The organism is Agromyces solani (genome assembly GCF_058349925.1).
This window is the reverse complement of the sequence record NZ_JBYRER010000001.1, coordinates 1,476,973-1,524,004: the sequence shown is the minus strand read 5'-3', so window position 1 is coordinate 1,524,004 and position 47,032 is coordinate 1,476,973. Positions and strand designations below refer to the sequence as shown.

The 47,032-nt window shown below is 70.8% G+C and carries 41 protein-coding genes and 6 tRNA genes (1 of these 47 cut by a window edge); 16 read left to right on the top strand and 31 right to left on the bottom strand.

The window, feature by feature from the left end:
- From AC3RJ7_RS07010 to pdxS, 6 genes are all read right to left on the bottom strand, one after another.
- A partial coding sequence (locus tag AC3RJ7_RS07010) for a crossover junction endodeoxyribonuclease RuvC (protein ID WP_491455070.1) occupies positions 1-407 on the bottom strand: 407 nt, incomplete at its 3' end.
- Between the two features lie 10 nt (positions 408-417).
- The gene (locus AC3RJ7_RS07005; RefSeq protein ID WP_491455069.1) at positions 418-1,173 is read right to left on the bottom strand and encodes a YebC/PmpR family DNA-binding transcriptional regulator; all 756 of its coding nucleotides are present in this window, start codon (positions 1,171-1,173) and stop codon (positions 418-420) included.
- A 111-nt stretch (positions 1,174-1,284) separates the two neighbouring features.
- On the bottom strand, positions 1,285-1,812 hold the full coding sequence (locus AC3RJ7_RS07000) for a DUF1697 domain-containing protein (RefSeq protein WP_491455068.1): 528 nt from the start codon (positions 1,810-1,812) through the stop codon (positions 1,285-1,287).
- Between the two features lie 61 nt (positions 1,813-1,873).
- Positions 1,874-2,587, bottom strand: coding sequence for a hemerythrin domain-containing protein (locus AC3RJ7_RS06995; protein ID WP_491455067.1), 714 nt, complete (start codon positions 2,585-2,587; stop codon positions 1,874-1,876).
- 73 nt (positions 2,588-2,660) lie between these two features.
- Positions 2,661-3,299 (bottom strand): pyridoxal 5'-phosphate synthase glutaminase subunit PdxT, encoded by a 639-nt coding sequence (gene pdxT / locus AC3RJ7_RS06990; protein WP_491455066.1) that lies wholly within the window; start codon positions 3,297-3,299, stop codon positions 2,661-2,663.
- Positions 3,296-4,186 carry a pyridoxal 5'-phosphate synthase lyase subunit PdxS gene (gene pdxS, locus AC3RJ7_RS06985; RefSeq protein WP_491455065.1) on the bottom strand — a complete coding sequence of 297 codons (891 nt, stop codon included), beginning with the start codon at positions 4,184-4,186 and terminating at the stop codon, positions 3,296-3,298. The genes pdxT and pdxS overlap by 4 nt, the downstream gene beginning before the upstream one ends.
- A gap of 82 nt (positions 4,187-4,268) precedes the next feature.
- Here pdxS and AC3RJ7_RS06980 point away from each other — a divergent pair, with 82 nt between their 5' ends.
- Together AC3RJ7_RS06980 and pdxY are read left to right on the top strand one after the other, a co-directional pair.
- The gene (locus AC3RJ7_RS06980) at positions 4,269-5,633 is read left to right on the top strand and encodes an aminotransferase class I/II-fold pyridoxal phosphate-dependent enzyme (protein WP_491455064.1); all 1,365 of its coding nucleotides are present in this window, start codon (positions 4,269-4,271) and stop codon (positions 5,631-5,633) included.
- A gap of 36 nt (positions 5,634-5,669) precedes the next feature.
- On the top strand, positions 5,670-6,521 hold the full coding sequence (pdxY, locus tag AC3RJ7_RS06975) for a pyridoxal kinase PdxY (RefSeq protein ID WP_491455063.1): 852 nt from the start codon (positions 5,670-5,672) through the stop codon (positions 6,519-6,521).
- Positions 6,522-6,654: 133 nt separating this feature from the next.
- Here pdxY and AC3RJ7_RS06970 read toward each other — a convergent pair whose 3' ends face one another.
- The 5 genes from AC3RJ7_RS06970 to AC3RJ7_RS06950 all read right to left on the bottom strand — a co-directional run bounded on the left by AC3RJ7_RS06970 (position 6,655) and on the right by AC3RJ7_RS06950 (position 9,800).
- Positions 6,655-7,227 (bottom strand): HIT family protein, encoded by a 573-nt coding sequence (locus AC3RJ7_RS06970; protein WP_491455062.1) that lies wholly within the window; start codon positions 7,225-7,227, stop codon positions 6,655-6,657.
- The gene (gene thrS, locus AC3RJ7_RS06965; RefSeq protein ID WP_491455245.1) at positions 7,224-9,158 is read right to left on the bottom strand and encodes a threonine--tRNA ligase; all 1,935 of its coding nucleotides are present in this window, start codon (positions 9,156-9,158) and stop codon (positions 7,224-7,226) included. The genes AC3RJ7_RS06970 and thrS overlap by 4 nt, the downstream gene beginning before the upstream one ends.
- A gap of 339 nt (positions 9,159-9,497) precedes the next feature.
- Positions 9,498-9,572, bottom strand: a tRNA-Val gene (locus AC3RJ7_RS06960).
- Positions 9,573-9,597: 25 nt separating this feature from the next.
- A tRNA-Cys gene (locus AC3RJ7_RS06955) sits at positions 9,598-9,671 on the bottom strand.
- Between the two features lie 56 nt (positions 9,672-9,727).
- A tRNA-Gly gene (locus AC3RJ7_RS06950) sits at positions 9,728-9,800 on the bottom strand.
- Positions 9,801-10,037: 237 nt separating this feature from the next.
- Here AC3RJ7_RS06950 and AC3RJ7_RS06945 point away from each other — a divergent pair.
- A tRNA-Val gene (locus AC3RJ7_RS06945) sits at positions 10,038-10,113 on the top strand.
- Between the two features lie 277 nt (positions 10,114-10,390).
- On the opposite strand, the gene AC3RJ7_RS06940 is transcribed toward AC3RJ7_RS06945, so the two are convergent.
- The 4 genes from AC3RJ7_RS06940 to zapE all read right to left on the bottom strand — a co-directional run bounded on the left by AC3RJ7_RS06940 (position 10,391) and on the right by zapE (position 15,632).
- Positions 10,391-11,998 carry an ABC-F family ATP-binding cassette domain-containing protein gene (locus tag AC3RJ7_RS06940; protein ID WP_491455061.1) on the bottom strand — a complete coding sequence of 536 codons (1,608 nt, stop codon included), beginning with the start codon at positions 11,996-11,998 and terminating at the stop codon, positions 10,391-10,393.
- Positions 11,999-12,522: 524 nt separating this feature from the next.
- Positions 12,523-13,083: a type II toxin-antitoxin system PemK/MazF family toxin gene (locus AC3RJ7_RS06935; RefSeq protein WP_491455060.1), complete on the bottom strand. Its 561-nt coding sequence runs from the start codon at positions 13,081-13,083 to the stop codon at positions 12,523-12,525.
- 52 nt (positions 13,084-13,135) lie between these two features.
- Positions 13,136-14,398 (bottom strand): ammonium transporter, encoded by a 1,263-nt coding sequence (locus AC3RJ7_RS06930; protein ID WP_491455059.1) that lies wholly within the window; start codon positions 14,396-14,398, stop codon positions 13,136-13,138.
- 178 nt (positions 14,399-14,576) lie between these two features.
- Entirely contained in the window at positions 14,577-15,632 is a 1,056-nt protein-coding gene (zapE, locus tag AC3RJ7_RS06925) for a cell division protein ZapE (RefSeq protein WP_491455058.1), read from the bottom strand.
- A 142-nt stretch (positions 15,633-15,774) separates the two neighbouring features.
- Between zapE and AC3RJ7_RS06920 the strand changes: the two genes are divergently transcribed.
- Both AC3RJ7_RS06920 and AC3RJ7_RS06915 read left to right on the top strand, forming a co-directional pair.
- Positions 15,775-16,674 carry a sulfurtransferase gene (locus tag AC3RJ7_RS06920; RefSeq protein WP_491455057.1) on the top strand — a complete coding sequence of 300 codons (900 nt, stop codon included), beginning with the start codon at positions 15,775-15,777 and terminating at the stop codon, positions 16,672-16,674.
- Between the two features lie 35 nt (positions 16,675-16,709).
- Positions 16,710-17,147 carry a SufE family protein gene (locus AC3RJ7_RS06915; protein ID WP_491455056.1) on the top strand — a complete coding sequence of 146 codons (438 nt, stop codon included), beginning with the start codon at positions 16,710-16,712 and terminating at the stop codon, positions 17,145-17,147.
- Here the strand turns inward: AC3RJ7_RS06915 and AC3RJ7_RS06910 are convergent, their stop codons facing one another.
- Positions 17,148-18,374, bottom strand: coding sequence for an alpha/beta hydrolase family protein (locus AC3RJ7_RS06910; protein WP_491455055.1), 1,227 nt, complete (start codon positions 18,372-18,374; stop codon positions 17,148-17,150).
- A gap of 89 nt (positions 18,375-18,463) precedes the next feature.
- Between AC3RJ7_RS06910 and AC3RJ7_RS06905 the strand changes: the two genes are divergently transcribed.
- From AC3RJ7_RS06905 to AC3RJ7_RS06890, 4 genes are all read left to right on the top strand, one after another.
- The gene (locus AC3RJ7_RS06905; RefSeq protein ID WP_491455054.1) at positions 18,464-19,054 is read left to right on the top strand and encodes a DUF3000 domain-containing protein; all 591 of its coding nucleotides are present in this window, start codon (positions 18,464-18,466) and stop codon (positions 19,052-19,054) included.
- Between the two features lie 7 nt (positions 19,055-19,061).
- Positions 19,062-20,243 carry an HRDC domain-containing protein gene (locus tag AC3RJ7_RS06900; RefSeq protein ID WP_491455053.1) on the top strand — a complete coding sequence of 394 codons (1,182 nt, stop codon included), beginning with the start codon at positions 19,062-19,064 and terminating at the stop codon, positions 20,241-20,243.
- A gap of 78 nt (positions 20,244-20,321) precedes the next feature.
- A complete protein-coding gene (locus tag AC3RJ7_RS06895; protein WP_491455052.1) occupies positions 20,322-21,527 on the top strand; it encodes a thiolase family protein in 1,206 nt (401 codons plus the stop codon).
- Between the two features lie 5 nt (positions 21,528-21,532).
- Positions 21,533-23,677: a 3-hydroxyacyl-CoA dehydrogenase NAD-binding domain-containing protein gene (locus AC3RJ7_RS06890; protein WP_491455051.1), complete on the top strand. Its 2,145-nt coding sequence runs from the start codon at positions 21,533-21,535 to the stop codon at positions 23,675-23,677.
- Positions 23,678-23,758: 81 nt separating this feature from the next.
- On the opposite strand, the gene dxs is transcribed toward AC3RJ7_RS06890, so the two are convergent.
- The 5 genes from dxs to dut form a co-directional block, all read right to left on the bottom strand.
- Positions 23,759-25,705 (bottom strand): 1-deoxy-D-xylulose-5-phosphate synthase, encoded by a 1,947-nt coding sequence (gene dxs, locus AC3RJ7_RS06885; protein WP_491455050.1) that lies wholly within the window; start codon positions 25,703-25,705, stop codon positions 23,759-23,761.
- Between the two features lie 134 nt (positions 25,706-25,839).
- A complete protein-coding gene (gene acnA / locus AC3RJ7_RS06880; protein WP_491455049.1) occupies positions 25,840-28,650 on the bottom strand; it encodes an aconitate hydratase AcnA in 2,811 nt (936 codons plus the stop codon).
- A 156-nt stretch (positions 28,651-28,806) separates the two neighbouring features.
- Positions 28,807-29,595, bottom strand: coding sequence for a DUF3159 domain-containing protein (locus AC3RJ7_RS06875; RefSeq protein WP_491455048.1), 789 nt, complete (start codon positions 29,593-29,595; stop codon positions 28,807-28,809).
- A gap of 2 nt (positions 29,596-29,597) precedes the next feature.
- Positions 29,598-30,218, bottom strand: a complete 621-nt coding sequence (locus tag AC3RJ7_RS06870) for a DUF3710 domain-containing protein (RefSeq protein ID WP_491455047.1) — start codon at positions 30,216-30,218, stop codon at positions 29,598-29,600.
- Positions 30,215-30,673 carry a dUTP diphosphatase gene (gene dut / locus AC3RJ7_RS06865; RefSeq protein ID WP_491455046.1) on the bottom strand — a complete coding sequence of 153 codons (459 nt, stop codon included), beginning with the start codon at positions 30,671-30,673 and terminating at the stop codon, positions 30,215-30,217. Before dut ends, AC3RJ7_RS06870 begins: the two co-directional genes overlap by 4 nt.
- 103 nt (positions 30,674-30,776) lie before the next feature.
- Here dut and AC3RJ7_RS06860 point away from each other — a divergent pair, with 103 nt between their 5' ends.
- On the top strand, positions 30,777-31,241 hold the full coding sequence (locus tag AC3RJ7_RS06860; protein ID WP_491455045.1) for a DUF3093 domain-containing protein: 465 nt from the start codon (positions 30,777-30,779) through the stop codon (positions 31,239-31,241).
- On the opposite strand, the gene AC3RJ7_RS06855 is transcribed toward AC3RJ7_RS06860, so the two are convergent.
- Complete coding sequence (locus tag AC3RJ7_RS06855) at positions 31,238-31,531, bottom strand: DUF4193 domain-containing protein (RefSeq protein WP_026378289.1); 294 nt, start codon at positions 31,529-31,531, stop codon at positions 31,238-31,240. The two genes, AC3RJ7_RS06860 and AC3RJ7_RS06855, sit on opposite strands and share 4 nt — an antisense overlap.
- 195 nt (positions 31,532-31,726) lie before the next feature.
- On the opposite strand from AC3RJ7_RS06855, the gene sepH reads away from it, so the two are divergent.
- Positions 31,727-32,809, top strand: coding sequence for a septation protein SepH (gene sepH / locus AC3RJ7_RS06850; RefSeq protein ID WP_491455044.1), 1,083 nt, complete (start codon positions 31,727-31,729; stop codon positions 32,807-32,809).
- A gap of 74 nt (positions 32,810-32,883) precedes the next feature.
- Here the strand turns inward: sepH and clpX are convergent, their stop codons facing one another.
- The 6 genes from clpX to AC3RJ7_RS06820 all read right to left on the bottom strand — a co-directional run bounded on the left by clpX (position 32,884) and on the right by AC3RJ7_RS06820 (position 37,850).
- The gene (gene clpX, locus AC3RJ7_RS06845; RefSeq protein ID WP_491427338.1) at positions 32,884-34,161 is read right to left on the bottom strand and encodes an ATP-dependent Clp protease ATP-binding subunit ClpX; all 1,278 of its coding nucleotides are present in this window, start codon (positions 34,159-34,161) and stop codon (positions 32,884-32,886) included.
- Positions 34,162-34,338: 177 nt separating this feature from the next.
- On the bottom strand, positions 34,339-35,022 hold the full coding sequence (locus AC3RJ7_RS06840) for an ATP-dependent Clp protease proteolytic subunit (RefSeq protein WP_491455043.1): 684 nt from the start codon (positions 35,020-35,022) through the stop codon (positions 34,339-34,341).
- A gap of 26 nt (positions 35,023-35,048) precedes the next feature.
- Positions 35,049-35,636, bottom strand: a complete 588-nt coding sequence (locus AC3RJ7_RS06835; protein ID WP_491427336.1) for an ATP-dependent Clp protease proteolytic subunit — start codon at positions 35,634-35,636, stop codon at positions 35,049-35,051.
- A gap of 74 nt (positions 35,637-35,710) precedes the next feature.
- Positions 35,711-36,196 (bottom strand): tetratricopeptide repeat protein, encoded by a 486-nt coding sequence (locus tag AC3RJ7_RS06830; RefSeq protein WP_491455042.1) that lies wholly within the window; start codon positions 36,194-36,196, stop codon positions 35,711-35,713.
- Between the two features lie 70 nt (positions 36,197-36,266).
- On the bottom strand, positions 36,267-37,727 hold the full coding sequence (gene tig, locus AC3RJ7_RS06825; protein ID WP_491455041.1) for a trigger factor: 1,461 nt from the start codon (positions 37,725-37,727) through the stop codon (positions 36,267-36,269).
- A 49-nt stretch (positions 37,728-37,776) separates the two neighbouring features.
- Positions 37,777-37,850, bottom strand: a tRNA-Pro gene (locus AC3RJ7_RS06820).
- 172 nt (positions 37,851-38,022) lie between these two features.
- Between AC3RJ7_RS06820 and AC3RJ7_RS06815 the strand changes: the two genes are divergently transcribed.
- Complete coding sequence (locus tag AC3RJ7_RS06815; RefSeq protein ID WP_491455040.1) at positions 38,023-41,796, top strand: SCO7613 C-terminal domain-containing membrane protein; 3,774 nt, start codon at positions 38,023-38,025, stop codon at positions 41,794-41,796.
- Between the two features lie 67 nt (positions 41,797-41,863).
- Positions 41,864-41,934 (top strand) — tRNA-Gly (locus AC3RJ7_RS06810).
- Positions 41,935-41,990: 56 nt separating this feature from the next.
- On the opposite strand, the gene AC3RJ7_RS06805 is transcribed toward AC3RJ7_RS06810, so the two are convergent.
- Positions 41,991-42,386, bottom strand: a complete 396-nt coding sequence (locus AC3RJ7_RS06805) for an SHOCT domain-containing protein (RefSeq protein ID WP_491455039.1) — start codon at positions 42,384-42,386, stop codon at positions 41,991-41,993.
- Positions 42,387-42,581: 195 nt separating this feature from the next.
- Here AC3RJ7_RS06805 and AC3RJ7_RS06800 point away from each other — a divergent pair, with 195 nt between their 5' ends.
- The 3 genes from AC3RJ7_RS06800 to AC3RJ7_RS06790 all read left to right on the top strand — a co-directional run bounded on the left by AC3RJ7_RS06800 (position 42,582) and on the right by AC3RJ7_RS06790 (position 44,900).
- On the top strand, positions 42,582-43,070 hold the full coding sequence (locus AC3RJ7_RS06800) for a Dps family protein (protein WP_491455038.1): 489 nt from the start codon (positions 42,582-42,584) through the stop codon (positions 43,068-43,070).
- Positions 43,071-43,256: 186 nt separating this feature from the next.
- Positions 43,257-44,165 (top strand): alpha/beta fold hydrolase, encoded by a 909-nt coding sequence (locus tag AC3RJ7_RS06795; RefSeq protein ID WP_491455037.1) that lies wholly within the window; start codon positions 43,257-43,259, stop codon positions 44,163-44,165.
- Between the two features lie 39 nt (positions 44,166-44,204).
- A complete protein-coding gene (locus AC3RJ7_RS06790; protein WP_491455036.1) occupies positions 44,205-44,900 on the top strand; it encodes a hypothetical protein in 696 nt (231 codons plus the stop codon).
- Positions 44,901-44,904: 4 nt separating this feature from the next.
- Here AC3RJ7_RS06790 and AC3RJ7_RS06785 read toward each other — a convergent pair whose 3' ends face one another.
- Together AC3RJ7_RS06785 and AC3RJ7_RS06780 are read right to left on the bottom strand one after the other, a co-directional pair.
- Positions 44,905-45,564 carry a response regulator transcription factor gene (locus tag AC3RJ7_RS06785; RefSeq protein ID WP_491455035.1) on the bottom strand — a complete coding sequence of 220 codons (660 nt, stop codon included), beginning with the start codon at positions 45,562-45,564 and terminating at the stop codon, positions 44,905-44,907.
- A 94-nt stretch (positions 45,565-45,658) separates the two neighbouring features.
- On the bottom strand, positions 45,659-47,032 hold the 3' portion of the coding sequence (locus AC3RJ7_RS06780) for a sensor histidine kinase (RefSeq protein WP_491455034.1). 75 nt of this gene lie beyond the right edge of the window; the window shows 1,374 of its 1,449 coding nt (coding positions 76-1,449); its start codon lies off the right edge, out of view; it ends in the stop codon at positions 45,659-45,661.

Genomic DNA, 47,032 nt, shown 5'->3' with positions numbered 1-47,032 from the left:
ACCGCCTCGAGCCCGAGGATGCGAGCGACCATCGCGCCGACCTGCTTCTTGTCGGCGCGGCCGTAGCCGGTGATCGCCGCCTTCACCTCGGAGGGGGTGTGCAGCGCCACGGGCAGTTCCCGGCGCGCGGCGATGAGCATCGCGACACCCGAGATCTGCGCCGTGCCCATGATCGTGGACACGTCGGAACGCGCGAACACCCGCTCGAGCGCGACCGCCTGGGGCCGATGCTCGTCGAAGATCGCCTCGAGGCCGTCGGCGATGCGCGCGAGACGCCGCTCGATCGGCGCGTCGGTCGGCGACCGCAGCACGACGACGTCGACGAGCCGCGCGGTCCGATCGCCCTGCACGTCGACGACGCCGACGCCGCAGCGGGTGAGCCCGGGGTCGATGCCGAGCACCCGCACGGCGATCGGCCTACTCCGCCTCGAGCTCGGCCTGGACCTCGGGGGTCAGGTCGAAGTTGCTGTAGACGTTCTGCACGTCGTCCGAGTCCTCGAGGGCGTCGATGAGCCGGAACACCTTGCGCGCGGTGTCGGCGTCGATCTCGACCTTGAGGTTCGGCACGAACTCGATGTCGGCCGACTCGTAGTCGAGCCCCGCCTCCTGGAGCGCCTTGCGCACCTCTACCATGTCGGACGGGTCGGTGATGACCTCGAAGCCCTGCGCGTGCGGCTCGATCTCTTCTGCGCCGGCCTCGAGGGCCGCCATCATGACGTCGTCCTCGGTCGTGCCCTCGCCCGAGACGACGATGACGCCCTTGCGGGTGAAGTTGTACGCGACCGAGCCCGGGTCGGCGAGCGTGCCGCCGTTGCGGCTGAGCCCCGTGCGCACCTCGGCGGCCGCGCGGTTCTTGTTGTCGGTCAGCACCTCGACCATGAGGGCGACGCCCGACGGGCCGTACGCCTCGTACGTGATGCTCAGGTACTCGACGGCCTCGCCGCCGATGCCGGCGCCGCGCTTGATCGCGCGGTCGATGTTGTCGTTCGGCACCGAGGTCTTCTTGGCCTTCTGCACCGCGTCGTACAGGGTCGGGTTGCCGTTCAGGTCGGCGCCGCCGAGCTTGGCCGCGACCTCGATGTTCTTGATGAGCTTCGCGAACGACTTCGCGCGACGCGCGTCGATGACGGCCTTCTTGTGCTTGGTCGTCGCCCACTTGGAATGCCCGGACATGCTGCTCCTGTATCGACTTCTCGGCGGGGGCGCCCGCCGACGGTTCATTCTAGTCGAGCGCGCGGGCCGCGCTCCGGCGCACCGCCCGGATGTCCCTTCCGGAGCGGCCCGTCAGCCGACGAGCTTGCGCAGCGTGCGCACGTTGCGCGTCGTGAGGCTCGGCTTGAACCGCGCCTTCGCGGTGAGCTTCGAGAACGCGCTGCCGACGCCTCGCTCGCGGCGATTGTGCCAGTAGACCACGCCGTCGCCGCTCGTGACCACGTCGTCGGCCGGATCGAGCTCGTCGGCGGCGGCGACGAGCTCGTCGAGCGCCGCCGGGGACGAGGAGAAGACGACGTACGGATGCCAGCCCTCGCGCTCGGCGTCGAACGGGAATGCCGCGACGACCCGCTCGAGCTCCTCGCGATCGACGAGCACGATCCATGCCTCGTAGCCGAACCGGTCGGAGAGCCCCTGCTCGATGCGCGACTTCAGCGCCGAGGCATCCGCCTCGTCGGTGGTGAACGCGACGTTGCCGCTCGCGAGCACCGTGCGCACGCCGTCGAAGCCGAGTTCCCGGAAGAGCGCGGCGAGCTCCGCCGACCGCACGGTGATGCCGCCCACGTTGACCCCGCGCAGCAGGGCGATCCACTCGGTCACGAGGGCGAGCGTAGCGCGGCCGTCGACGCGCGGCGAGCGGCGCCGCGCGCCGACGGAGAGCTCAGGCGAGCGCGGGCATGCCCGCCGGGAAGACGTCGCGCTGCCACGCGGCGTACTTGCGGCGCATGAGCAGCACCCAGAGCAGCCGGATCGGCGCCGGCAGGTTCGCCTTCAGCCAGTCGTCGCGCTCGGCGGGCGGCAGGGCGTCGATCATGAGGCCGAGCTGGATCGGCATCGCCTCCTTCGGCAGCGCCGCGCGCCCGTGCTCGCCCACCTCGTCCCACTCCGCCTGGCTGAGCACGCGGGCGGCGATGGGCACGACGTCGGCCTCCTCCCGGCCGAGGTGCACACCGAGGGTCGTGCCGACGTCGTCCAGTGCCGCGGCGAGCCGCTCCCCCGTCTCGGGATCGGCGGTCGTGCGCCACTCGGCGACGAGCGGGTCGACGCGGTCGAGCAGTTCGGCGACCTGGGCGTGCTGCGCCTTCATGACGTCGACGTGCATCGAGCAGCCGGGCTCGCGTCGCTCGAGGCGGTCCCAGATCAGTTCGTCCTCGCCGTGGTGGTGCACGTGCAGGCCGCGGTCGATGAGGTCGACCGCGTTCGCGACCGAAGCCGCCCGCGCGAGGTCGCCGGGGGCGACGCCCCGCACGAGTCGGGGCAGTTCGCGGTAGCCCCAGCGGAAGATGCGGTGGACGATGAAGATGTCGCTCGTGTCGCAACCGGTCTCGTCGACGATGCGGTCGTCGGCGCCGGTGCTCGGCAGTCGTCTGGTCATGCGGGCGACGCTATCGATGCGCGGCAGCGCCGGAATCGGTGCCGGCACTGAGACCGCCGCCCCCGTTCGGGGTTCAGACCCGCGCGCCGACCTTCGAGAGGAAGTACTCGTGGAAGCGGTGCTCGCCGTTGATCTCGGGGTGGAAGCTCGTGCCCAGGAGGCTGCCCTGCTCGACCGCGACCACCCGGCCGTCGTCGAGCGTCGCGAGCGCCGTGGCGGCGGGACCCACCGATTCGACGACGGGTCCGCGGATGAACACCGCGTGGACGGGCGGTTCGCCGAGTTCGGGGATCACGAGATCGGTCTCGAACGACTGGTTCTGCGAGCCGAAGGCGTTGCGCCGCACGACGACGTCGAGGCCGCCGAGCGACTGCTGCCCCGCGATCGCGTCGAGCACGGTGTCGGCGAGCATGATGAGGCCGGCGCAGGTGCCGTAGACGGGCATCCCGTCCGAGATCGCGGCCTTGAGCGGCTCGGCGAGGCCGAAGGTGCGCGACAGCTTGTCCATCACGCTCGACTCGCCGCCGGGGATGACGAGACCGTCGACCTCGGCGAGCTCCTCGGGACGGCGCACGAGCGTCACCCGGGCACCGAGCGCAGCGAGCACGTGCGCGTGCTCCCGGAAGTCGCCCTGCAGGGCGAGCACCCCGACGCGGGGGCCGGCCGAGACCGGCCCCGCGTCGAGGGAGCCGGCTCGCAGCGTCGTCGTCACCAGCCGCGCTCGGCGAGGCGGTGCGGCGCGGGCAGGTCGCCGACGTTGATGCCGACCATCGCCTCGCCGAGGCCGCGCGAGACCTCGGCGATGACCGACGGGTCGTCGTAGAAGGTCGTCGCCTTGACGACGGCCGCGGCGCGCGCCTCGGGGTTGCCCGACTTGAAGATGCCGGAGCCCACGAAGACGCCGTCGGCGCCGAGCTGCATCATCATCGCCGCGTCGGCCGGCGTCGCGACGCCGCCCGCGGTGAAGAGCACGACCGGGAGCTTGCCGGTCTCGGCGACCTCGGCGACGAGCTCGTACGGCGCCTGCAGCTCCTTCGCCGCGACGTAGAGCTCGTCCTTCGTCATCGACTTCAGCGCGTTGATCTCCGAGGTGATCTTGCGGATGTGCTTGGTCGCCTCGGACACGTCGCCCGTGCCGGCCTCGCCCTTCGAGCGGATCATCGCCGCGCCCTCGTTGATGCGGCGGAGCGCCTCACCCAGGTTGGTCGCACCGCAGACGAACGGCACGGTGAAGTTCCACTTGTCGATGTGGTTGACGTAGTCGGCGGGCGAGAGCACCTCCGATTCGTCGATGTAGTCGACGTCGAGCGCCTGCAGCACCTGCGCCTCGACGAAGTGGCCGATGCGCGCCTTCGCCATGACCGGGATGGAGACCTCGGCGATGATCGCCTCGATGAGGTCGGGATCGCTCATGCGGGCGACGCCGCCCTGTGCGCGGATGTCGGCGGGCACGCGCTCGAGCGCCATGACGGCGACCGCGCCGGCGTCCTCGGCGATGCGGGCCTGCTCGGGGGTGACGACGTCCATGATGACGCCGCCCTTCAGCATCTCGGCGAGGCCGCGCTTCACGCGGTTCGAGCCCGTCTCGGGTGCGGTCACGGGGGAATCCTTTCGACGAGCGCGTGGCAGTGCGCGCTTCAGTACAGACCAACGGGATGATTGACCTAGGCCAAAAGATAGCATGGCCGGAGAACTGCGGAAGGATGGTGACGTGAGCATCGACATCGAGGGACGTTCGGCGGCCGAGATCGCGGAGAGCCTGCGCACGCTGATCGAGCGCGGCGAGTTGCGACCCGGCGACGCCCTGCCCCCCGTCCGCAGCCTCGCCGAACAGCTCGGCGTCAACCGCAACACCGCCGTCGCCGCCTACCGGCAGCTCACGAGCGCGGGCGTCGTCGTCACGCTGGGCCGCGGTGGCACCCGCGTCGCGGGCACCGCGCCGGTCGCGCAAGAGGGCTTCGCCGCCGATACCGCCCTGCGCGACATCGGCACCGGCAACCCGGATGCCTCGCGCATCCCCGACCCGTCGAGCGTCCTCGCGAGCATCGCCCGGCGCCCGGTGCTCTACGGCGAACCGGTCATCGATCCGGGCCTCGAGGCGTGGGCGGGCGCCTGGATGGCCGGCGACCTGCCGCCCGGCACGCCCATGCGCCTGACCGTGACGAGCGGCGCGGCCGACGCGGTCGAGCGGCTGCTCGCCCAGGCGTTGACCCGCGACGACGCCGTCGCCCTCGAGGACCCGTGCTTCCTCACGAGCATCCACACCGTGCGCGTCGCCGGCTACCGGCCCGTGCCCGTGCCCGTCGACGACGAGGGCATGACGGCCGACGGACTCCGGGCCGCGCTCGAGCAGGGCGTTCGTGCGGTCATCTGCACACCCCGAGCCCAGAACCCGACGGGGGCGAGCCTCACGGCGACCCGGGCGGCCGAGCTGCGCGAGGTCCTCCGCGAGCACCCGTACGTCCTGGTCATCGAGGACGACCATTACTCGCTGCTCTCCCGGCGCCCGTTCCATTCCCTCATCGGGCCCGAGCATCGGCGGTGGGCGCTCGTCCGCTCGGTGTCCAAGTTCCTCGGCCCCGACATGTGCCTCGCGGTGACGGCGTCGGACCCCGAGACGGCCGAACGGCTCGCGATGCGGCTGACCCCCGGGACGACGTGGGTGAGCCACCTGCTCCAGCGGCTCGTCCACGCCCTCGCGACCGACCCCGACGTCGCCTCGGGCATCCGTGCCGCCGGCGACCACTACGCCGCCCGGAATGCGGCGTTCGCCGCGCTGCTGACCGAAGCGGGCGTGCCCACGACGCCCGGCGACGGGCTCAACGTCTGGGTGCCGGTCGCCGCGCCGGCTCGCGAGGTCTCCGAACAGCTGATGCGGCGCGGATGGCTCGCACGCCCGGGCGACGAGTTCTCCCTCGGCGACCGACCGCCGGCCGGCCGGCTGCGGCTCACCGTCCACGCACTCGACGACGACGAGCTCGTGCAGCTCGCCGCCGATGTGGGCGCAGCGGTGCGCGCCGCCTCGAGCCGCGCGGCGGTCCACTGAATCGGACGCGCCCATCCGAGATGCGATGATCGAACGGTGAAGATCCTCTCGATCCAGTCGGCGGTCGCCTTCGGCCACGTCGGCAACTCCGCGGCCGTGTTCCCCCTCCAGCGCATCGGCGTCGAAGTCCTGCCCGTCTACACCGTGAACTTCTCCAACCACACGGGGTACGGCGCCTGGCGCGGGCCGCTCATCGCCCCCGACGACGTCCGCGAGGTCATCACGGGCATCGAGGAGCGCGGCGTGCTCGGCGACATCGACGTCGTGCTGAGCGGCTACCAGGGCAGCGACGGCATCGCGGACGTCATCCTCGACGCCGTGTCGCGGGTCAAGGCGGCGAACCCGGCCGCCGTCTACGCGTGCGACCCGGTCATGGGCAACGCCAAGTCGGGATGCTTCGTGGCGCCCGCCATCCCGGTGCTGCTGCGCGAACGCGTCGTGCCCGCCGCCGACCTCATCACGCCGAACCAGTTCGAGCTCGGCTACCTCACCGGCACCGAGCCCGACACCCTCGAGTCCACGCTCGCGTCGGTCGACCTCGCCCGCGCGTCGGGCCCGTCGACGATCCTCGTCACGAGCGTCGAGCGCCCCGACCGCGAGCCCGGCACCATCGAGATGCTCGCGGTCGACGAGCACGGCGCCTGGCTCGCGCGGACCCCGCACCTGCCGCTCAAGGCGAACGGTTCAGGGGATGTCACCGCCGCACTGTTCACGGCCCACTACCGCCGCACGGGCGATGCGGCCGACGCCCTCGCCCGCACGATCTCGAGCGTCTACGACCTGCTCGCGACGACGCACGAGTCGGGCGAGCGCGAACTGCAGCTCATCGAGTCGCAGGAGTACTACGCCAACCCGCGCATGCAGTTCGAGGTGCAGCAGGTCCGCTGACCGGGGTCGGTCGAGTCGGCGCGAAGCGCCGTATCGAGGCCACCTCCGACGGTGGTCTCGATACGCTGGTTTCGAGACGGCGCTGCGCGCCTCCTCGACCCGGCGCTCCGTCGCTGCTCGACCGACCGCAGGCTTACCCGGCCGAAGTCGGCCAGCCGTCGGCGATCTCCTCCCGCACCTCGCCGAGCAGACGCGGCAGCGCCTTCGTCCCGGCGATGATCGGGAAGAAGTTCGAGTCGAGCGCCCAGCGCGGCACGATGTGCTGGTGCAGGTGCTCGGCGATGCCGGCGCCCGCGATGCGGCCCTGGTTCATGCCGATGTTGAAGCCGTCGCACCTCGAGACCTGCTTGACCACGCGCATCGCCGTCTGCGTGAGCTCGCCGATCTCGGCGACCTCGTCGGCGTTCGCCTCGTCGTAGGTCGCGATGTGGCGGTACGGGCACACGAGCAGGTGGCCCGAGTTGTACGGGAACAGGTTGAGCAGCACGTAGGCGTGCTCGCCCCGCGCGACGATGAGCGACTGCTCGTCGCTCATCTCGGGTGCGCGGCAGAACGGGCAGGCGTGCTCGTCGGGCTGCTGGCCCTGCTGGATGTACACGAGCCGATGCGGGGTCCAGAGGCGCTGGAACGCATCGGGCACGCCGGCCAGGTCGGCCGAGGCATCCGTGGGCACCCCGTCGAACTCGTCGCGCTCGTAACTGGTCATGCGAACAGGTCGTCGCGCGTCGTCACCTGCCGGTGGTCGGCGATCGACTCGCGCACGAGTTCGATCGCCCGGGCGATCGGCACGCCGTTCTCCTGCGTGCCGTCGCGGAACCGGAAGCTCACCGTCCCGCCCGAGCGGTCGTTCTCGCCCGCGATGAGCTGGAACGGCACCTTCTGGGTGGTGTGGTTGCGGATCTTCTTCTGCATGCGGTCGTCGCTCGCATCGAGCTCGGCGCGCACGCCGAAGCCCTTCAACTGCTCGACGATCGCGCCGAGGTACGGCGCGTACTCGTCGGCGACCGGGATGCCGACGACCTGCACCGGCGCGAGCCACACCGGGAAGACCCCCGCGTAGTGCTCGAGGAGGATCGCGAAGAACCGCTCGATCGACCCGAACAGGGCGCGGTGGATCATGATCGGGCGGTGCTTCTCGCCGTCGGGCCCCATGTACTCGAGTTCGAAGCGCTCGGGCAGGTTCGGGTCGACCTGCACAGTCGACAGCTGCCACGTGCGGCCGATCGCGTCGCGGGTCTTGAGGTCGATCTTCGGACCGTAGAACGCGGCCTCGCCTGGCACCTCGGTGAGCTTCAGCCCGCTCGCGACCGCGACGTTGCGCAGGGCGTTCGTCGAGTACTCCCAGAACTCGTCGGTGCCGATCCACTTCGACTTCTCGTCGTCGCGCATCGACAGCTCGAGCTCGAAGTCCTCGAGGCCGAAATCGCGCAGCATCGAGATGACGAACTCGAGCACGCGGGTCGTCTCCTCCTCGAGCTGCTCGGGGGTGACGAAGAGGTGCGAGTCGTCCTGGGTGAAGCCGCGCACGCGGGTGAGGCCGTGCAGGGCGCCCGAGAGCTCGTTGCGGTACACGGTGCCGTTCTCGGCGAGCCGCATCGGCAGGTCGCGGTAACTGCGCGCGCGCTCCTTGTAGATCAGGATGTGCATCGGGCAGTTCATGGGCTTCAGGTAGTAGTCCTGGCCCTGCTTGGTGACGTTGCCGTCGGCGTCGCGCTCCTCGTCCATCACGATGGGCGGGAACATGCCCTCGCGGTAGGTGACGAGGTGGTTCGACTGGAGGAAGAGGTCCTCCTTCGAGATGTGCGGGGTGTACACGTAGGTGTACCCGCCCTCGACGTGCCGACGACGGGCGTGCTGCTCCATCTCGCCGCGCACGACGCCGCCCTTGGGGTGCCAGACCGACAGGCCCGAGCCGATCTCGTCGGGGAAGCTGAACAGGTCGAGCTCCTTGCCGAGCTTGCGGTGATCGCGCTTGGCCGCCTCCTCGAGGCGGTGCTGGTAGGCGCGCAGCTCGTCCTTCGTGGGCCACGCGGTGCCGTAGATGCGCTGGAGCTGCGGGTTCTTCTCGCTCCCGCGCCAGTAGGCTCCGGCGACACGCTGCAGCGCCCAGCCGTTGCCGATCATGCGCGTGTTCGGCAGGTGCGGCCCACGGCAGAGGTCCTTCCAGGCGACCTCGCCCGTCTTGGGGTCGACGTTGTCGTAGATGGTGAGCTCACCGGCGCCGACCTCGACGTTCTCGTTGTCACCGCCGCTCGAGGCGCTGCCCTTGAGCCCGATCAGTTCGAGCTTGTAGGGCTCCGACGCGAGCTCGGCCCGCGCCTCGTCGTCGGTCACGACCCGGCGCACGAACCGCTGGCCGGCGCGGATGATGCGCGCCATCTCCTTGTCGAGCGCCTTCAGGTCGTCGGTCGAGAACGCCTCGGCGACGTCGAAGTCGTAGTAGAAGCCGTCGGTGACGGGCGGGCCGATGCCGAGCTTCGCCTCGGGGTTCACGTTCTGCACGGCCTGCGCGAGCACGTGCGCGGTCGAGTGACGGAGGATGTTCAGCCCGTCGGGCGAGTCGATCGTGACGGGCTCGACGACGTCGGTGTCCGTCACCGTCGTGGCCAGGTCCTTGAGCTCGCCGTTGACGCGCATCGCGACAACGGATCGGTCGGTGAAGAGCTCGAAGCCGTCAGCCACCTGGATCCACTCCTTGATTCTCGAAACGAACCCTTCAACTGTAGTCGGCCGCCGACCATGCCTCTGGCGCCCTCGCCCCGAACGGGGGTGTACCCCGATGCGGCCGTTTCGGGGGACAATTCCCGGTGGACCGGCTGCGTGTCGGTCCGCCGGATCCCGGTGAAAGCGAAAGCCGGTCACCGGGGTCCGGCCCTCTGGCCGCCTGCAGCGCAGCGGATGCCTCGCCGCGATGCCGCTCGCAGCATCGGGTCGCCCGGGAACGAGAAAAGCCCCGGCTGAGCCGGGGCTTTCATGTGGTGGGCGATACTGGGATCGAACCAGTGACCTCTTCCGTGTCAGGGAAGCGCGCTACCGCTGCGCCAATCGCCCGAGTCGAGATGGCAGGATCTCGGCTTGGAGGTGGATACGGGATTCGAACCCGTGTATACGGCTTTGCAGGCCGCTGCCTCGCCTCTCGGCCAATCCACCGTTCATGGGTTCACCACCAAAGAACAGGAGCCGGGCTTTCGCCCGACCCTGATCAGAGCGGATGACGAGACTCGAACTCGCGACCCTCACCTTGGCAAGGTGATGCGCTACCAACTGCGCCACATCCGCGTTGCTCCGCATTTCTGCGTGCAGAGAAGACTTTATACACACTTCGAGCGATTCACAAACCGAGCGGGCGCCCGACGCCGTTCTCCCCGGTCAGCGTGCCATTCGTCCCATGAATCCCGGGCGTGTCGAGCCGGCTGGCTCGACCGCGCCGCGCCCGGCCGGCACTCGATGTGCATTCGCCCCGGTCCGTCGGCTAGTATCGAGTCCGGTCACCGCAACGGAGACCGAAACCCACATGGGCGATTGGCGCAGCTGGTAGCGCGCTTCCTTCACACGGAAGAGGTCGTCGGTTCGAGCCCGGCATCGCCCACCATGAGAACGCCCCCGGCAACCGCCGGGGGCGTTCGTCGTTTCGAGACCGACACACAGGCCCATCGCCCAGCACGAGAGAACGCCCCCGGCAACCGCCGGGGGCGTTCGTCGTTTCGAGACCGACACACAGGCCCATCGCCCACCACGAGAGAACGCCCCCGGCAACCGCCCGGGGGCGTTCGTCGTTTCGAGAGACCGACACACAGGCCCATCGCCCACCACGAGAGAACGCCCCCGGCAACCGCCGGGGGCGTTCGTCGTTTCGCGGCCCAGCCCCGTCAGGCGTCCAAACCGCGACGCTCGTGCAGCCGGCCGCGCCCGTCGAGCTCGAGGATCGTGTCGATGCCGACGCGTTCCAGGAACGCTCGGTCATGACTGACGACGAGCAGGGCACCCCGGTAGGCATCGAGGGCCTGGGCGAGTTGCTCGACGCTCGCGAGGTCGAGATTGTTCGTCGGCTCGTCGAGGATCAGCAACTGGTGGGCCGGCTCGGCGAGCAGCAGGCGGGCGAGGGCGACGCGGAACCGCTCACCCCCTGAGAGCGTTCGAACCGGGCGGTCCACGCTGTCGCCGCGGAGCAGGAGCCGAGCGAGCTGGTTGCGGATCGTTCCCGACGCGACGTCCGGGGCGTCGGCCTGCACGTTCTCCATGGCGCTGTCCTCCTCGACGAGACCGTCGAGACGCTGCGGGAGGCACCCGACGCGATCGGTGAGGACACGGCCGCGAGGACGGCCGGGCCACGACTCGGTCCGGCCGACGAGTTGCGCGACGAGGGTCGACTTCCCGGTGCCGTTCGCACCGATCAGCGCCACGCGCTCGGGTCCCTGGATCACGAACGATCGGTCCTCGTCCTCCAGCTCCACGAGCCGGCGCCCGCGCGGAACCCCGGGATCCGGCAGGACGAGATCGATGTGCTCGTCGCTGCGCACCCGGGCGTCCGCGGCATCGACGACGGCCTGCGCGGCTTGGACCTTGTCGTCGAGCGTGGCGCGGAGCGACCCGGCGGACCTCTGGGCCCTGCTGGCCCGGTTGCCCGCAAGGATCTTCGGGATGCCGCCGTCCTTCTGCGTCTTCCTGGCCATCCGGTCGCGACGGGCGAGCTTCGTCTCGGCCTCCATGCGCTGCCGCTTCTCGACCTTGAGCGCCTGCTGGGCCGAGCGGGCCGCCTGCACCGCGGCCGCCTGCTCCTGCGCCTGCCAGGCGCGCCATGAACTGTACGGACCGCCGTGGGTCTCGAGGGCACCGTCGTGCAGTTCGGCGATGGCGTCCATGTGCTCCAGCAGCTCGAGGTCGTGGCTGACCACGATGAGTGCTCCCGGCCACTCGTCGATGAACCCCGCCACCTTCGCGCGGGTGGCGCGGTCGAGGTTGTTGGTGGGCTCGTCGAGCAGCGTGATCGCCGGGCGGCGGATGCGCAGCCCGGTGATCGCGATGAGCATGGCCTCGCCGCCGGAGACCTCGGCGACCCGGCGCTCCAGGTCCGCCGCGGAGAACCCGATCTGGTGGAGCGCCTCATCGGCCCGCGACTCGATGTCCCAGTCGTCGCCGATCGCGTCGAAATGCCGCTGGTCGACGTCGCCGGCCTCGATCGCCCGCATGGCCGCGAGCACGCCGTCGATGCCGAGCAGTTCGGCGATCGTGGTCCGCGACCGCAGGGTGAGGGCCTGGGGAAGGTAGCCGACGGCGCCGACCGTCTCGATGCGTCCGGCGGTCGGCGACAGCTCGCCGGCGACGAGCCGGAGCAACGTGGACTTCCCGGCGCCGTTGCGGCCGATGAGGCCGGTGCGGCCCGCGCCGAACGTGCCGCCGACGCGCTCGAGCGCGACGGTGCCGTCCGGCCATTCGAAGGTGAGGTCGCGAAGGGTGATGGTGGAGGGGGTGGACATGTCGGATTCTCCTTTCGCTCCGTCGACGGCACGGCCGTCGGCGGAGCAGGCGCCCGATCGCGATGCGGCGGCCTTCACCGGTGGCGCAGCGGAATCGGCGCAGTGATGAGTCAGTGGTCGTCACCTCGACCGCGGCCCATCCGCCGGTGGCGCGCGATCGCCCAGGCGCACGTGTCGCAGCCGGGCGGAGCGGTCGCATGGAGCGCGTGCCGGCGGTGGACACCGAGGCGGGAGCATCGCAGCTCGACGGTCGACGAGCGTGGAACGAGGTCGGGGATCGTGCGGACGTCCCAGGGCGCAGGCAGCAGTCGACGCCCCCTTCGGGGAGCGGACTCGCGAAGGTCGCAACACCGACCGTTCGGCGGTGCGGGCGACGCCCGCACGTGCGAAAGCCACCGGGAGTCCGGTGGCTAGGCTCTGTCGACCTCGATCGTTTCCATCTCGTCAGCCTATCAGCCGACCGCTCCGCGCCGCCGGGAGCCGCCGAGCGCGCCCGACCCCGTGCCCCCTTTACGACGTCGCGATCAGCTCCAGCCGTAGCGGCGGGCGAGCGCGTCTGCGACGAGCCCGTAGCGCTCGGCGTCGAGCGAGGCCGCCTCGCGGCGCATGCCGCCCGCGCGCACCCGGAAGACCCGATCGGTCTTCACCCAGCTCGGCCGGCCTTCGGCGTCCCACGCGCCCTCCCCCAGCGACACGTAGTCCCGGTCGCCGTCGTGGGGCTTGCTCGTGAGCTGCACCGCCAGGTAGTCACCGGTGTCCGAAGCGGCGACGATCACGACGGGGCGGTCCTTGCCCCGGCCGTCGCGCTCCTCGTACGGCACCCAGGTCCAGACCACCTCGCCCGGGTCGGGCTCGCCGTCGTGCGAGGGCGTGTAGCCCGTCCGCACCCCGCGAAGTCGTGCGGGATCGATCTCGACTGTCGCATCGGGTCCGGCGCTGCCAGGTGAGACCTCGTCGTCGTCGAAGCGCGTCGGCGAGGCATCCCGCCCGGTCGCCCGGGGAGCCGGTGAGGTGCGCGAACCGCTCGAGGTGAGCGCCCGCACGAAACGGCCGACGGCGGTGAGGAGGCGCCCGGTGTCAGTCACACCGGGCACACTACCCCACCGCCGTCGGCCGGCCGAGGGTGGATGACTCGCGTCAGACGGTCTCGAGCTTGTAGGCGTCCTCGCCGTGCACGACGGTGTCGATGCCGGCGATCTCGTCCTCGTTCTTGACCCGGAAGCCCATCGTCTTCTGGATGAGCGTGCCGATCCCGAACGTCAGCGCGAACGAGTACACGAGCACGGAGACGGCGGCGATCGCCTGCACCGCGAGCTGCGTGAAGTCGCCGCTGTAGATGAGGCCCGTGCCGTTCGCGAAGAAGCCGAGGTACAGGGTGCCGATGAGGCCGCCGACGAGGTGGATGCCGACGACGTCGAGGGAGTCGTCGAACCCGAACTTGAACTTCAGGTCGATCGCGAGGGCGCACACGGCACCGGCGACGAGGCCGAGCACGATCGCCCAGATCGGCGTGAGCGAGGCGCAGGCCGGCGTGATGGCGACGAGGCCCGCGACCGCGCCCGACGCGGCGCCCACCGAGGTCGGCTTGCCGTCCTTGATCTTCTCGACGAGCAGCCAGGCGAGCAGCGCCGCGGCCGGCGCGGCGATCGTGTTCACGAACGCGAGGGCGGCGGTCCCGTCGGCGGCGAGCTCGGAGCCCGCGTTGAATCCGAACCAGCCGAACCACAGCAGGCCCGCGCCGAGCAGGACGAACGGCGGGTTGTGCGGAACGTGCGCGCCCTTCGAGAAGCCGACCCGCTTGCCGAGCACGAGCGCGAGCGCGAGCGCCGCGGCGCCGGCGTTGATGTGCACGGCCGTGCCGCCGGCGAAGTCGATCGCGCCGACCCCGAACGCCTCCTGCAGGCCGTACGTGATCCAGCCGCCGTACGCGAAGCTGCCGTCGTCGGCGAGCCCGAAGTTGAACACCCAGCTCGCGACCGGGAAGTACACGATCGTCGCCCAGATGCCCGCGAACACCATCCAGGCGCCGAACTTCGCCCGGTCGGCGATCGCACCGGAGATGAGGGCGACGGTGAGGATCGCGAAGGTCGCCTGGAAGGCCACGAACGCGAGCGGCGGGTACGCGGCGCCCTCAGGCGTCTCGAGCAGGCTCTCGAGGCCGATCGCCGACCAGTCGATCGACCACGGGGGCACGAGGCCCTCCGACCCCGGGAACGCGATGGCGTATCCGTACAGCACCCAGAGGACGCCGATGAGGCCCATCGCACCGAAGCTCATCATCATCATGCTGATGACGCTCTTCGCCTTGACGAGGCCGCCGTAGAAGAACGCGAGCCCGGGGGTCATCAGCAGCACGAGTGCCGCCGAGATCAACAGGAACGCGGTGTTGCCTTGATCCATCTCTCGAACCTCTCTCGGATGCAGGTCGTGGGGGGAACCTGTGCCGCAAGTGTCACGAGCGGTCGTTTCGAGAGATTCGTCGTTGTGTTTCGGGGCCGTTACGGTCGGGCGTGCGGTGTGAACAGCAGATTTCGGGATGCCTCGATCTCGCGGTGAATCGGCTGCGCGAGCGCCCCGCTCAGTCGTGCGGGGGCAGCTCGCCCGAGGTGAGCGCGATCATGCGGCTCATCGAGCGGAGGTACTTCTTGCGGTACCCGCCCGCCATCATCTCGGCGTCGAACACCTCGTCGAGCGGGGTGCCGCTCGCGACGATCGGCACCTCCGCGTCGTAGACGCGGTCGATGAAGGCCACGAGGCGTAGCGCGGCGTTCTGGTCGTCGAGCTCGTGCGCGCCCGTGAGCGCGATCGCGTCGAGCCCCTCGACGAGGCGCACGTACTTCGACGGGTGCACCGTGGCGAGGTGCGCGATGAGGTCGTCGAACCCGTCGAGCGAGACCCGGTGGCCGCGTTCGGCGAGCGCGTCGGCGGTGCGCTGCACCGCCGCGTCGTCGCCCGCGACCTCCGCATGGCCCTCGGTGTCGCGTCGGCGGTAGTCGAGGCCGTCGATGCGCAGCGTCTCGAAGTTCGACGACAGCGCGTGGATCTCGCGGAGGAAGTCCGCCGCCGCGAAACGCCCCTCGCCGAGCGCGTTCGGCGGGGTGTTGCTCGTGGCGGCGACGCGCGTGCCGCCGGCCATCAGCTCGCCCAGGAAACGCGTCATGAGCATCGTGTCGCCGGGATCGTCGAGTTCGAACTCGTCGATGCAGATGAGCTTCGCCCCGCGCAGCAGCTCGACCGCCTTGGCGTAGCCGAGCGCTCCCACGAGCGCGGTGTACTCGATGAACGTTCCGAAGTACTTCGGCCCGTGCGCGACGTGCCAGAGCGACGCGAGCAGGTGGGTCTTCCCGACGCCGAAGCCGCCGTCGAGGTAGACGCCCGGGAGTTCGATGCGCGCGGGCCGCTTGCGGGAGAAGAACCCGCCCGGGCGCTGCGCGGCGCGCCACGCCCCGGCGAACTGGTTGAGCCGGTCGAGCGCGGCCTGCTGCGACGGGAAGTCGGGGTCGGGCCGGTACGACTCGAACGAGGCGTGCTCGAACTGCGGCGGCGGCACGAGCTCCGCGGCGATCTCGGCGCCGGAGATCGACGGATTGCGGTCGACGAGGCGGATGGGTGCAGCGCTGGAGGCCGTGGTCATGCTGGAGAGCTCCCGTATTGCACCGGATGACGGGTGCTGTGTCGAGGCCCCGTGGGCCGCGTAGATTCGGAGGTGGACAGGTCATCAGCCTAGTCCGCTCCCCCGCTCACCCCGCCCGATCGGGCGACCACAGGAGGCCCCGATGTCCGCCGAGTTCGACTCCGCCGCGAAGTTCGCCGAGTACGCCCACCCCGAGCGCCTCGTCTCCACCGCCTGGCTCGCCGAACACCTCGGCGAACCCGGCCTCGTCGTGGTCGAATCCGACGAGGACGTGCTGCTCTACGAGACCGGCCACATCCCCGGCGCGGTGAAGGTCGACTGGCACCTCGACCTCAACGACCCCGTCGTGCGCGACTACGTCGACGCCGAGCGGTTCGCCGAGCTCCTCGGCTCGCGGGGCATCGCACGGGACACGACCGTCGTGGTCTACGGCGACAAGAACAACTGGTGGGCGGCGTACGCGCTCTGGGTGTTCACGCTGTTCGGCCACGAGGACGTGCGTCTCCTCGACGGCGGCCGCGACCTGTGGATCGCCGAGGGCCGCGAACTCACGACCGACGTTCCCGACCTCGCTCCCGTCGAGTACCCCGTCGTCGAGCGCGACGACCGCGCGGTGCGGGCCTTCAAGGACGACGTGCTCGCCCACCTCGGCAACCCGCTGATCGACGTCCGCTCGCCCGAGGAGTACACCGGTGAGCGCACGACCGCGCCGGCCTACCCCGAGGAGGGCGCCCTCCGCGCCGGCCACATCCCCACCGCGGCATCCGTGCCGTGGGCCCGTGCCGCCGCGGCCGACGGCACCTTCAAGACGCGGACCGAGCTCGACGCCATCTACCGCGACGAGGTCGGCCTCGCCGACGGCGACGACATCGTCGCCTACTGCCGCATCGGCGAGCGGTCGAGCCACACCTGGTTCGTGCTGCAGCACCTGCTCGGCTTCGAGAACGTCCGGAACTACGACGGCTCGTGGACCGAGTGGGGCAGTGCGGTGCGCGTGCCGATCGTGACGGGCCCCGAGCGGGGCGAGGCGCCCGGCCGCTGACCTGCGGCACGGTCGCGCATGGGAGAATGGACCGGATGGAACAGACGACCCTGCCCGCCTCGCTCGCCGAGATCCGCGACGACTTCCTCGCGCTCGGCGTGCGCGACCGGCTGCAGCTGCTGCTCGAGTTCTCCAACGAGTTGCCCGAGCTGCCGGAGCGGTACGCCGATCATCCCGACCTGCTCGAGCGCGTCGTGGAGTGCCAGTCGCCGGTGTACATCTTCGTCGAGGTGGCCGACGGCGTCGTGCACCTGTTCGCGACCGCTCCGGCCGAGTCGCCGACGACGCGGGGGTTCGCCTCGATCCTCGTCCAGGGCCTGGCCGGGCTCTCCGTGCAGGAGGTGCTCGACATCCCCGCCGACTACCCGCAGTCCCTCGGGCTCGGCGAAGCGGTCTCGCCGCTCCGGGTGCGCGGCATGACCGGGATGCTGGCCCGCACGAAGCGGCAGCTCCGCGAGCGCGTCGCCGCCTGATCAGCCGACGATCTCGGCGTCGCCGGCGACGGACGGCTCGTCGCGAGCGGTGCGCGACGCGAGCCAGCCGGTGATCAGCCTCGTCCAGCGTTCCGGGTCGTGATTCCACAGTTTCGTGTGGCGCGCGCCCGCGAACTCCTCGAACTGCACGAGATCCGGTCGGGATGCCGCGAGCCGGCGCGACCCGTCGATGGGGACGAACCCGTCGTCGGCGCTGTGCATGAGCAGCATCGGCGCGGTGAACTCCTCGGCCCGGGCGACGAGGTCGAGTGCCACGAGGTCGATCGGCGCGGCGGCCCCGGTGAGGCCCGCACCGACCGGCGCGCCGAGCACGCCGGCGACGAGATCTCCGAGGCGAGCGGGCAGGCCCATCGCGGTTCCCTGGAAGCGGAGGATGTCGACCCAGTCGATCGCCGGCGAATCGAGGATGACGCCGACGAGGTGTTCGCGGACCTCGCTCGAGCGGAGCACTGCCTGCAGCGCGATCATGCCGCCCATCGACCAGCCCATGAGCACGATCTCCCGCGCGCCTCGCGCTCGGGCGAACCGGACCGCGGCGACGACGTCCTCCCACTCGGTGCCGCCGAGTCCGTACCGGCGGTCGGCGCTCTCGGGCGCCTCGCCGTCGTTGCGGTAGGAGATGAGGAGGCTGTTCCAGCCGGCATCCCGCACCGGGTCGACGGCGCGCAGGGCCTCGTGGCGCTTCGCGCCGCGACCGTGGACCTGCACGACCCATCGATCGGTCGCCTCCGCCGCGGGAATCGACCAGGCCGGCGCCGGCCCGAGGGGTGTCTGCACGACGACCTCGCGGTACGGCACGTCGAGCTCCCAGGGCCCCAGGTGGTACCAGCCGTCGATGCGGCCCCGGCGAGCCCGGTCGAGCCGGCCGAAATCGACGGCGTCCACACCGCGGCGAACGGTGCCGTCGTGCTCCGATTCGACGTCGGCGAGACGTGCGTGACCGGCGTCGCCGTCGAACCACAGCCCGTAGCGGCCGCGCATCCTCGACTCGTCGTCGGCCGCGAGCGTGATCGCGCCCGCCGCCAGGTCGACGGCGAGGATGCGGAGGTCCTCGTCTCGTCTCGGGGACGGCGTGACCACCTTCCGGGCGAACACGACCGCGAGTGCCGTGACCGATGCGGCGACGACCGCGAGCGCACCCGCGACGAGCCCCACCGCGGCGAGGCTCGTGCCGAGCATGCGAAGTCCGCCCTGCCGCTGTGCCATCCGTCGCGTCCTCCCCGGTGAACGATCCACTGCGTGCCGGTGCGGCGTGCCGCCGCCGCCGGTTCCGATGGAGACTCTAGTCTGCACTCGTGCCCGACCACCCGACCTCCTCCCCCGCCGAGTTCGAGAACGCACTCGCCTCGATCCGGGCCGCCGCACCGCGCAGTGAGCTCACGGTGTCGGAGATCCCCGCGCCGGGCGGCCTCGCGCCCTACGCCGCGGCGCTCTCCGCCGATGTCTCGCCCTCGCGTCACGGCGACGACTCGGAGCTCGGGACCGGACGGTTCATCCTCCTGTACGACCCGAGCGAGCCCGAGGCATGGGGTGGCCGGTTCCGCATCGTGTGCTTCGCGCAGGCGCCGCTGGAGACCGACATCGGACTCGATCCCTTCCTCGCGGACGTCGCCTGGTCGTGGCTCATCGATGCGCTCGACGCGCGGGGTGCCCGCTACGTCGCCGCCTCGGGGACCGCGACGAAGATCCTCTCGACCGGGTTCGGCGAACTCGCCCATCAGGGAGACGGCGCGCAGATCGAGCTTCGCGCGTCGTGGAGCCCGCTCGACGCGGCCATCGGCGCGCATGTGGAAGGCTGGGGAGAGTTGTTGTGCATGCTCGCGGGGCTGCCGCCCCGCGCTGAAGGGGTGACCGCCCTGCCCCGCCGGAGGTCGGATCGTGGATGAATATCGGGTGATCGACACGCCCGCGGCGTTCGACGAGGCGGTCGGCCTGCTGCTCGGCGGCGAGGGACCGATCGCGGTCGACGCAGAGCGGGCGAGCGGATTCCGCTACTCCCAGCGCGCCTATCTCATCCAGATGTACCGCCGCGGCGCCGGGGTCTTCCTCTTCGACGCGCCCGAGGTCCCCGACTTCTCCGCACTCGAGGAGGGCATCCGCTCCGAGGAGTGGGTGCTGCACGCCGCGAGCCAGGACCTCGCCTGCCTGCGCGAGGTCGGCCTCGACCCCGATCTGATCTTCGACACCGAGCTCGCTGCGCGCCTGCTCGGCATGCCACGGGTCGGGCTCGCCTCGGTCGTCGACGAACTGCTCGGCATCAAGCTCGCGAAGGAGCACTCGGCGGCCGACTGGTCGACGCGCCCGCTGCCGCAGGCCTGGCTGAAGTACGCCGCCCTCGATGTCGAACTCCTCGTCGACGTCCGCGACCGGCTGGTCGAGCGGCTCGAAGACGCCGGCAAGACCGAACTCGCCGGCCAGGAGTTCGACGCGGTGCTGCACCGCGCCGTCAAACCCCCCGCCGCGGAGCCGTGGCGTCGTCTCTCCGGCATCCACGCGATGCGGAGTCCACGCAATCTCGCGGTCGCCCGCGAGCTGTGGACGTCCCGCGACGCGCTCGCGTCCGAGTCCGACATCGCCCCGGGGCGGCTCATCCCAGACGCGTCCATCGTCGCGGTGGCGCGCGCCCTGCCGTCGACCCGACGAGCTCTCGCCGACCTCAGGGAGTTCACCGGCCGGGCGAGTCGGACCGAGCTCGACCGGTGGTGGACGGCGCTCGAGCAGGGCCTCACGACCGACCAGCTGCCCGCCGTGCGCGTGCCGAGCGACGCCCCGCCGCCGCCGCGGGCGTGGGCCGCGCGCAACCCCGAGGCCGACGCCCGCCTGAAGGCGGCGAAGACCGCGGTCACCGAGGTCGCCGAGCAGCTCGAGATGCCCGTCGAGAACCTCCTCACCCCCGACTTCCTGCGCCGCGTGGCCTGGCACCCGCCGCAGCCGGCGGACGCCGCAGGCATCAGCGCGGCGCTCGCGGAACTCGGGGCACGGCCGTGGCAGCTTGAGGCAACCGCACAGATTATCGCCGATGCATTTGTCGAGGCGTCACAATCGCTGCTCGACGCCGCAACCGAGGGTTCGTAGGAACCGTCAAGCGATTCACGAGCGCTCAGCGCCCGTTCGTAGGATCGAGGCATCCTGATTTCGAAACGGAGCTGCAGCGTGGCTGAACGAGCTGATGTCGTGTTCGTCGACGGGGTCCGAACCCCGTTCGGGCGAGCCGGTGAAAAGGGCATGTACTGGAACACCCGGGCCGACGACCTCGCGGTCAAGGCGATCACGGGGCTCCTCGAGCGCAACCCGAACCTCCCGCCCGAGCGGGTCGACGATGTCGCCATCGCGGCCACGACGCAGCAGGGCGACCAGGGCCTGACGCTCGGCCGCACCGCGGCGATCCTCGCCGGCCTGCCGATGAGCGTGCCGGGCTTCGCGATCGACCGCATGTGCGCGGGCGCGATGACCGCCGTCACGACGACCGGCTCGGGCATCGGCTTCGGCCAGTACGACGTCGTCATCGCCGGCGGCGTCGAGCACATGGGCCGTCACCCGATGGGCCTCGACGCCGACCCGAACCCGCGATTCCTCACCGAGAAGCTCGTCGCCGCCGATGCGCTCAACATGGGCAACACCGCGGAGCGCCTGCACGACCGGTTCCCCGAGCTCACCAAGGAGCGCAGCGACCGCTTCGGCATGCTGAGCCAGCAGAAGGTGCAGGCCGCCTACGACGCGGGTCACATCCAGCCCGACCTCGTGCCGGTCGCCATCCGCACGGCCGAGGGCTGGGGCCTCGCGAGCGAGGACGAGGGCCGTCGCCCCGCGACGACGATGGAGGGGCTCGCGAGCCTCAAGACGCCGTTCCGCCCGCACGGCCGCGTCACCGCGGGCAACGCGTCGCCGCTCACCGACGGCGCCACGGCTGCGATCCTCGCGAGCTCGGACGCCGCGAAGGAGCTCGGTCTCACCACGAAGATGCGCATGGTGAGCTTCGGCTTCGCCGGCGTCGAGCCCGAGGTCATGGGCATCGGCCCGATCCCCTCGACCGAGAAGGCGCTCAAGAACGCGGGCCTGAAGATCGAGGACATCGGCCTCTTCGAGCTCAACGAGGCCTTCGCCGTGCAGGTGCTGAGCTTCCTCGACCACTTCGGCATCGCCGACGACGACCCCCGCGTCAACCCGTGGGGCGGCGCGATCGCGATCGGCCACCCCCTCGCGGCATCGGGCGTGCGCCTCATGCTGCAGCTCGCGCGCCAGTTCGAGCAGCACCCCGAGGTGCGCTACGGCGTCACCGCGATGTGCGTCGGCCTCGGCCAGGGCGGCACCGTCATCTGGGAGAACCCGCACCACAAGCGCTACGGAAAGGGCCGCTGAGCGACATGACCGACTACTCGAAGATCGACTTCTCCGAGCTGGCGGCCGCGTTCGCCGACGACGAGGTCGTCACGCACTCGTACGTGCGCGACATCCGCCTCGCCTCGGGCCGCACCCTCGCCCTCATCACGCTCGACAACGGTCGCGACCACACGCGTCCCTCCACGCTCGGGCCGGTCACGCTGCTCGAGCTGAACGATCGGCTCGACGAGCTGAAGGCCCGTGCCGCAGCCGGGGAGATCCAGGCGGTCGCCATCACGGGCAAGCCGTACTTCCTCGCGGCGGGCGCCGACCTCTCGAAGGTCGGCGAGATCCCGAGCCGCGACATCGCGCTGAAGATGGGCCAGCTCGGCCACATGGTCTTCGGCAAGCTCGGCGAGCTCGGCGTGCCGTCGTTCACGTTCATCAACGGCCTCGCCCTCGGCGGCGGCCTCGAGGTCGCCCTCAACAGCGACTACCGCACGGTGGATGCCTCGGCTCCGGCCATCGCACTGCCCGAGGTCTTCCTCGGCATCGTCCCCGCCTGGGGCGGCGCGTACCTGCTGCCGAACCTGATCGGCATCGAGAACGCCCTCAAGGTCGTCATCGAGAACCCGCTGAAGAACAATCGCATGCTGAAGGCGAAGGACGCCTTCGACCTCGGCATCGCCGACGCGATGTTCCCGCCGGTCAACTTCCTCGAGGACTCGCTGAAGTGGGCCGACGGCGTGCTCGGCGGTTCGGTGCAGGTGAAGCGCCCGAACGCTCCCGGAAAGCTCGAGCGGCTCGCCAAGTGGGACGTCGCCGTCGGCATCGCCCGCAAGAGCATCGAGGGCAAGCTCGGCACCACGGCGAAGTCTCCGTACGTCGCGCTCGACCTCCTCAAGGCGGCGAAGTCGGGCACGAAGGCCGAGGGCTTCGCCCGGGAGGACGAGGCGCTCGCCGACCTCGTGTCCGGCGACCAGTTCGTCGCTTCGATCTACGCGTTCAACCTCGTGCAGAAGCGCGCGAAGCGTCCGGCCGGAGCGCCCGACAAGTCGCTCGCCCGCAAGGTGACGAAGGTCGGCATCATCGGGGCGGGCCTCATGGCCAGCCAGTTCGCGCTGCTGTTCGTGCGACGCCTGCAGGTTCCGGTCGTCATCACCGACCTCGACCAGGCCCGCGTCGACAAGGGGCTCGCGTACATCCGCGATGAGATCGGCACCCTCGAGCAGAAGGGCCGCATCGACGCCGACGAGGCGAACCGACTGCGCGCGCTCGTGTCGGGCACGACCGACAAGGCCGACTTCGCCGACTGCGACTGGGTCATCGAGGCCGTCTTCGAGGACCTCGCGGTGAAGCAGCAGGTGTTCGCCGAGGTCGAGCCGCACCTCGCCGAGACCGCGATCATCGCGACGAACACCTCGTCGCTGTCGGTCGAGGAGATCGGCGAGAAGCTCGCCCATCCCGAGCGCCTCGTCGGCTTCCACTTCTTCAACCCGGTCGCGGTCATGCCGCTGATCGAGATCGTGAAGACGCCGAAGACCGACGACGAGACCCTCGCCACCGCGTTCGCGACCGCGGCGAAGCTGCGCAAGAGCGCCGTGCTCACGGCCGACGCCCCCGGCTTCGTCGTGAACCGCCTGCTCGCCAAGGTCATGGGCGAGGCGGCGCGCGCCGTCGACGAGGGCACGCCGGTGCCCGTCGTCGAGAAGGCGCTCGCCCCGATCGGCCTGCCGATGGGCCCGTTCGAGCTCATCGACCTCGTCGGCTGGGCGGTCGCCGCCCACGTCCAGGACACGATGGTCCGCGAGTTCCCCGAGCGGTTCTACGCCTCGGCGAACATGCACGCCCTCTCGAAGCTCGGCGCCCCCGTCGTCGAGAAGGACAAGCACGGCAAGGTCACCGACCTCACCAAGGACGCCAAGAAGGCGATCACGGTCGGCAAGGCCGCCGTCGACGCCGGGACGATCCTGCGCCGTGTGGAGGACGAGCTCGCTCGCGAGATCAGGCTCATGCTCGACGAGGACGTCGTCGCCGCGGCGGAGGACATCGACCTGTGCCTCATCCTGGGCGCCGGCTGGCCGTTCCAGGCCGGCGGCGCCACGCCCTACCTCGACCGGGTGGGCGCGTCGGAGCGCGTGTTCGGCGACACGTTCCACCACCCCGCGATCCGCGGCGTCGGCGCGTAGCCGGCACGCGTCAGACGCGAACGGGCCCGCGACCTTCCGGTCGCGGGCCCGTTCCGCGTCTGCGGTGCGAGCGGTCGTCGCCTACTTCTCGGCGTGGGCGATGATCGGCTGGGCCCCCGTGTCGCCGGATGCCCCGCGAGCGTGCGGCAGCTTCGTGCCGAGCACCATGGCGGTGACGTCGTGGGCGATGTGCTGCGGGGTGAGGCGCACGCGCTCGAGGATGTCGGCTCGCGAGCCGTGTTCGAGGAACTCGTCGGGCAGGCCGAGTTCGGTCACGGCCGTGTCGACCCCGGCCTCCCGGAGGTCCTGGCGGATCCGGGTGCCGACACCGCCGACGCGGATGCCGTCTTCGAGGGAGACCACGATGCGGTAGTCGCCGGCGAGTCCGACGACGCTCCGCGGTACCGGCACGACCCAGCGCGGGTCGACGACGGTCGCCCCGATGCCCTGGGCCTCGAGGCGCTCGGCGACGTCGAGTCCGACGCCGGCCATCGGGCCGACGGTGACGATGAGCACGTCCTTGCGCTCGGATTCGACGAGCACGTCGACGCCGTCGTCCGTGCGCCGCACCGCCTCGTACTCGGTGCCGACCGACCCCTTCGGGAATCGGAGCACGGTGGGCGCGTCGGTCACCTGCACGGCCTCGCCGAGCTCTTCGGCCAGCCGGATCGCGTCGCGCGGTGCGGCGATGCGGATCCCCGGGACCACCTGGAGGATCGAGAGGTCCCAGACGCCGTGGTGGCTCGGCCCATCGGGGCCGGTGACGCCCGCACGGTCGAGCACGAACGTGACACCCGCCTTGTGCAGGGCGACGTCCATGAGCAACTGGTCGAACGCCCGGTTCATGAACGTCGCGTACACCGCGACGACGGGGTGCAGGCCGCCGAAGGCGAGCCCGGCGGCCGAGGTCACCGCGTGCTGCTCGGCGATGCCGACGTCGAACACCCGACTCGGGAAGCGCTCCGCCATCCGGTGAAGGCCGGTCGGCCGCAGCATCGCGGCGGTGATGCCGACGAGTCGTTCGTCGGCCTCGGCGAGGTGGACGAGCTCGTCCGCGAAGACGCTCGTCCAGCTCTTCGCTCCCCCGGTCTCGAGCGGCTCGCCCGTCTCGGGGTCGATCTGGCCGACGGCGTGGAACTGGTCCGCGACGTCGTTGCGGGCGGGCTCGTAGCCCCGCCCCTTCTCGGTGATGGCGTGCACGATGACCGGGGCGCCGTAGTGCTTCGCCTGCTGGAGCGCGGCCTCCATCGCCTGCTCGTCGTGCCCGTCGACCGGGCCGACGTACTTGATGTCGAGGTTGGAGTAGAGCGCCTCGTTGTCGGTGAACCGCGCGAGGAACCCGTGCAGGCCGCCGCGCACCCCGCGGTAGAAGGCCTTCGCCGGGCCGCCCAGCTTCTCGAACGCGTCGCGGCTCGAGAGGTGCAGGTTGCGATAGGTGCGCTTCGTGCGCACCGAGTTCAGGAATCGGGCCATGCCGCCGATGGTCGGCGCGTACGAGCGGCCGTTGTCGTTGACGACGACGATGAGCTTGCGGGTGTTGTCGTCGGAGATGTTGTTGAGCGCCTCCCACGTCATGCCGCCCGTGAGGGCCCCGTCGCCGACGACCGCGACGACGTGCCGGTCGTGCTGCCCGGTCATCTCGAATGCCTTCGAGATGCCGTCGGCCCACGACAGCGAGCTCGACGCGTGCGAGGACTCGACGATGTCATGCTCCGACTCGCTGCGCTGCGGATAGCCGGCGAGCCCGCCGGTCTGGCGCAGCGTCGAGAAGTCCTGGCGGCCCGTGAGCAGCTTGTGCACGTACGACTGGTGCCCCGTGTCGAAGACGATGGCGTCGCGCGGGGAGTCGAACACGCGGTGGATCGCGATCGTGAGCTCGACCACGCCGAGGTTCGGGCCCAGGTGGCCGCCGGTCTTCGCCACGTCGGCGACGAGGTGCTCGCGCACCTCGACCGCGAGCTGGTCCAGCTGCTCCTTCGAGAGAGCATCGAGGTCGCGCGGGCCTCGGATCGTCTCGAGCAAGGTCATGCGTTGGGCCTCCGGGATGACGCGGCGATGCCGCCGAACGGAACGAGTCTACGCCGGGGTTCCTGAACGCCCGGGCAGACGACAGGGCGATCGGCGGAATCGCCGATCGCCCTGTCGTCGGAAATGCGTGCGGGTCAGACGAGGCTGCGCAGCACGTACTGCAGGATGCCGCCGTTGCGGTAGTAGTCGGCCTCACCCGGGGTGTCGATGCGGACGACCGCGTCGAACTCGATCGTCGACTTGCCGGCGGGCGAGTGCTCGCTCGGGGCGGCGACGACGTGCACCGTCTTGGGCGTGGTGCCCTCGTTCAGCTGCTCGAGGCCCGTGATCGAGACGACCTCGGTGCCGTCCAGGCCGAGCGACGCCCAGCTCTCGCCGGCCGGGAACTGCAGCGGGACGACGCCCATGCCGATGAGGTTCGAGCGGTGGATGCGCTCGAAGCTCTCGGTGATGACCGCCTTGACGCCCAGCAGGCTCGTGCCCTTGGCCGCCCAGTCGCGCGACGAACCCGAGCCGTACTCCTTGCCGCCGAAGATGACGAGCGGGGTGCCCTGGGCCTGGTAGTTCTGCGACGCGTCGTAGATGAACGACTGCGGGCCGCCCTCCTGCGTGAAGTCGCGGGTGTAGCCGCCCTCGACGCCGTCGAGGAGCTGGTTCTTCAGGCGGATGTTGGCGAACGTGCCGCGGATCATGACCTCGTGGTTGCCACGGCGCGAGCCGTAGGAGTTGAAGTCCTTGCGGTCGACGCCGTGCTCGGTGAGGTAGCGGCCCGCCGGGCTGTCGGCCTTGATCGAGCCGGCCGGCGAGATGTGGTCGGTCGTGACAGAGTCGCCGAGCTTCGCGAGCACGCGGGCGCCCGAGATGTCGCTGACGGGGGTGGTCTCCATCGTCATGCCGTCGAAGTACGGGGGCTTGCGCACGTAGGTCGACGCCTCGTTCCACTCGAACACCGAGCCGGTCGGCGTCTCGAGGTTGCGCCAGCGCTCGTCGCCCTCGAACACGCTCGCGTACTGGTGCACGAACATGTCCTTGTTGATCGAGTTGTCGATCGTCTCCTGCACCTCGGCGGCGTCGGGCCAGATGTCCTTGAGGAAGACGTCGTTGCCCTCGGTGTCCGTGCCGAGCGCGTCGACCTCGAAGTCGAAGTTCATCGACCCGGCGAGGGCGTACGCGATCACGAGCGGCGGGGACGCGAGGTAGTTCATCTTCACGTCGGGGTTGATGCGGCCCTCGAAGTTGCGGTTGCCCGAGAGCACCGCCGTGACGGCGAGGTCGGAGTCGTTGACCGCGGTCGAGATCTCGTCGATCAGCGGACCGGAGTTGCCGATGCAGGTCGTGCAGCCGTAACCGACCGTGTAGAAGCCGAGCGCCTCGAGATCGGCCGTGAGGCCGGCCTTCTCGTAGTAGTCGGTGACGACCTTCGAGCCCGGCGCGAGGGTCGTCTTCACCCACGGCTTCGCCTTGAGGCCCTTCTTCGCCGCGTTGCGGGCGAGCAGGCCCGCCGCGAGCATGACCGACGGGTTCGAGGTGTTCGTGCACGAGGTGATCGCCGCGATCGCGACGGCACCGTGGTCGAGCGTGAACTTCGCGCCGTCGGCGAGCGTGACCGGCGTCGGGTTCGACGCGGTGGCGGGCGCGTGGCTCGCGTGGTGGTGCTCGTGGTGGTTGTGCTCGTCTTCCGGCGAGTTGCCGGGCGGGTCGGAGGCGGGGAAGGACTCGGCGATCTCGAGGTCCACGAGGTCGTGGTCGACGGTGGCGTAGTTCAGGAGGTCCTGCTCGAAGGCGGCCTTCGAGTTCGACAGCTCGATGCGGTCCTGCGGACGCTTCGGGCCGGCGATCGAGGGCACGACCGTCGAGAGGTCGAGCTCCATGTACTCGCTGTACGCGGGCTCGTTGTCGGCGTCGTGCCAGAGCTTCTGCGTCTTCGAGTAGGCCTCGACGAGGGCGATCTGCTCGTCGCTGCGGCCGGTGAGACGCAGGTAGTCGAGCGTGACGTCGTCGATCGGGAACATCGCCGCGGTCGAGCCGAACTCGGGGCTCATGTTGCCGATCGTCGCACGGTTCGCGAGCGGGACCGAGGCGACGCCCGAGCCGTAGAACTCGACGAACTTGCCGACGACGCCGTGCTTGCGCAGCATGTCGGTGATGGTGAGGACGACGTCCGTCGCGGTGACGCCGGTCGGGATCGAGCCCGACAGCTTGAACCCGACGACCTTCGGGATGAGCATCGAGACGGGCTGGCCGAGCATCGCGGCCTCGGCCTCGATGCCGCCGACGCCCCAGCCGAGCACGCCGAGGCCGTTCACCATCGTCGTGTGCGAGTCGGTGCCGACGCAGGTGTCGGGGTAGGCGCGGAGCACCCCGTCGACCGTGCGGGTGAACGTCACCTTCGCGAGGTGCTCGATGTTCACCTGGTGGACGATGCCGGTGCCCGGCGGGACGACCTTGAAGTCGTCGAACGCGGTCTGACCCCAGCGGAGGAACTGGTAGCGCTCGCCGTTGCGCTCGTACTCGATCTCGACGTTGCGCTCGAGGGCGTTCTCGGTGCCGAAGAGGTCGGCGATGACGGAGTGGTCGATGACCATCTCGGCCGGCGCGAGCGGGTTGATCTTGTCGGGGTCGCCGCCGAGGGCGACGACGGCCTCGCGCATCGTCGCGAGGTCGACGATGCAGGGGACGCCCGTGAAGTCCTGCATGACCACGCGCGCGGGCGTGAACTGGATCTCGGTGTCGGGTTCGGCGGTCGGCACCCACGAGCCGAGCGCCTCGATCTGCTCCTTGGTGACGTTCGCGCCGTCCTCGGTGCGCAGCAGGTTCTCGAGCAGCACCTTCAGGCTGAACGGCAGCTTCTCGTGCCCCGGCACGGTGTCGAGCCGGAAGATCTCGTAGGACTTGTCACCGACGTGGAGCGTGTCCTTCGCCCCGAAACTGTTCACTGCAGACACGATGTCCTCTCCTTCGCGGATGCCGCCCGGCACGCGGGCAGCACTCCATCTTCTCCGTCAGACAGGCGGCCGATCCAGCAAGGGTAACCTAAGCCGTTCGCCCGCCGACAGGCTTCGCACGGTGTGCGGATTTATCTTGACGTCGAGATAACTGTATCACTCGGCCGAGCGCGGGGCCGACGGGTAGACGGCGCGCACGACGAGCCACGAGAAGATGAGCACGAGGGCGTAGAGGGGAACGCCCATGAGCAGGCGGAAGGCGCCGAGCGCCTCGACGTTGTCCGCGAGGTAGAACGGCAGTTGGACCGCCAGGCGCGCGACGAAGAGCCCGATCCAGACGAGCGTCAGGAACTGCATGGCGCGGTACTTCCGCCGGTCCTTCCGCCAGGCGACGCCGTCGCCCATGAGGAATCCGACGATGAGCCCGATCGCCGGCCACCTGACGAGGAGCGACACCAGGAGTGCAAGCGCGTAGGCCGCGTTCGTGAAGAAGCCGAGCACGTAGTTGTCGCGCGCGTTCCCCGTCCAGAGCGCGAGCGCCGCCGAGGCGAGCACGCCGATGAGGCCGGCGATCGCCTGCGTCGGCTGCCCCTTGGTGGCGATGCGGACGAGCGTGAACACGACGGCGAGCCCGACGGACGCGATGAGCGCCGGGACCAGTGCGGACTGCGGGTCCTGCCCGGCGAAGCTCGTGAGCGAGCTGTACACGACGAGGAAGACGAGGCCGGGCAGCAGCGCCTCGAGGATCCCGCGGAATCCGCCGACCGCGGTGAGCAGGTCTCGGCCGCTGAGCTTCTCGTCGCGAGCCAGCGCGCCGAGTCCGCTCTTCTCGGCCGCGGCCGCGAAGGCTCGACCGAACTCGCCGGCGTCCGGGCGGGGTTCGCCCGAGGCATCCCGCCCGTCGTCGTCGGGTTGCGGGCGCTCGGCGCCCGTCGCGTCCGTCATGCCTACGCCGTCGGGGCGCCGGCCGACGACGCCGGCATGCGCAGCGGGATCAGGTCGCGCGGCGGCATCGGCGTCGCGCCGCGCACGACGACGATCGAACGGAAGAGGTCTTCGACCTGCGCGGCGGCGGCCGGGTCGACCGCCGCCTGGCCGGCGATCACGCCGCGCAGGAACCAGCGCGGGCCATCGACGCCGATGAAGCGCGCCAGACGCATCTGGCCCTGCTGGGCCTCGCCTGCGGCCACGGGGATCTGGGCGAGCAGCTCGGGGCCGAACGTGCCCTCGCGAACCGTCGTCGTGCCGCCCTGGCGGGCGATCTGGTCGGCGATCTGTGCGCGGATCTCGTGCCACAGCCCGCTCGATCGGGGTGCCGCGAACGGCTGCACCTGCAGCGTCGAGTTCGCGTAGTCGAGGCCGATCGCGACGACGCGCTTCGTCCCCTCCTCGACCTCGAGGCGGAGGTGCAGGCCTTCGCGCGGGAGGATCTTGACGCCGCCGAGGTCGACGTACGGTCGAACGGGGTTGGCCTCCGCCTCGTCGAGCGGGCCCGCAGTCGCGCGGTCGTCGGGTGCGGACTTGGGCTGGTCGACGGGAGCCCCGTCGGTGTTCTCGATGTCGCTCACGCGTTCACTCCTGACTTGTGCTCCCCGAATCCCGTGGAGCCGAATCCCCCGTCGCCGCGCAGGCTGCCCGGCAATTGCTCGACCTCGACGAACCGCGCTCGGCTGACCGGCATCACCACGACCTGGGCGATGCGGTCGCCCGCCTCGATGGCGTACGACTCGTTCGCGTCGGTGTTGAGCAGTGCGACCTTGATCTCGCCGCGGTAGCCCGCGTCGACCGTGCCCGGCGCGTTCACGATCGTGATGCCGTGCTTGAAGGCGAGGCCCGATCGCGGGACCACGAAGGCGACGTAGCCGTCGGGCAGGGCGATCGAGACGCCGGTACCGACGGTGGCCCGCTCCCCCGGACCGAGCACGACCGCTTCGGCGGCGTGCAGGTCCGCTCCGGCGTCGCCCGGGTGGGCGTAGTTCGGAATGCGCGCTGCGGTGATGAGGACGTCGACGGAATCGGTCACCGTTCGAGGGTAGTGCAGAACGCTGACCGGAAGGCGCGTGAACGCCGCCGCCGTCGACCGCGCCCGATCAGCGGGCGGTGTCGAAGTCTGATCTGATAGAGGCATGCCCGACTATCGCGAGAAACTGTGGCCGACGCCGTGGATCTACCTCTCGAGCCTGCTGCTCGTGCCCGCGAGCATCCTCGTGCTCGCACCGGTGTCGATGCCGGCGGGCATCGCCACCGGCGTGATCCTGTACGCCGCCGTCGCCGGGGCGCTGAGCATCACGGCCCCCGTCATCGAGGTCCGCGACGGGCGACTGCGCGCGGGGCGGGCCGAGATCTCGCTCGACCTGGTCGGCGAGGCCGTCGCCGCCGACGAGGCCGCGGCGCGCATCGAGCGGGGCACGGGGCTCGACGCCCGGGCGTTCCTCGTGATCCGCGGCTGGATCCGCCCGGTCGTGCGCATCCCGATCGTCGACCCGTCCGACCCGACGCCGTACTGGCTCGTCTCGACCCGTCACCCCAAAGAACTGGCCGCCGCGATCAACGGATCGCGACGGCCCGACGATGCGGAGCAGAGCGCTTAGGAGGCGCACTCCAGGCAGATCGGCCCGAGCTTCGTCTCGTGGTCGATCTGCGAACGGTGCTTCACGAGGAAGCAGTTCACACAGGTGAACTCGTCGGCCTGCGGGGGCAGCACGACGACGTCGAGCTCGACATCCGACAGGTCGGCACCCGAGAGGTCGAACCCACCGGGATTGTCGGCGTCATCGACGTCGACCACACCCGACATCTTGTCGGGGACGCGTTCCTTGAGGGCCTCGATCGACTCCGAGTCGTCTTCGGTCTTCCGCGGGGCGTCGTAATCCGTTGCCATTCCCATCCATTTCCTCAAGCGCCGGAGATTCGGCGGCCATAGTCTGCATCAAAACGAAGACGTAAGCAAACCCTTTGCGCGGCCGCCGTCCGATGCTTCCTGCTCAACTTCCGCCGCGCCCGCGCTATTCCCACGAGCACCCTCTCGGGCGTGGCATCCTTGGGCGGAGACGAAAGCACGGAAGGGCTTGTCGCGATGCAGGAACTCAAGGTAATCGGGGTCGAGAACGGCGCGCTCCTCGCCGCCTCCGACGATGGCGCGCGCTTCCGGATCGAGATCGACGAAGTGCTCCAGTCGCGGATCCGCCAGGCGCAGCCCGAACAGCACACGGGGCCGAAGCCCTCGCCTCGCGAAGTGCAGGCGCACATCCGCGGCGGGATGTCGGCCGAGGAGGTCGCCCAGCTCACCGGCGCGGCCGTCGAGTACATCCGTCGATTCGAGGGGCCGGTCATGGCCGAACGCGAGCACATCGTGACCTCCGCACTCGCGGTCCCCGTGAACGTCGCCCTCGAGGTCGATCCCGCCGATGAACCCGCCTCGTTCGGCGGCGTCATCCGCGACCGGCTCGCGAAGCTCGGCGCCGAGGGCGAACGCTGGGCGAGCTGGAAGGACGAGGAGCGCGGCTGGATCGTCAAGCTCGAGTTCTCGGCCGACGCGATCGACCACGACGCGCGATGGACGTTCGAGCCGCGCAAGCAGTCGCTCCAGCCGCTCAACTCCGAGGCGATCACGCTTTCGCAGCAGGGTGAGCTCAAGGGCGGACTGATCCCGCGCCTGCGCGCCGTCGGCCCGGATTCCGACGAGTCGCGATTCGACAGCGGCGCCTTCACGTTCGACGAGATCGAGCACAGCGACAACGACACCGCGCCGCACCTCGAGCCCCTGCCGTACGCACGCAGCGCCCAGACGTCGAGCCCGGCGGTCGCCCGCGCCGCGATCAAGCGCGCCGACGAGCCGAAGCCGTCGCTCGGCGAGACCGCGGACCTCCTCGAGGCGCTGCGTCGCCGACGGGGCGAGCGCGAGTCGGCCGGAGTCGACGCGCCGGCCCCGCTGCAGCCCGCGGCGCTCGAACCCGCGAGCGAGCCGGCACCGGCCGCAGAGGCGCCCGGCGAGCCCGCCTCCGAGGAGAAGCCCGGAGCCGGGGCGCGCAGCCTGTGGGGCAAGGTCTCGTCGTCGTCCGCATCGAACGCGGGTCGCTCGGCGAAGAAGGGCCGCGCATCGATGCCGAGCTGGGACGAGATCGTCTTCGGCGCCCGCACCGACGACGACCTCGCCTGACCCCGTCCGTCGACCCGCGCAGCGAGGCCCGGCTCACCCCTCGGTGACCGGGCCCTCCTGCCGCCGTGCCGCGGCTACGCCGACTTCTCGGCGCGACGCGGCTTGTGCGGCACGATCGTGGGCGCCGCATTGTCGAGCACCGCGGCCTTCGTGACCACCACACGAGCGACGCCGGTCGAGGAGGGCACCTCGAACATGATCGGCCCGAGCACCTCCTCCATGATCGCGCGGAGGCCCCGGGCACCGGTCTGACGGAGGACTGCGAGGTCGGCGATCGCCTCGAGCGCCGCGTCTTCGAAGTCGAGCTCGACGCCGTCGAGCTGGAACATGCGCTGGTACTGCTTGACGAGCGCGTTCTTCGGCTCCGTGAGGATCTCCATGAGCGCCTCGCGATCGAGCGGCGTCACCGTCGCGACGACGGGGAGGCGGCCGATGAACTCGGGGATGAGGCCGAACTTGTGCAGGTCTTCAGGCAGGACCTCGCTGAAGATGTCGGCCTCCTCGGCCTTGTTGTGCAGCGGCGCACCGAAGCCGATGCCCCGCTTGCCCGCACGCGAGGAGATGATGTCCTCCAGGCCGGCGAACGCGCCGGCGACGATGAACAGGACGTTCGTCGTGTCGATCTGGATGAACTCCTGGTGCGGGTGCTTGCGGCCGCCCTGCGGCGGCACCGAGGCGACCGTGCCCTCGAGGATCTTCAGCAGCGCCTGCTGCACGCCCTCGCCCGACACGTCGCGCGTGATGGACGGGTTCTCGGCCTTGCGGGCGATCTTGTCGACCTCGTCGATGTAGATGATGCCGGTCTCGGCGCGCTTGACGTCGTAGTCGGCGGCCTGGATGAGCTTCAGCAGGATGTTCTCGACGTCTTCGCCGACGTAGCCCGCCTCGGTCAGCGCCGTCGCGTCGGCCACGGCGAACGGCACGTTGAGCTGCTTCGCGAGCGTCTGGGCGAGGTACGTCTTGCCGCAACCGGTCGGCCCGATGAGCAGGATGTTCGACTTCGCGATCTCCACGTCGTCGTGGGCGCGGTCGGCGGTCGTGAGGGTCGTCTTCGCGCGCACCCGCTTGTAGTGGTTGTAGACCGCGACGGCGAGGGCCTTCTTCGCGGCCTCCTGGCCGATCACGTACTCCTCGAGGAAGGCGAAGATCTCCTTCGGCTTGGGCAGCTCGAACTCGCCCGCCTCCGTCTCGCCGGCCTCGGCCAGGCGCTCCTCGATGATCTCGTTGCAGAGTTCGACGCACTCGTCGCAGATGTAGACGCCGGGCCCGGCGATGAGCTGCTGCACCTGCTTCTGGCTCTTTCCGCAGAAGGAGCACTTGAGCAGATCGGCGCTCTCCCCGATGCGTGCCATCGCACCCTCCTCTCGACGAGCCTGTTCCGAGCCTAGCCCGACTTCGAGCGGTTGCGGCGTAGCCTGCGCGATTCGACACGCGAGCCGTTTCGCCGCCCGCGAACCACCGCCGAGAACGACGGATGCCTCGTGGCCGAAGTCGGCCACGAGGCATCCGAAGCGGTTCGCCGCAGGCGTCTACCGCCCGATCGCCGGGAGCGTCTTGCGCGACGTGAGCACCTGGTCGATGAGGCCGTACTCGAGCGACTCCTCGGCCGACAGGATCTTGTCGCGGTCGATGTCGTCGTGCACCTGCTGCTGGTCGCGGTTCGAGTGACGCGCGAGCGTCTCTTCGAGCCACGTGCGCATGCGCAGGATCTCGGCGGCCTGGATCTCGATGTCGCTCGCCTGGCCGTGGCCGGCCTCGCCCATCGCCGGCTGGTGGATGAGCACGCGGGCGTTGGGCAGCGCCAGGCGCTTGCCCGGCGTGCCGGCCGCGGCGATCACGGCGGCGGCCGAGGCGGCCTGGCCGAGGACGACGGTCTGGATCTGCGGACGGATGTACTGCATCGTGTCGTAGATCGCCGTCATCGCGGTGAACGAGCCGCCGGGCGAGTTGATGTAGAGGATGATGTCGCGGTCGGGGTCCATCGACTCGAGCACCAGGAGCTGGGCCATGATGTCGTCCGCCGAGGCGTCGTCGACCTGCACGCCGAGGAAGATGATGCGGTCCTCGAAGAGCTTCGCGTAGGGGTCTTGCCGCTTGTAGCCGTAGGCGGTGCGCTCCTCGAAGCTCGGCAGGATGTACCGCGAGCCGGGCGCCTGCACGCCGCTGAAGGCGGTGCCGCCGAAGGCAGGGCCACCGATAGTAGGTACTGACATTCTGACGTTCTCTCTTCTCTCGGTGCCTACGCCTGGTCGGTCCCGCCGCCGCCCGACACGTCGAGCGCGGACTCCCTGATGTGGTCGACGAAGCCGTACTCGAGCGCCTCCTGGGCGTTGAACCAGCGGTCGCGGTCGCCGTCGGCGTTGATCTGCTCGACGGACTTGCCGGTCTGCGCCGCCGTGATCTCGGCGAGGCGGCGCTTCATGTCGAGGATGAGCTGCGCCTGGGTCTGGATGTCGCTCGCGGTGCCGCCGAAGCCGCCGTGCGGCTGGTGCAGGAGCACGCGGGCGTTCGGCGTGATGTAGCGCTTGCCCTTCGTGCCCGCGGTGAGGAGCAGCTGCCCCATCGACGCGGCCATGCCGATGCCGACGGTGACGATGTCGTTCGGCACGAACTGCATGGTGTCGTAGATCGCCATGCCCGCGGTGATCGAACCGCCGGGCGAGTTGATGTAGAGGTAGATGTCCTTCTTCGCATCCTCAGCGGCGAGCAGCAACAGCTTCGCCGCGATCTCGTTGGCGTTCTCGTCACGAACCTCGGAACCCAGCCAGATGATGCGGTCCTTCAGCAGTCGATCGAAAACACTGGGCCCCAGTGTCGGTTCGGCCATGTGTCGCTCCGTTTCGGTTGTCGCGTTGGAATCGAATCTATCCGTTGCAACGCGCGCGAACTCCGCTGTTCGCCCTAGGCGGATGCCGTGAGCGCCTCCGCGTACGCGGCGACCGAGACACGGTAGCGCACGAGGTGCGGGGCGAGGGCGACGAGGGCGACGGATGCCGCGTGGCGGACGTCGCCGGCGTCGACGAGCGCGAGCGCCCTGAAGGCCGCGACGGCGTCGCGGAGCTCCCCCGACTCCGGCTCGATCGCGTCGAGGATCGCGAGCGACTCCTCCGGCCGACCGAGGTTGCGGACCGTCGAGGCGAGCTGGATGTGCGCCTGCACGCGCTCGGAGCCCGTGAGCCCCGCCTCGATCGCCCGCCGGTAGAGCGGCTCGGCCTCGGCCTCGATCCCGGCGGAGTCGCGGGCGCCCGCCCGCTCGAAGAGCGCGATCGGGTCTCCGGCCGGCCGTTCGGCGGCCAGCACGTCGATCCGGCGAACGACCTCGTCGTCGCCGAGCTCGTCGGCCGCCGCCCAGACCGCGTCGACACGCGCCTGCCAGTCGTGCGTCATTCGTCCTCCCGGAACGCGAAGCGGGGCCGGGCGATACGCCCGACCCCGCTCCGCACGGTTCGATCGTCGATTACTCGGCGTCGGCCTTCTTGGCGGCGCGCTTCTTGGCGGCCGGCTTCTTCTCCTCGGCGGGGGCCTCGGCGGCCTCCTCGGCCGGAGCCTCGGCGGCGGCCTTCTTCGGGGCGCGCTTCTTGGCGGCCGGCTTCTTCTCCTCGGCGGGAGCCTCCGCACCCTCCTCGGCCTCGTCGTCGCCGGCGACGGCGGTGAACTCGGAGAGGTCGACGGCGTTGCCCGAGGCATCCGTCACCTTCGCCTTGCCGAGCGCGATCGCGAGCGCCTTGTTGCGCGCGACCTCGCCGACCATGGCGGGGATCTGGCCCTGCTGGCTGAGGATCTGGACGAACTCGTTCGGGTCCATGCCGTACTGGGCGGCGCCCTGCACGAGGTACTGCGTGAGCTCCTCCTGGCTGACCTGGACCTTCTCGGCCTCGGCGATCGCGTCGAGCAGGATCTGCGTCTTGAACGCCTTCTCGCTCGCCTCGGCGACCTCGGCGCGGTGGACGTCGTCCTCCAGGCGGTTCTCGCTCTCGAGGTGGCGGTGCACCTCGTCGTCGATGACGCCCTGGGCGACGGGGACGTCGGCGAGCTCGAGGAGCTTGTCGACGAGGAGGTCGCGCGCCTCGTTGCCCTGGCCGAAGACCTTGTTGCGGCCGACCTGCTCCTTGAGCGAGTCCTTGAGCTCGGCGAGGGTGTCGAACTCGCTCGCGATCTGCGCGAAGTCGTCGTCGGCCTCGGGGAGCTCGCGCTCCTTGACGGCGGTGACGGTGACGCTGATCTCGGCGGTCTCGCCCTCGTGGTCGCCGCCGAGCAGCTTCGACGAGAAGGTGGTCGATTCGTCGGCCGAGAGCGTGTCGAGCGCCTCGTCGATGCCCTCGAGCAGCTCGCCCGAGCCGAGCTCGTACGAGATGCCGCTGGCCTTGTCGACCTCGGTGCCGTCGATCGTGGCGACGAGGTCCAGGGTGACGAAGTCACCGGTCTTCGCCGGACGGTCGACCGTGATGAGCGTGCCGAAGCGGCTGCGCAGGCGCTCCAGCTCGGCGTCGATCTCGTCGTCGCCGACCTCGACCGACTCGACCGTCAGCTCGAGCCCGTCGTACGCGGGGAGCTCGATCTCGGGGCGAACGTCGACCTCGATGGCGAGCAGCAGGTCGCCGGAGAAGTCCTTCTCGCTCGGCCACTCGACGATGTCCGCCTCGGGGCGGCCCATCGGACGCAGCTCGTGCTCGGCGACGGCGGCGCGGTAGAAGCCGTCGAGGCCCTCGTTGACGGCGTGCTCGAGCACGGCGGCCTTGCCGACGCGCTGGTCGATGATGGGCGGCGGCACCTTGCCCTTGCGGAAGCCGGGCACGTTGACCTGCTCGGCGATGTGGCTGTAGGCGTGGGTGATGCTGGGCTTCAGCTCCTCGGGCGTCACCGAGATGGTGAGCTTGGCGCGCGTCGGGCTCAGCTTCTCAACCGAAGTGGTCGGCATGTGGAAGATCTCCTGTTGTGTGGAAGTTCGTGTCGAGTCGAGCAACTCGTCGGGGCGACAGGATTTGAACCTGCGACTTCCCGCTCCCAAAGCGGGCGCTCTACCAAGCTGAGCTACGCCCCGAGTCGCCGACTCAACTCGTCGATTCATCCGCGCGGGCATGCCGAAGCACGCGTCGGGCGGATGGACCCACGAAAGTCTACTGCACGCGGGCGGGGCGGAGCTGTGCCCGGCCCGTCGGGCCCGCTGTGGAGGGCCAGCGCGCCCGATCGAGCCGCCATGGCAGAGTGTGCGCATGACCGACAGTCCCGCCGGAGCGCGGAGCCCCGGACTCCGACGCTGGCCGACCTCCCCCGCGCACTTCGCCGACACCTCGCTCTGCCCGGGCTGCTTCGAACGGCTCGCCTCATCGACCTGCGCGACGTGCGGGCTCGACCTGTCGACGGCCGATGCGCCCCGGTTGCTCGCGGCGGGAGTGCGCGTCCGCGATGCGGAGGCCGCGCGGCAACGGCTGCTCACGGAGGTCGCGACGGCGCAGGCGGCCGTGCGGACCGGGGTGGCGCAGCCGGCCGCGGTCGCGTCGGCCGCCGTCGCGTCGGCCGCGGTCGAGCTCCCCGCGACGATTCCGGAGCCGGCGACGGTTCCATCGATTCCGGTCGCGGTGCCGCCCGTGCAGCCCGTCGAACCCGCTCCGCCCGCGCCCGCCCCTGCTCCGCCGGCCCCGGTCGCGACGCCGACTCCGGCGTCCTCGCCGCCGACCGCCGCGGCGCCGGCCACCCCCGGGCGGCGTCGCTCCGGTGTGCAGGTCTTCCTCCTGACCCTCGGTGTCGTGCTCATCTCGGTCACCGCGATCGTCTTCCTCTTCGTCGCGTACCTCGTGGCGACCCTCGAGGTGCGATCGGTCATCATCGCCGGGGCGAGCGTGCTCGTGCTCGGCGTCGCGTGGCTGCTGCGCGCCCGCCGCCTCCCGGGCACGGCCGAGGGCGTCTCCGCCGTCGCGGTCGTCCTGCTGCTGCTCGACGCCTGGATCGTGCGGGCCAACGGGCTGTTCGGAACGGACGGGCTCGGCGCCGCCGGGTACACGGGCGGCGCGCTCCTCGTCGTCGCGGCGCTGCTCGGCCTCACCCGCGTCGTCACGGGAATTCGCGTTCCCGGACTCGCGGCCTCGGCACTCGTGCCGGTCGCCGCGTTCCTCTTCGGGGTCGAGGCCGCCGCAGAGGCCGAACCCGCGACCGGCGTGTGGATCGGCGGCCTCGCGATGGCGGTCGTCGGGCTCGGCGGCCTGCTCCTGTCGACGAGGGCCGAGCGCAACATCCTGCTCGCGGGCTCCTTCGCCGGGGCCGTCGTGGGCTTCGCGACCGCGGCCTTCGCCCTGCCCGACGTCGCGTGGCACCGGCTCTGGACGTTCGGCCTGGTGGCGATGACGTCGTTCGCGATGCTGGCCGCACTGCGTCGGCGCGGCGCATCCCTGTCGCCGGCGTGGGCGGACGCGGCGGCGGCCGCGCTCGGACTGAGCGCGGCGATCGCCCCGGCCGCCGCGATCGCCTCGGAGTTCGAGCCCGGACCCGCGAGCTGGCTCGCGCCCGCGGCATCCGCTGTCGTGGCCGGCCTGTTCGCCCTCGGAGCGCGCCCTCGCGCCGCCCGGTCCCGCACGTCGGTCATCGGGGTCGTCGCGGCATCGGCGATCGCCGTGGCGGCGGCCCTGCCGGCCGTCGTCGTGGGCATCGGCGCGATCGTCGCGACGCTGGTCGGCGGCGAGCCGACCGGCGGCCTCCGCACGGGTTCCGCCTTCCGGCTCGACGCAGACGCCGAACTCGGCGCGGTACTCGCGCCGGTCGTCCTCGCGGCCGGAAGCGCCGTGGTCCTCAGCGCACTCGGCCTGCTGCGGCGGTTCGCCGCCGTGCCGATCGGTGCCCTGCTCGCCGCCGTCGCCGTCGCGGGCGGCATCGTCGACCCGCCGTGGGCGTCCGCCGCGATCTGGCTCACCACCGCGGTCGGCGCGCTCCTCCGGGCGGCGTACGGATCGCGCCGCGTGCCCGGGCTCGTACCGGTGCTCGCCGTCGCGGGCACGGCGTCGGCGGCGTTCGGCTGGTGGCTCGGATTCGGCGATCCCGACCTCTGGCCGTGGACGAATGCCGACGTGATCACCCTCGCCATCGCGGGTCGCGTCCTCGCGCCCCGGACCGCCCCGGCGACCGCGGTGCCGGTCGGAATCGTGCACGTCGCGGTCTCCGCCCTCCTCGTCATCGCGACGCTCGGCTCGCTCACCTGGTGGCTCGGCGCGACGGGCGTCGCCGTCGAGCACCCGTGGACGACGACCTGGATCGTCGTCGGCGCCGGCGGCTCCCTGCTGCTCGCGGCGGGCGTGCTCGTGCCCGCCGGAACCCGCGCCGACCGGCTCGCGTTCGCCATTCCGATGCTGGCCGCCGCGGTCACGTCGGTGGCGGCACTGGCCGTCGACACCACGGACGACTCGTGGCGCTGGGTGCCGGCGGTGACGCTCACGGTCGCGGCGGTCGCGGGGCTTCGACGATCGACGCCGCTCGGGCTCAGGATCGCGTTCGCCGCCGTCGCACCGCTCGCCCTCGGCAGTGCGACCGCCCACCTCGCCCTCGAGTTCGCGGGCGCCGGAGCGGTCGGCTACTCGCTCGCGGGTGCGACGCTGGCGGCCGCGGCGTTCGCCCACGTCGTCTCGCGCGGGCGCCCCGGTGCCGACACCGTCGTCTGGGTGGTCGCCGTCGCCGCGCTGGGGCTCTTCACGCTCACGCAGACGGCCGGCGGCGCGGGCGAGGCCTGGCTCGTCCTGGCGATCCTCGCTCCGGTTCCGTACGTGCTCGCCGGCGTCGCCGGCGACCCGATCGCGGGAGGCGGCCCGGCGCTCCAGCTCGCGTGGTTCAGTCCCGCGCTCGCGGTCGCGGCCTGCTGGGCGTGGTTGCTCGGCGAATCCGTCGAGACCGTCGAGGCGTACACGTTGCCGCTCGCGTTCGTCGTCGGCGCGAGCGGGGCGCTCATCGCGTGGCGCCGACCGACGACGCCGGGCGCACCGTCGGCGGCCGGCCGCACCGCACTCCTGGCGACCGCTGCGGCGGTCGCGGTGCTGCCGAGCGTCGCCTCGGCGGGCGACTCGGTGGTCCGCACCGTCGCGCTCGTGGGCTCGGGCATCGTCGTCGCGATCGCGGCGGGCTTCGCGCCGCAGTCGCTCCGCGCCGTGCCGGTCAGGCTCATCGGCGTCGCAGCGGGCTGGACCGCCGTGACCGGCGCCGCGGTCGTCCGCGCCGTCGCGATCGTCGGCGGCGACGGCCCCGAGCCGATCGAGTTCTGGCCCCTCGTCGCCCTCGCGACGGCCGCCGTCGTCTCGGTGGTCTGGGCGCGTGCCGGGTCCCGGCCCGGCTGGTTCGCCGAGGCGTCGCTCGCGGCGGGGCTCGCGCTCGCCGTCGCGCCGACGCTCCTCGCGATCCTCTCCGACGAAGCCCCGGTCTCGCGCACGGTGGTGCTGTTCACGGGCGTGGCGATCGTGCATGCGGCCGCAGCGGCCGTCGGCGTCCGTCCGGTGGCCGGCCCTGCGTTCGTCTGGACCACTCGAGCGATCCTGGTGATCGGCGGCCTCATCGTGCTGGCCCGTGGGAGCGTCGACCCGTTCGACCTCGTCACCGTGCCGGTCGGCCTGGCGTTCATCGCGGCCGGCGCGATCGCGATGCACCGCTCCCCCGCGCTCGGCAGCTGGCCGGCCCTCGGCGCCGGCCTCGCGATCCTGCTCGTTCCGCCACTCGTCGCCGACTTCACGGAGCCCGAGCTGTGGCGGATCGTCGCGCTCGGGTCGGTCAGTCTCGCGGTCCTCGTCGTCGGCGTCGTCCGCCGCCTCCAGGCGCCCGTGCTCCTCGGCGGCGGCGTGCTGCTGGTCCACGCGATCGTGCAACTGCGGCCGTACATCGCGATGCTCTACGAAGCCGTCTGGTGGTGGCTGTGGCTCGGCATCGCCGGCGTGCTGCTCGTCGTGCTCGCCGCGACCTACGAGCGCCAACTGCGCCTCGCCCGTTCGACGATCGGCTCGATCGCCGCGCTGCGCTGATGCGGCGGTGTGCACGGCCGGGCGGTCGCCGTGTACTACGATGATCCATGGCCCGCGAGCGGGCCGCGGGGATGTAGCTCAATGGTAGAGCCTCAGTCTTCCAAACTGATTACGCGGGTTCGATTCCCGTCATCCCCTCCGAACAGCACGAGAACGGCCCGCGACGCGTCGCGGGCCGTTCTGCGCATGGCCGGTCAGTACTTGTTGCCGAGCGCCTTGTTCTTGATGGCGTCGAACTCGCCCTGCGTGATCGTGCCGGCGTCGAGCAGCGCCTTCGCCTTGGCGATCTCGTCGGTCGGGCTCGCGAAGGAGACCGACCGGACGTACTCGTCGCTGTACTCCTCGTACTCGCGCTGCTTGCGCGCCGCGCGCTGCGCCATGCCGTTGCCCCGGACGATCAGGTACACGAGCGCGGTGAGGAACGGCACGAAGATGAGGAAGATCGTCCACGCCGCCTTCGCCCACCCGTTCAGGTCGTGGTCGCGGAAGACGTCGATGAGGATGTAGACGAGCGCGAAGATGTACGCCACGTAGGCGAACATCCAGAAGAGGAACCAGAACCAGTCCCAGATGCTGTTGAGGAAGAACATGGCAGACCTTTCGTTCGTGCCGCCGAATTTAGCGGTTCGGAGGCGCGGAACGCGAGCATGACGCGACGCCGCGCCGAGGCGACCGGGCATTTTCGTCCGTGAGGCCCCGCCTGGCCAGCCCTGCCTACCCTTCCTTGAAATACCACGGCAGGTGCGTAGCGTTGAGGAGGACATACTCCAGGGAAGGTGGACACGATGACCGACATCCAGACCGCACCGAAGACCGGATCGAACGCCGACGTCGCCGCAGGCGTCGCCCAGTACCTCACCCCCGTCGTGCATGAACTCGTCGCCCTCGTCGTCAACGGCAAGCAGGCGCACTGGCATGTCCGCGGCGCGAACTTCATCGCCGTGCACGAGCTGCTCGACGACGTGGTCGCCCACGCCCAGGAATGGGCCGACCTCGCGGCCGAGCGGGTCGTCGCCCTCGGGCTGCCGATCGACGGTCGCCTCGGCACCGTCGCCGCGAAGAGCGGCGCGAAGGATCCGAAGCTCGGCTTCCTCTCCTACGAAGAGGCCATCTCGGGCGTGGTGACGCAGATCGACCTCGCCACCGAGAAGATCAACGCCGCGGTCGAGGGCCTCGCCGATCTCGACCCCGCGAGCCAGGACGTCGCGATCGAGATCCGTCGCGGACTCGACAAGGACCGCTGGTTCCTGTTCTCGCACATCGCGGTCGAGTGACCGCCGCAACGGGCTGACGGGCCCGGTTGCCGCGTGCCGACGTCGTCGGTCGCGGCAACCGGGCCCGTTCCGTCATCCTGCGGATTTCACACGGATCGCGCGACCCGCCCCGACGCGAGGTGCGGGAGAATCGTCGCAGGGGGTTCGAGCCGACGGCCGGGCGCCACGAGAGAAGGGGACGGGACGATGTCGAGCACGGAGGCCGCCTCGAACCGGCATCGGGAGCGCAAGACGCCCAAGCGTCCGCAGTCGGCGCTCGCCGAGCACTGGACCAACGTCGACGGGCTCGACGTCTTCTACCGCGAGTCGCCCACGCCTCCGCCCGGAGCCCCGGTCGTCATGCACGTGCACGGATTCGGGCTCTCGGGCCACTACCTGCTGCCGACCGCCGAGCTCCTGGCCGACGACTTCCACACGCTCGTGCCCGACCTGCCGGGCTTCGGGCGCAGCGCGCGCCGAACCCGCGCGGAGGGGCTCACGCTGACCTCGCTCGCCGAAGCGGCCGCCCGATTCCTCGACGACCGCGGCATCGAGAAGGTCACCCTCGTCGGCAATTCGATGGGCTGCCCGGTGATCTGCGAGTTCGGCCACCACTTCCCCGATCGGCTCGAGCGGGCGATCCTCGTCTCGCCGGCGGGCGGCTACCACAACCAGCCGCTCGCCCGGGCGATGTTCCAGCTCGCGCGCGACGGCGGCCGGGAACCCAAGCGGATGGTGCGGGTCGCCGCTCCCGACTACCTGAAGTTCGGCGTGGCGTCGACCGTCAAGATGTTCGGGGCGCTCACGCGCTACCCGACGCTCGAGCGGCTCCTGTCGCTGCCCGTGCCGATCATCGCCGTGATCGGCGACCGCGACCCCCTCATGCCCGATCCGAAGCGCGTGCACGAAGTCGTCGCCCACGTCGACACCGACGTCACGGTCGTGGTGATGGAGGGCGCGGCGCACGCGATCAACTTCAGCCATCCCGGCGAACTGGCGCACATCATCCGCCAGTTCATGGCCGACGAGCCCATCACCGACGACCCCGACTCCCCCGGCGAGTCCAAGGTCATCGAACTGCACCACGGCAAGCGGCGGCCGGCGTCCGACGACTGAGGATGGCGGCACGGCCGTGCGCGGGTGCAGAATGCCCCCATGGCGGCCGATCGCCCCGACCCCTCGTCGTCGCAGGGCGGCGACACGGCATCGCTGAGCGATGCGCAGAAGTCGCTGCGCGCGCAGATGCTCGCCACCGAGCACTGGAGCCTGCTCGCCTCGCGGAGCACCACGCAGAGCGAGGTGCTCACCCGCATCGCGATCTTCCTCACGCTCGTGTCGGCCGGCCTGGTCTCGCTCGGCGTGCTCGGCAACGCGACCGGCTTCCGCGGCTGGTTCGGCGCCGCCGCGATCGGCGTGCTCGCACTCCTCGTGCTGCTCGGCGTGATCACGCAGCTCCGGGTCTTCAACACGGCGACCGAAGACCTCGGCTACGTGCTCGCGATGAACCGCCTCCGCCGGGCCTACCTCGATCTCGACCCCGGCCTCGAGCCGTATCTCCTGGCCGGCACGACCGACGACGAGCCCGGCGCGAAGATCACCTACTACCCGTTCGCGGAGCGCGAGCGGTCGCAGGTGTTCGCGAGCTCGATGATGGTCATGCTCGTGGTCAACACGGCGCTCGTCGGGCTCTTCATCGGTGCACTCGTCTACGCCCCGACCGCCTCGATCGTGTGGTCGATCGTGATCGGCGCGCTCGCCGCGGTCGCCCAGTTCGTGTTCTGGATGCTGCGGGGCTACCGGAGCTACCGTGCGGTGTTCGCGGCCCATGCGCCGCTGCGGCGTACGACGTGATCGCTCAGCGCTGCAGCCAGGTGAGGACCGCGAGCACGCGCCGGTGGTCGGTGCCCGAGTCCTCGAGGCCGAGCTTCTGGAAGATCGACGTGACGTTCTTCTCGACGGCGCCGACGCCGATGAAGAGCTGCTTGGCGATGCCGGCGTTCGTACGCCCCTCGGCCATGAGTTCCATGACCTCCCGCTCGCGCGGCGTGAGGGTCGCGAGCGGATCGCTGCGACGGGCGAGCAGCTCGCGAACGACCTGGGGGTCGAGCACCGTGCCGCCCTCGCTCACGCGTTCGACCGCGTCCTCCAGTTCGTCGAGGGAGGCGACCCGGTCTTTCAGCAGGTAGCCCATGCCGCCCTCGCCCGACGAGAGCAGCTCGTGCGCGTAGGTCCCTTCGACGTACTGGCTGAGCAGCAGCACGCCGACCCCGGGGCGACGCTTGCGCAGCTCGATGGCCGCGCGAACGCCCTCGTCGCGGAAGGTCGGCGGCATGCGGACGTCGAGGACGGCGAGGTCGGGGCTCGTCTCGTCGATCGCGGCGAGCAGCGAGTCGGCCTCGCCGTAGGCGGCGACCGTCTCGAAGCCGGCCTCGTCGAACAGGCGGACGAGCCCTTCGCGCAGGAGCACCGAGTCCTCGGCGAGCACGATGCGGAGGGGCCTGGCCGAGTCGGTCATGCCCCCACATTATCGGCGGACGGGATGGCTCGGGGCCGACCGTTCGATGCGACCTCGCCGCTCCCGCCCTCGCGCCCTCGCGCCCGCCCGGGCGTTACCCGCCCGACCCGATCGGACCGGCCGCAGGGGCGACGGGAGCGTACGGGATGTGGGCGCCGATCGTCGTCGGCCCGCCCGCGGGACTGTCGACGACGAACACGCCGCGCAGCCCGTTGACGCGCTCGGCGAGCCCGGCGAGTCCGTGCCCCGGCACGGCGGAGGCGCCGCCCCGGCCGTTATCGGTCACCCAGACGTCGACCCAGCGCCCCGCCGGCCCGGTGTCCCGCGTCGACAGCACGAGTCGCACGCCGCTCGCCTCGGCGTGCTTCGCCGCGTTCGTCAGGAGCTCGGCGGCCACGAAGTAGACGTTCCGCTCGATCGGCGCCGGCAGCGAGGCATCCTCGGGCAACCGGATGTCGACCGCGACCGGCACGGGGCTGCGGGCGGCGAGCGACTCGAGGCCGACCGCGAGCCCGCGGTCCTGCAGGATCGGCGGCGCGAACCCGCGCGAGAGGGCGCGCAGCTCGTCGAGGGTCTCCCTCGCCTGGTCGCGCGCCTCGCCGAGCAGCTCGCGGGCCGCATCGGGGTCGCGGTCGAGCTTGCGTTCGATCGCCGCGAGGTCCATCTGCAGGCGCACGAGGCGCTGCTGCGGCCCGTCGTGGATGTCGCGCTCGAGACGCCGCAGCGAGGCGTCCTCGGCTTGGACGGCCGCCCCCTGGGACGCGGCCAGCTGCGCGACCTCGCGCTCGAGCGCCTCCGAGCGCCACGCACCGAGCATGCCTCGGGCGATGACGTCGTGCAGGAGCGTGAGCCCGCGGAAGACGAGCGGCAGCGTCGCGAGGAAGATGAGGCCGAGGAGGAACTCGAACACCGTCTCGCCGACGCGCGGATCGATCTGCCAGGCGTTGCCCGGGAACAGGAAGTCGATGACCGTGTCGTACAACCAGAAGTCGTTGTCGTCCCGCCCGTCGGGCAGGTAGCGCTGCCAGATCCATCCGGTCGTGCCGGCGAGCGCGACGGAGGTCCACGCCACGGTCAGTGCCCACGACACGATGCTCACGATCGGGTTCACGATGACGCCGTGCAGCAGGTACAGCCAGTAGTGCCCGTCGACGAAGGGGGCGAACATCGTGCGCCAGAACCCCTGGTCGCGATCTCCGTGCTCCCAGGCGGGCCGCACGATCTCGCGACGGCCGGCCCAGCGCAGGCGGACGAGCTCGAGGGTGCCGAATCCGCGGGCCATGTACATCGACGCCACCACGATGAAGATGCCGAAGACGAGGAAGATGAGGCCGAGCCCGGTGAAGAAGGTCGTCGACAGCAGCACGAGGCCCGTGATCGCGATCGGCATCGTCAGGATGAGGAAGGCGAACTCGCGCGGCACGGCGGCCCACAACGACCAGTAGTCGCGGCGGCGCGGCGCGGCGCT

Excerpts from the sequence above, each read along its gene's own strand:
- AC3RJ7_RS07005 (WP_491455069.1), bottom strand. The coding sequence starts at position 1,173 with ATGTCCGGGCATTCCAAGTGGGCGACGACCAAGCACAAGAAGGCCGTC.
- AC3RJ7_RS06995 (WP_491455067.1), bottom strand. The coding sequence starts at position 2,587 with ATGACCAGACGACTGCCGAGCACCGGCGCCGACGACCGCATCGTCGAC.
- AC3RJ7_RS06980 (WP_491455064.1), top strand. The coding sequence starts at position 4,269 with ATGGCCGGAGAACTGCGGAAGGATGGTGACGTGAGCATCGACATCGAG.
- AC3RJ7_RS06970 (WP_491455062.1), bottom strand. The coding sequence starts at position 7,227 with ATGACCAGTTACGAGCGCGACGAGTTCGACGGGGTGCCCACGGATGCC.
- thrS (WP_491455245.1), bottom strand. The coding sequence starts at position 9,158 with ATGCGCGTCAACGGCGAGCTCAAGGACCTGGCCACGACGGTGACGGAC.
- AC3RJ7_RS06940 (WP_491455061.1), bottom strand. The coding sequence starts at position 11,998 with ATGTCCACCCCCTCCACCATCACCCTTCGCGACCTCACCTTCGAATGG.
- AC3RJ7_RS06930 (WP_491455059.1), bottom strand. The coding sequence starts at position 14,398 with ATGGATCAAGGCAACACCGCGTTCCTGTTGATCTCGGCGGCACTCGTG.
- zapE (WP_491455058.1), bottom strand. The coding sequence starts at position 15,632 with ATGACCACGGCCTCCAGCGCTGCACCCATCCGCCTCGTCGACCGCAAT.
- AC3RJ7_RS06920 (WP_491455057.1), top strand. The coding sequence starts at position 15,775 with ATGTCCGCCGAGTTCGACTCCGCCGCGAAGTTCGCCGAGTACGCCCAC.
- AC3RJ7_RS06915 (WP_491455056.1), top strand. The coding sequence starts at position 16,710 with ATGGAACAGACGACCCTGCCCGCCTCGCTCGCCGAGATCCGCGACGAC.
- AC3RJ7_RS06910 (WP_491455055.1), bottom strand. The coding sequence starts at position 18,374 with ATGGCACAGCGGCAGGGCGGACTTCGCATGCTCGGCACGAGCCTCGCC.
- AC3RJ7_RS06890 (WP_491455051.1), top strand. The coding sequence starts at position 21,533 with ATGACCGACTACTCGAAGATCGACTTCTCCGAGCTGGCGGCCGCGTTC.
- dxs (WP_491455050.1), bottom strand. The coding sequence starts at position 25,705 with ATGACCTTGCTCGAGACGATCCGAGGCCCGCGCGACCTCGATGCTCTC.
- AC3RJ7_RS06875 (WP_491455048.1), bottom strand. The coding sequence starts at position 29,595 with ATGACGGACGCGACGGGCGCCGAGCGCCCGCAACCCGACGACGACGGG.
- AC3RJ7_RS06860 (WP_491455045.1), top strand. The coding sequence starts at position 30,777 with ATGCCCGACTATCGCGAGAAACTGTGGCCGACGCCGTGGATCTACCTC.
- AC3RJ7_RS06855 (WP_026378289.1), bottom strand. The coding sequence starts at position 31,531 with ATGGCAACGGATTACGACGCCCCGCGGAAGACCGAAGACGACTCGGAG.
- sepH (WP_491455044.1), top strand. The coding sequence starts at position 31,727 with ATGCAGGAACTCAAGGTAATCGGGGTCGAGAACGGCGCGCTCCTCGCC.
- clpX (WP_491427338.1), bottom strand. The coding sequence starts at position 34,161 with ATGGCACGCATCGGGGAGAGCGCCGATCTGCTCAAGTGCTCCTTCTGC.
- AC3RJ7_RS06840 (WP_491455043.1), bottom strand. The coding sequence starts at position 35,022 with ATGTCAGTACCTACTATCGGTGGCCCTGCCTTCGGCGGCACCGCCTTC.
- AC3RJ7_RS06835 (WP_491427336.1), bottom strand. The coding sequence starts at position 35,636 with ATGGCCGAACCGACACTGGGGCCCAGTGTTTTCGATCGACTGCTGAAG.
- AC3RJ7_RS06830 (WP_491455042.1), bottom strand. The coding sequence starts at position 36,196 with ATGACGCACGACTGGCAGGCGCGTGTCGACGCGGTCTGGGCGGCGGCC.
- tig (WP_491455041.1), bottom strand. The coding sequence starts at position 37,727 with ATGCCGACCACTTCGGTTGAGAAGCTGAGCCCGACGCGCGCCAAGCTC.
- AC3RJ7_RS06815 (WP_491455040.1), top strand. The coding sequence starts at position 38,023 with ATGACCGACAGTCCCGCCGGAGCGCGGAGCCCCGGACTCCGACGCTGG.
- AC3RJ7_RS06805 (WP_491455039.1), bottom strand. The coding sequence starts at position 42,386 with ATGTTCTTCCTCAACAGCATCTGGGACTGGTTCTGGTTCCTCTTCTGG.
- AC3RJ7_RS06800 (WP_491455038.1), top strand. The coding sequence starts at position 42,582 with ATGACCGACATCCAGACCGCACCGAAGACCGGATCGAACGCCGACGTC.
- AC3RJ7_RS06795 (WP_491455037.1), top strand. The coding sequence starts at position 43,257 with ATGTCGAGCACGGAGGCCGCCTCGAACCGGCATCGGGAGCGCAAGACG.
- AC3RJ7_RS06790 (WP_491455036.1), top strand. The coding sequence starts at position 44,205 with ATGGCGGCCGATCGCCCCGACCCCTCGTCGTCGCAGGGCGGCGACACG.
- AC3RJ7_RS06785 (WP_491455035.1), bottom strand. The coding sequence starts at position 45,564 with ATGACCGACTCGGCCAGGCCCCTCCGCATCGTGCTCGCCGAGGACTCG.